37 protein-coding genes are annotated in these 41644 nt (G+C 64.5%); 25 read left to right on the top strand and 12 right to left on the bottom strand.

Annotation, left to right across the window (positions count from 1 at the left end):
- From DPM35_RS31610 to DPM35_RS31595, 3 genes are all read right to left on the bottom strand, one after another.
- Positions 1–218, bottom strand: a 218-nt coding sequence (locus DPM35_RS31610; RefSeq protein WP_146767959.1) for a helix-turn-helix domain-containing protein, incomplete at its 3' end; no start/stop codon positions are given.
- A gap of 325 nt (positions 219–543) precedes the next feature.
- Positions 544–990 (bottom strand): hypothetical protein, encoded by a 447-nt coding sequence (locus DPM35_RS31605; protein WP_181592251.1) that lies wholly within the window; start codon positions 988–990, stop codon positions 544–546.
- Between the two features lie 442 nt (positions 991–1432).
- Complete coding sequence (locus tag DPM35_RS31595; protein ID WP_112131409.1) at positions 1433–1705, bottom strand: DUF4242 domain-containing protein; 273 nt, start codon at positions 1703–1705, stop codon at positions 1433–1435.
- Between the two features lie 241 nt (positions 1706–1946).
- Here DPM35_RS31595 and DPM35_RS31590 point away from each other — a divergent pair, with 241 nt between their 5' ends.
- Positions 1947–4529 carry a helix-turn-helix transcriptional regulator gene (locus DPM35_RS31590; RefSeq protein ID WP_112131415.1) on the top strand — a complete coding sequence of 861 codons (2583 nt, stop codon included), beginning with the start codon at positions 1947–1949 and terminating at the stop codon, positions 4527–4529.
- Between the two features lie 105 nt (positions 4530–4634).
- Here DPM35_RS31590 and secA read toward each other — a convergent pair whose 3' ends face one another.
- Positions 4635–7367 carry a preprotein translocase subunit SecA gene (secA, locus tag DPM35_RS31585; protein WP_112131408.1) on the bottom strand — a complete coding sequence of 911 codons (2733 nt, stop codon included), beginning with the start codon at positions 7365–7367 and terminating at the stop codon, positions 4635–4637.
- Between the two features lie 262 nt (positions 7368–7629).
- Here secA and DPM35_RS31580 point away from each other — a divergent pair, with 262 nt between their 5' ends.
- Positions 7630–8538 carry a peptidylprolyl isomerase gene (locus tag DPM35_RS31580; protein ID WP_112131407.1) on the top strand — a complete coding sequence of 303 codons (909 nt, stop codon included), beginning with the start codon at positions 7630–7632 and terminating at the stop codon, positions 8536–8538.
- Positions 8539–8590: 52 nt separating this feature from the next.
- Here DPM35_RS31580 and DPM35_RS31575 read toward each other — a convergent pair whose 3' ends face one another.
- Positions 8591–9187, bottom strand: coding sequence for a TetR/AcrR family transcriptional regulator (locus tag DPM35_RS31575; protein ID WP_112131406.1), 597 nt, complete (start codon positions 9185–9187; stop codon positions 8591–8593).
- A 188-nt stretch (positions 9188–9375) separates the two neighbouring features.
- Here DPM35_RS31575 and argJ point away from each other — a divergent pair, with 188 nt between their 5' ends.
- From argJ to DPM35_RS31550, 5 genes are all read left to right on the top strand, one after another.
- Positions 9376–10617, top strand: a complete 1242-nt coding sequence (gene argJ / locus DPM35_RS31570) for a bifunctional glutamate N-acetyltransferase/amino-acid acetyltransferase ArgJ (protein ID WP_112131413.1) — start codon at positions 9376–9378, stop codon at positions 10615–10617.
- Entirely contained in the window at positions 10617–11396 is a 780-nt protein-coding gene (locus DPM35_RS31565; protein WP_181592250.1) for a GNAT family N-acetyltransferase, read from the top strand. The genes argJ and DPM35_RS31565 overlap by 1 nt, the downstream gene beginning before the upstream one ends.
- Positions 11393–11815, top strand: coding sequence for a (deoxy)nucleoside triphosphate pyrophosphohydrolase (locus DPM35_RS31560; RefSeq protein ID WP_112131405.1), 423 nt, complete (start codon positions 11393–11395; stop codon positions 11813–11815). The genes DPM35_RS31565 and DPM35_RS31560 overlap by 4 nt, the downstream gene beginning before the upstream one ends.
- Positions 11816–11955: 140 nt before the next feature.
- On the top strand, positions 11956–12276 hold the full coding sequence (locus DPM35_RS31555; protein ID WP_112131412.1) for a hypothetical protein: 321 nt from the start codon (positions 11956–11958) through the stop codon (positions 12274–12276).
- 105 nt (positions 12277–12381) lie between these two features.
- Positions 12382–12567 (top strand): Flp family type IVb pilin, encoded by a 186-nt coding sequence (locus tag DPM35_RS31550; RefSeq protein WP_112131404.1) that lies wholly within the window; start codon positions 12382–12384, stop codon positions 12565–12567.
- Positions 12568–12596: 29 nt separating this feature from the next.
- Here DPM35_RS31550 and DPM35_RS31545 read toward each other — a convergent pair whose 3' ends face one another.
- Positions 12597–13469, bottom strand: coding sequence for a methyltransferase domain-containing protein (locus DPM35_RS31545; protein WP_112131403.1), 873 nt, complete (start codon positions 13467–13469; stop codon positions 12597–12599).
- A gap of 62 nt (positions 13470–13531) precedes the next feature.
- Between DPM35_RS31545 and DPM35_RS31540 the strand changes: the two genes are divergently transcribed.
- The 5 genes from DPM35_RS31540 (at position 13532) to DPM35_RS31520 (ending at position 16610) form a co-directional block, all read left to right on the top strand.
- Positions 13532–14332 carry a ComF family protein gene (locus DPM35_RS31540; protein WP_112131402.1) on the top strand — a complete coding sequence of 267 codons (801 nt, stop codon included), beginning with the start codon at positions 13532–13534 and terminating at the stop codon, positions 14330–14332.
- A gap of 76 nt (positions 14333–14408) precedes the next feature.
- Positions 14409–14672 carry a glutaredoxin 3 gene (grxC, locus tag DPM35_RS31535; RefSeq protein WP_042647701.1) on the top strand — a complete coding sequence of 88 codons (264 nt, stop codon included), beginning with the start codon at positions 14409–14411 and terminating at the stop codon, positions 14670–14672.
- A gap of 2 nt (positions 14673–14674) precedes the next feature.
- The gene (locus tag DPM35_RS31530; RefSeq protein WP_112131401.1) at positions 14675–15541 is read left to right on the top strand and encodes a carbon-nitrogen hydrolase family protein; all 867 of its coding nucleotides are present in this window, start codon (positions 14675–14677) and stop codon (positions 15539–15541) included.
- On the top strand, positions 15538–15963 hold the full coding sequence (locus tag DPM35_RS31525; RefSeq protein WP_112131400.1) for a DUF1178 family protein: 426 nt from the start codon (positions 15538–15540) through the stop codon (positions 15961–15963). The genes DPM35_RS31530 and DPM35_RS31525 overlap by 4 nt, the downstream gene beginning before the upstream one ends.
- Before the next feature lie 83 nt (positions 15964–16046).
- The gene (locus DPM35_RS31520) at positions 16047–16610 is read left to right on the top strand and encodes a hypothetical protein (protein WP_146768019.1); all 564 of its coding nucleotides are present in this window, start codon (positions 16047–16049) and stop codon (positions 16608–16610) included.
- Positions 16611–16626: 16 nt separating this feature from the next.
- Here the strand turns inward: DPM35_RS31520 and DPM35_RS31515 are convergent, their stop codons facing one another.
- Positions 16627–17112 (bottom strand): MarR family winged helix-turn-helix transcriptional regulator, encoded by a 486-nt coding sequence (locus tag DPM35_RS31515; protein ID WP_112131398.1) that lies wholly within the window; start codon positions 17110–17112, stop codon positions 16627–16629.
- Between the two features lie 99 nt (positions 17113–17211).
- Between DPM35_RS31515 and DPM35_RS31510 the strand changes: the two genes are divergently transcribed.
- On the top strand, positions 17212–18144 hold the full coding sequence (locus DPM35_RS31510; RefSeq protein WP_112131397.1) for a DMT family transporter: 933 nt from the start codon (positions 17212–17214) through the stop codon (positions 18142–18144).
- Here the strand turns inward: DPM35_RS31510 and DPM35_RS31505 are convergent.
- Complete coding sequence (locus DPM35_RS31505; RefSeq protein ID WP_181592249.1) at positions 18141–18725, bottom strand: winged helix DNA-binding protein; 585 nt, start codon at positions 18723–18725, stop codon at positions 18141–18143. The two genes, DPM35_RS31510 and DPM35_RS31505, sit on opposite strands and share 4 nt — an antisense overlap.
- A 111-nt stretch (positions 18726–18836) precedes the next feature.
- Between DPM35_RS31505 and DPM35_RS31500 the strand changes: the two genes are divergently transcribed.
- Positions 18837–19961, top strand: coding sequence for an LLM class flavin-dependent oxidoreductase (locus tag DPM35_RS31500; protein WP_112131395.1), 1125 nt, complete (start codon positions 18837–18839; stop codon positions 19959–19961).
- 67 nt (positions 19962–20028) lie between these two features.
- The gene (locus DPM35_RS31495; protein WP_112131394.1) at positions 20029–20532 is read left to right on the top strand and encodes a flavin reductase family protein; all 504 of its coding nucleotides are present in this window, start codon (positions 20029–20031) and stop codon (positions 20530–20532) included.
- Between the two features lie 12 nt (positions 20533–20544).
- On the opposite strand, the gene ubiG is transcribed toward DPM35_RS31495, so the two are convergent.
- Positions 20545–21294, bottom strand: coding sequence for a bifunctional 2-polyprenyl-6-hydroxyphenol methylase/3-demethylubiquinol 3-O-methyltransferase UbiG (ubiG, locus tag DPM35_RS31490; protein WP_112131393.1), 750 nt, complete (start codon positions 21292–21294; stop codon positions 20545–20547).
- 473 nt (positions 21295–21767) lie between these two features.
- Between ubiG and DPM35_RS31485 the strand changes: the two genes are divergently transcribed.
- A complete protein-coding gene (locus DPM35_RS31485) occupies positions 21768–24005 on the top strand; it encodes a diguanylate cyclase (protein ID WP_146768018.1) in 2238 nt (745 codons plus the stop codon).
- A 29-nt stretch (positions 24006–24034) separates the two neighbouring features.
- On the opposite strand, the gene DPM35_RS31480 is transcribed toward DPM35_RS31485, so the two are convergent.
- On the bottom strand, positions 24035–24331 hold the full coding sequence (locus DPM35_RS31480) for an antibiotic biosynthesis monooxygenase family protein (RefSeq protein WP_112131391.1): 297 nt from the start codon (positions 24329–24331) through the stop codon (positions 24035–24037).
- A gap of 214 nt (positions 24332–24545) precedes the next feature.
- Between DPM35_RS31480 and DPM35_RS31475 the strand changes: the two genes are divergently transcribed.
- The 8 genes from DPM35_RS31475 (at position 24546) to DPM35_RS31440 (ending at position 36497) form a co-directional block, all read left to right on the top strand.
- Entirely contained in the window at positions 24546–25799 is a 1254-nt protein-coding gene (locus DPM35_RS31475; protein ID WP_095816942.1) for an aspartate kinase, read from the top strand.
- Between the two features lie 83 nt (positions 25800–25882).
- A complete protein-coding gene (gene ptsP / locus DPM35_RS31470; protein WP_112131390.1) occupies positions 25883–28153 on the top strand; it encodes a phosphoenolpyruvate--protein phosphotransferase in 2271 nt (756 codons plus the stop codon).
- A gap of 10 nt (positions 28154–28163) precedes the next feature.
- Positions 28164–29243, top strand: a complete 1080-nt coding sequence (gene prfA / locus DPM35_RS31465; protein WP_112131389.1) for a peptide chain release factor 1 — start codon at positions 28164–28166, stop codon at positions 29241–29243.
- Positions 29236–30105, top strand: a complete 870-nt coding sequence (gene prmC, locus DPM35_RS31460; protein WP_112131388.1) for a peptide chain release factor N(5)-glutamine methyltransferase — start codon at positions 29236–29238, stop codon at positions 30103–30105. The genes prfA and prmC overlap by 8 nt, the downstream gene beginning before the upstream one ends.
- A gap of 313 nt (positions 30106–30418) precedes the next feature.
- Positions 30419–31471, top strand: coding sequence for a DUF4167 domain-containing protein (locus tag DPM35_RS31455; protein WP_112131387.1), 1053 nt, complete (start codon positions 30419–30421; stop codon positions 31469–31471).
- A gap of 268 nt (positions 31472–31739) precedes the next feature.
- Complete coding sequence (gene clpB / locus DPM35_RS31450) at positions 31740–34346, top strand: ATP-dependent chaperone ClpB (RefSeq protein ID WP_112131386.1); 2607 nt, start codon at positions 31740–31742, stop codon at positions 34344–34346.
- Positions 34347–34460: 114 nt separating this feature from the next.
- Positions 34461–34826 (top strand): MmcQ/YjbR family DNA-binding protein, encoded by a 366-nt coding sequence (locus DPM35_RS31445; RefSeq protein WP_112131385.1) that lies wholly within the window; start codon positions 34461–34463, stop codon positions 34824–34826.
- Positions 34827–34958: 132 nt separating this feature from the next.
- Entirely contained in the window at positions 34959–36497 is a 1539-nt protein-coding gene (locus DPM35_RS31440) for a L,D-transpeptidase family protein (RefSeq protein ID WP_112131384.1), read from the top strand.
- Here the strand turns inward: DPM35_RS31440 and DPM35_RS31435 are convergent.
- The gene (locus DPM35_RS31435; RefSeq protein WP_112131383.1) at positions 36471–37103 is read right to left on the bottom strand and encodes a TMEM175 family protein; all 633 of its coding nucleotides are present in this window, start codon (positions 37101–37103) and stop codon (positions 36471–36473) included. The genes DPM35_RS31440 and DPM35_RS31435 overlap by 27 nt on opposite strands.
- Before the next feature lie 159 nt (positions 37104–37262).
- On the opposite strand from DPM35_RS31435, the gene DPM35_RS31430 reads away from it, so the two are divergent.
- A complete protein-coding gene (locus DPM35_RS31430; RefSeq protein WP_112131382.1) occupies positions 37263–38816 on the top strand; it encodes an MFS transporter in 1554 nt (517 codons plus the stop codon).
- Between the two features lie 100 nt (positions 38817–38916).
- Here DPM35_RS31430 and DPM35_RS31425 read toward each other — a convergent pair whose 3' ends face one another.
- Complete coding sequence (locus DPM35_RS31425; RefSeq protein ID WP_181592248.1) at positions 38917–40896, bottom strand: M23 family metallopeptidase; 1980 nt, start codon at positions 40894–40896, stop codon at positions 38917–38919.
- Positions 40897–41644 lie beyond the last annotated feature (748 nt).

Genomic DNA, 41644 nt, shown 5'->3' with positions numbered 1-41644 from the left:
AGCTCGGCTGCCGTTGCCCGGCCGTGATCGAGCGGCGCCCGCGGCCGGTCGTGCAGGCCTTCCGGGCCGGTCTCCCGGTAACGTCCAAGCCATTTGTAGCCGGTCTTGCGTGAGATCTCGAAGGCCGCGCAAAGCTGCGTCATCGTCTCCTCACCAGATAGGCACTCCACAACAAACCGAAGCCGTTCATCCATGATGCCAGTCTCTCGCCAAACCATCGCCGGTCCTCCCGGCTGGCGAGAAAACTGTCACCCATCTAATCGGTCCATTCTGTTACCTATCTATCCGGTTCGGACAGGTGCTTCGTTCTCCCCGTCGCTATACGGGGAGAAGGTGCCGGCAGGCGGACGAGGGGCAGCGCCGGCCTCGGAAATTTGGGATGAAGTGCGTGTCGAAGAGGCTTCTTTGCGGGAGGGGCCCTAAACAGGGTGATTATCCTCTGTCAGATACGAGGGGCGGCTAATCGCAATCGTCGGCGCCGCCCCTCATCCGGCCCTTCGGGCCACCTTCTGCCCGTGAAACGGGGAGAAGGAAGAGGCGCTCTCACATCCCCTTCATCGCGTCGCACGAGACGTTCGGGTTCATGTCGGCGAAGGCGCCCGTTGGGTTCTGCTTCCAGGCCCAGACATGCAGCTCGTAGAACGGGCCGAGGCCGTAGCGGTTGGGCGCGGTGTTGAAGTTGAAGAGATGGCCTTCGAGCGAGGCCGGGCCTTTCGACGTGATGTATTCGACCGCGATCAGCTTCAGCGTGCCGTCGGCCATCGGCTCGTACATGACGGCTTCCGGCTTGGCGACGTCGACCGCATCGTCCTTCAGGTAGGCGGCGTTGACGTAGTGGATGCCCATGGCGCCGCCGGTGAGGCCGCTGGCGCAGGGGATCGGCGCATAGCCTTCGGCCTTCGCCACCGCGATGTCCTCGAAGCGGCTGTCGAGCGCCCGCACCTTTTCGGCGAGCGGGTTGACGGTTTCCGCCGTGGCGGCGCCCGCCATCAGCAGGATGATCGAGGCGGAGGCGCCGATGGCGCATCTGGCTAAGGTCTGAATGCTCATTTGTCTCTCCAATTCAGTTGCGGCGGGCAAGCGGCGGGAGTCGGCCGGTCAAAGCCAACTCCGCACGCCGGCGGCGCCTGTCGGTAAAAGGGATGGTCGCTGGTCCCGACGCGGCGGGATCACCGGTGATCCCACCAATATTTCCCAGTATTCGCGCGGCATCTCCCGCTCATCGAGGCCGATATCGCGTCTCAGGTAATCGTTCTGAGGCGGCAGAAGGCGGCGCCGGTTTCGCAACGGCGAAAGCAGCGCCGACAAGGCCCGTCGCATGTAGCCGCGCCGTGGCGGGAGGTAATCCGCCGCGGCGGATACACTCTCGCTGTCCGGCACGGCATCAGGTCCGCCGGCGCCGGGACTAATCTGCCCGACACGATCTTCCCGGTCAGCGATAAAAGTAGGGGTCGAGGACCCGCACCTCCGTGATCTTGTCGACGGGAAGCGCATTCTTTTGCGCGGTGCTGCGGATCGCCTCCGGCGAGGGCGCGTCGTAGATGCAGAAACTCTTGCTCTTGTCGGGCGAGACGAAGGATTGCACCCAGGTCACGCCTTTCTCGGCGTTGCGGGCGATGACGCCGCCCATTGCGGTGGCGCCGGCATCGTTCATCGGCACGTTCAGGCCTTCCGGGAAGGTGCGTTCAACAAGGTAGCGAGGCACGATTGTCGTTCCTTTCGTGATTGGATTGGATTCGTTTCGAGCAAGGCCGATCCCACCACGTCGGCAAAGACCGCGCATCGGAGCCATTCCCCATATTGGCCGGGACGATTCCCTATCTTTGGATCGTTTTATGTGGAAGATGGCACCAGAATGTGTGGAAAGTCACATTTCGGTGCCGTTTCTCACGCTATCGCGGCGGCGACCCGCCGTGATGGAATTCCGATTTCGCGAGAGAGCGATCATGCTTCTGGAACGGCAGCCGCAGCTGCAGCAGATGGATGTCTTGTTGGCCGACGCGGTGGGGGGCCGCGGCCGCGTCGTGGTCGTCTTGGGCGAGGCCGGCGCCGGCAAGACGGCGCTGGTCGAGGCATTCGCGAGCCGACTGGATGGTCCGTGCGTGCTTCGCAGCGCCTGCGAGGACCTGTCCATTCCGGACCCGCTGGGACCGCTTCACGACCTGGCACGCAACGCGCAGTGGGAACTGCCGCGAGCGATCGACGACCGCCAGGTGCAGCGGCTGCCCTTGTTTTCCGAGGCGCTCGACGTCTTCGAGGCGAACGGCCCGAGCGTGCTCGTCATCGAAGACCTGCACTGGGCGGATGACGCGACGCTCGATTTCGTGCGCTTCCTCGGCCGGCGCATCGCAAATACCCACATCCTGCTTCTGATCACGGCGCGGACCGACCGCAGCGAAGGGCAGATGCGCGTGCGCCGGGCGCTCGGCGAGATTCCGGCCGGCGATGTCGTGCGTATCGACGTGCCGCTGCTCAGCGAAAGCGCCGTGCTCTCGCTCGCCGCAACCGCCGAGCGCGACGGCGACGCAATCTACCGGGCGAGCGCCGGCAACGCCTTCTTCGTCACCGAGCTGCTCGCCGCCGAAGGCGATGGCGCTTTACCGGCAAGCGTGCGTGACGCCGTGCTGGCGCGCGCCGAAAAACTGTCGCCGGGCGCGCGTTCGATGCTCGACGCCGTCTCGGTGTTTCCGCGCCGCGCCGACGCGTGGGCGCTGAGCGGCCTTTGCGGGATTGCCGCCGCCGGCCAGCTGGCTGAATGCGTCGCCAACGGGCTGCTCGAGGATTTCGGCGACGGCTATGCCTTCCGGCATGAGATCGCCCGCACGGCAATCGAGATGGCGCTGACGCCGAGCAAACGGCGCGAGTACAATGAACGCGCCCTGGCGGCTTTGCGCGAAAACCCGCAAGTGGCCACCGCAAGATTGGTGCATCATGCCGTGGAAGCGCAGAATCTGGAGGTGGTGGGCGAGCTCGCGCCGGCCGCGGCGCGCGAGGCTTCGCGGGTCGGCGCGCATCGCGACGCGGTGGACTATTACGAGGTTGCCCTGCGCTACGCGGATATGCTGCCGGTCGAGAAGCGGGCCGAGCTCTACGAGGGCCACGCCTTCGAGTGCCACCTGATCGGCCGCGTCGACGCGGCAATGGAGGCGCAGGACCGGGCGCGCCTGCTGCGCCAGACGCTGGGCGACCGGGTCAAGGAAGGCGACAGCCTCAGGTGCCTGTCGCGCTTCGCCTATCTGCTCGGCGATCGCGGTGCGGCGGACCGTTTCGGCCAGCAGGCGGTGGAGCTTCTGGAGACCGCCCCCGACAGCGCCGAGCTGGCGATGGCCTACTCGAACCTCTCGCAGCTGGCGATGCTCGCCGAGCGGCTCGAGGACACGCTTTCGCTCGGCGGCAAGGCGGTCGAGCTGGCGGAGCGGCTCAACCGGCCGGATATCCTCTGCCACGCCCTCAACAATGTCGGCGCCGCCGGGCAATGGCTGGATTTCACCAAAGGGCGGCGCGATCTCGCCCGCAGCCTGGGAATCGCATTGTCGGGAAACTTCCAGGAACACGCTGCGCGCGCCTTCACCAACTGCGCCTGCGTCGAGATGAACAGGCTCAACTTCAAGGAGGCGGCGTCGTTCCTGGGTCGCGGCATCGCCTATTGCGTCGAGAACGATCTGGCGACATGGCGCGATTACATGCGCGGCGTGCAGGCGCAGCTTCTGCTGAGGCTCGGCCTCTGGGACGATGCCGCGGCGATGGCGCATGAGGTTGTCGATGATGAAGCAACGACGCCGTTGGTGCGCTACCCCTCGCTCGTCGCGCTGGCACGCTTGCGCATCCGCCGCGGAGACCCATCGGCCGAGCCTGTTCTCGAAGAGATGAGGCGGTTCCTGGACAAGGGCATGGAGCTGCAACGGCTTGTGCCTTTTGCCGGGGTGATGGCCGAGCTGGCGTGGCTGGGCGAGGGCGACAGGGGTGAAGCGCTGCATCTGATCGCCCTTGCCGAAGGCCTCGCGCCGGCGCGGGCGGTGTTCGGTGAGCTGGCGACCTGGCGGCGGCTTTTGTCGCCTGAAAGCGTTCCCGGCGAGACCGATGGCATGGCCGAGCCGCACCGCCTGCAACTGGTTGGCGACTGGCGCGCCGCCGCTGCGCTTTGGACAAGTATGGGCGCCCCGTTCGAACGAGCGCTTGCCTTGCTGCAGGGCGACGAGGCCGCGCGGCGCGAAGCGCTGGACATTTTCGAGGCGCTCGGCGCAAGACCGGTGGCGCAGCACGTGCGCGGCCTGCTGCGGCAGAGCGGCGTGAGCCGCATTGCCAGAGGTCCGAGGCAGGCGACTCGCGCCAACCAGGCCGGCCTCACGCAGCGCCAGATGGAGGTCCTGCAGTTGATCGAACGAGGCTTCTCCAACAAGAAGATCGCCGCGCATCTGACCATCTCGCCGAAGACGGTCGATCACCATGTTTCAGCGGTGCTCGGGAAACTGGAGGCCGTCTCGCGCGGCGAGGCGGCGGCAGCGGCGCGCGCGTCGGGGCTCGTGTGAGATTTGGTTTCTTAAGTTGCAGGAAGGCGCCGAGGGCCGGCGCTGCCCCTCATCCGCCCTTCGGGCGCCTTCTCCCCGTATAGTGACGGGGAGAAGGAAAGAAGGTCAAGCGAAGGCGCCGTGGCAGTGCTTGTACTTCTTGCCGGAGCCGCAGGGGCACGCTTCGTTGCGGCCGATCTTGCCCCAGGTCGAGGGATTCTTCGGGTCGCGGTTTTCCGGCGCGACGACGGCGTTGGTGTCCTGACGCATGAGAAGCGCGGTCTCGCCGCCCTGGAAATCGTCCTCGCCGGTGGAGCCGTCGATGTGGCTGCCGAACATCTCGGGCGTTTCGGGCGGCGGCGCGTCAGCCGCCTGGCGTACCAGCTCGACGCGCATCAGCTGCGCGGTGACGGCCTGGCGCAAATTGCCGAGCATGCCCTGGAACAGCTCGAAGGCTTCGCTCTTGTACTCCTGCAGCGGGTCGCGCTGGGCGTAGCCGCGGAAGCCGACAACGGAGCGCAGATGGTCGAGATTGACGATGTGCTCGCGCCACAGATGATCGAGCGTCTGCAGAACCACCGAGCGCTCGACATAATTCATCACGTCGGGGCCGAAGCGGTCGGCGCGCTCCTTGGCGGCGGCGTCGGCCGCGGCCGCGATGCGCTCGCGGATATCGTCCTCCGCGATGCCCTCTTCCTTGACCCATTCCTCGATCGGCAGGTCGAGGTTGAGGTATTGCCCCACCTCTTCCTTGAGGCCGGCGACGTTCCACTGCTCGGCATAGGCGTTTTCGGGGATGTTCTTGGCGACGATCTCCTCGATCACGCCTTCACGCATCTCGGCGATCGTCTCCGACAGGCCTTCGCCGTCCATCAGCTCGAGGCGCTGCTCGAACACCACCTTGCGCTGGTCGTTCGCAACGTCGTCATATTTCAGGAGGTTCTTGCGGATGTCGAAGTTGCGCGCCTCAACCTTCTTCTGCGCCTTTTCGAGCGCCTTGTTGATCCATGGATGGATGATCGCCTCGTCTTCCTTGAGGCCGAGCTTCTGCAGCATGCCGTCCATGCGCTCGGAGCCGAAGATGCGCATCAGGTCGTCCTGAAGCGACAAGAAGAATTTTGAGCGGCCGGGGTCGCCCTGGCGACCGGAGCGGCCGCGCAGCTGGTTGTCGATGCGGCGCGATTCGTGGCGCTCGGTGGCCAGAACGTAAAGGCCGCCGGCGGCCAGCGCCTTTTCCTTCAGGCGCTCGACATCGTCGATGATGGCCTTTTCCCGCGCCTCGCGCTCTGGTCCGGCCGGCATGTCGCCAAGCTCCTCGGCGATGCGCATCTCGGCATTGCCGCCGAGCTTGATGTCGGTGCCGCGGCCGGCCATGTTGGTGGCGATGGTGATGGCGCCGGGCTTGCCGGCCTGGGCGACGATGGACGCTTCCCGCTCGTGGTGACGGGCGTTCAGCACTTCGAAGTCCTTGATGCCTTCCTTGCGCAGGCGCTCGGCCAGTTGCTCGGATTTCTCGATCGAGGTGGTGCCGACCAGGATCGGCTGGCCGCGGTCGCGCGCGTCTTTGATTTCCTTGACGATCGCCTTGTATTTCTCGTCGACCGTCCGGTAGACCTCGTCGTCCTCGTCCTTGCGCGCGACCGGCAGGTTGGTCGGGATCTCGGTGACTTCGAGATTGTAGATGTTGGCGAATTCCTCGGCCTCGGTCAGCGCCGTGCCGGTCATGCCGGCGAGCTTCTTGTAGAGGCGGAAGTAGTTCTGGAAGGTGACGGAGGCCAGCGTCTGGTTCTCCGGCTGGATCTGCACATGCTCCTTGGCCTCGAGCGCCTGGTGCAGGCCTTCCGAATAGCGGCGTCCGGGCATCATGCGGCCGGTGAACTCGTCGATGATGACGATCTCGCCGTTGCGCACGATGTAATCACGATCCTTCTGGAACAGCAGATGCGCCTTCAGCGCGTTGTTGACGTGATGGACAATGGCCACGTTCTCGACGTCGTAGAGCGACTCGCCTTTCAACAGGCCGGCGTCGCGCAGCATGTTTTCGAGCTTCTCGGTGCCCTCCTCGGTGAAGATCGTCGTCTTCTGCTTCTCGTCGACTTCGTAGTCGGCCGGGCCGAGCTTCAGCATGAAGGTGTCGATGGTGTTGTACATTTCCGAGCGGTCCTCGAGCGGACCGGAAATGATCAGCGGCGTGCGCGCCTCGTCGACCAGGATGGAATCGACCTCGTCGACGATGGCGTAGGAATGGCCGCGCTGCACCATCTGCGAGCGCTCATACTTCATGTTGTCGCGCAGATAGTCGAAGCCGAGCTCGTTGTTGGTGGCATAGGTGACGTCGGAGGCATAGGCGTCGCGGCGTTCGTCGTCGGAAAGCCCGTGAACGATGATGCCGACGGTCAGACCGAGGAATTTGTAGACGCGGCCCATCCATTCAGCGTCGCGCTTGGCGAGGTAGTCGTTGACGGTAACGACATGAACGCCCTTGCCGGCGAGCGCATTGAGATAGACGGGCAAGGTGGCGACCAGGGTCTTGCCCTCGCCGGTGCGCATCTCGGCGATGCCGCCATTGTGCAGCACCATGCCGCCGATCAACTGGACGTCGAAAGGCCGCATGCCGAGCACGCGGCGGGCCGCTTCGCGCACCGTGGCGAAGGCCGGGACCAGCAGATCGTCGAGCGAAGCGCCGTTGGCGAGATCCTGGCGGAATTTCTCCGTGCGCCCGGCGAGCTCGGCGTCGGAAAGCGCCCGCATCTCGTTTTCCATGGCGTTGATGGCTTCGACCCTGGGCCGGGTCGCCTTGACGCGGCGGTCGTTGGAGGAACCGAAAACCTTACGGGCGAGACCGCCGAGACTGACCATCCAATGGTCCTTTCGATAGCAATTTTGGCCGTTTGCGACAGGCGCCTGGCGGGCCCATCAAATCCGCGTGAATGCGGACAAACGCAAAAAGCGCCCGGAAAACGGTTCTGGACGCCAAGTCGTTGGACAGATAAGAGGGGGCTCAATCGATGTCAACGCCGCGTTAGCCCTATGGGCAGCGCCAAATTCCGCCACAATTCGACTGATCTGGAACCCTTCCGCTCACGCGATCCTCATTGGCAATCCCATTGGAGTTATCTTGATGTCCCTGTCGTTCCGCCGCGCCTCGCTCGCCAGCCTCGGTCTGGCCTTCGGGCTCTCGGCTCTCTGCCTGTCGCCGCTGATGGCGCAGGAGACCAAGCCCGCGGATGCCGCCGCCCCTGCCGCGCCGGTCGATCCCAATGCCGTGGTCGCCACCATCAATGGCGAGAAGCTGACCGAGGCCGATCTGCAGCTCGCCGAAGGCGAACTCTCGCAACAGTTCGCTCAGCTGCCGCCCGAACAGCGCCGCGCGGCCGCCCTTTCGGCGGCGATCGAAATCCGCGTCATGGCCAAGAAGGCGGTCGACAGCGGCCTCGACAAGGACGCCGACTTCCAGCGCCGCATGGCTTTCCTGCAGGCGCGCGCGCTGCATGGCGAGGTCGTCGAGAAGGAAGTGGTTGACAAGGTCACGGACGCCGAAGTGCGCGCCCGCTACGACCAGGAGATCGCCAACACGCCGCCGGTCAATGAAGTGCATGCGCGTCACATCCTCGTGAAGACGAAGGAAGAGGCCGAGGCGATCATCAAGCAGCTCGACGGTGGGGCCGACTTCCAGAAGCTCGCCAACGAACACACCAACGACCCCTCGGGCAAAACCAGTGGTGGCGATCTCGGCTGGTTCGGACCGGGCCAGATGGTGCCGGAATTCGACAAGGCGGCCTTCGCGCTCGACGTGGGCAAGTACACCAAGGAACCGGTGCAGACGCAGTTCGGCTGGCACGTCATCAAGCTCGAAGACAAGCGCGCCAAGCAGCCGCCGGCCTTCGACGACGTCAAGGATCAGGCCAAGCAGGCGGTGATCCGCGACAAGTATTTCGCCATGGTCAAGGAACTGCGCGCGTCAGCCAAGGTCGAGATTCCGGACGAGAAGCTCAAGAAGGACATCGACGCGCTGGAAGGCGGCAAGTAATCCGGCCGCCGGAGATCGGTTTTGCAAAGGGGCGCCTCCGGGCGCCCTTTCGTTATGGGGTGGGGGCTATCCCTCGCACTACATAGCGCACAGCCGCGCGGATCATTGCGTCGTCCTCGTCGAGGCGATCGGTCAGCAGATGCCGCCAGGCATAGGATGCGATCAGATCGGCGACGATCCCGGCATCGACATCGGCCGCCACCTCACCGCGTGCCTTGGCGCGCTCGATCATGCGGCCGGTATGGCCGCGGCGCCCCTTTGAATATTCGGCAAGCGCGGCCGCCGCGGTGCCGTCCGACTGCGCTTCGGCGATCAGCGAGCGGAAGATATTGCCCGACGGTGTGTCGCGCCAATGCGCGAACAGGTTCTTGAGGAAGCCCGCCAGGTCGTCCTCGATGTTTCCCGTGTCGGGCGTCTCGACACGTTTCTGCCGCTGGTAGACCTCGATCAGCAGCGCCGCCTTGCTCGGCCACCAGCGGTAGATGGTCGGTTTTCCCGCCCGTGCCCGCCGGGCGACGGCTTCGATCGAGAAGCCGGCATAACCCGCCTCGCGCAATACGCCCTCGGCCGCCTCGATGATGGCATCGGCGCTCTCCGGATTGCGTTTTGCGCCGATCGACTTGCGCCCGCGAGCGGCGGCTTCGCCCATTCCAGTCTTCCTTGGCCGGTGAATCTGCCGCCGATCATATTGGCTTCGCGGGCGAAACGAAACGACGCGTTTCCAACTGCAAAGCCGCCGGCCAAGGCGCGAAGGCGCGGCCAGAACGCCCCTTGCGCCGGGACGCGCTATCGGGCAAACCGGCCTTCCTTTCGCTTTATTGCCGTTCCGGGGTTCCGATGTCCGCTACGATCTCGCCGCTCGCACCGAAGAAATATCCGAAGATGCCGGTCATTGAGGGCGTGCGCATCGCGACCGCGGAAGCGGGCATCAAATACCGGAATAGAACCGACCTGCTCGCCATGGTCTTCGATCCGGGCACGGCCGTCGCCGGTGTGTTCACAAGGTCGAAATGCCCATCGGCGCCAGTCGATTTCTGCCGCCAGAACCTGCCTGCCGGCAAGGCGCGCGTGCTGGTGGTCAATTCCGGCAACGCCAACGCCTTCACCGGCAAGAAGGGCAAGGCCTCGACCGCGCTGACCGGCGAGGCGGCGGCCAAGGCCGCAGGATGTTCCGAGAGCGAGGTGTTCCTGGCCTCGACCGGCGTTATCGGCGAGCCGCTCGACACCACCAAATTCAGCCATCTGCTCGCCGGCCTGGTCAAGGACGGCAAGCCGGATCTGTGGACCGAGGCCGCCAAGGCCATCATGACCACCGACACCTATCCGAAGGTGGCGACGGCGACGGTCAAGCTCGGCGACACCGACGTGACCATCAACGGCATCGCCAAAGGCGCCGGCATGATCGCGCCCGACATGGCGACGATGCTTTCCTTCATCGCCACCGACGCGCCAATCGCAGCGCCCGTGCTGCAGGATCTGTTGTCGCGGGGGACGGCCAAGACCTTCAACGCGGTGACCGTCGACAGCGACACCTCGACCAGCGACACGCTGCTCATCTTCGCCACAGGCAAGGCCGCCGCGCGCGGCGCTCCGGCGATCGCTGATCCCAAGGATGCACGGCTCGGCGCGTTCCGCCGGGCGCTCGGCAAGGTGTTGAAGTCGCTGGCGCTGCAAGTGGTTCGCGACGGCGAGGGCGCGCGCAAACAGGTCGAGGTCACGGTGACCGGCGCCAAATCGGCGCGCTCGGCCAAGCGCATCGCGCTTTCGATCGCCAACTCGCCGCTGGTCAAGACGGCGGTCGCCGGCGAGGACGCCAATTGGGGCCGCGTCGTCATGGCCGTCGGCAAGGCCGGCGAACCGGCAGACCGCGACCGGCTGTCGATCTGGTTCGGCGACAACCGCCTGGCGCATGAGGGCGAGCGCGATCCGGCCTATTCGGAGGAAGCGACGTCCGCCTACATGAAGCGCGACGACATCCGCATCCGCGCCGATATCGGCATCGGCCGGGGCAAGGCGACGGTGTGGACCTGCGACCTCACCAAGGAATATGTCGCCATCAACGGCGACTACCGGAGCTGATGGCGCCGGTGTCCAGGCATCCGGCAAGCGTGCTGGCAGTCGTGCGCCGCTACGAGGCGGCGGGCTTTCGCGCCTGGCCGGCTGCTGCCGTCCATTATGATGGGACCTGGGTGGTGCGGCTGACCGCCGGGCACCCCGCCAAGCGCCTGAACTCGGTCAATCCGCTCGATCCGGGCGACACCCACGCCATCGAAGAGCGCATAGGCCGCGCCGCGCGCCGCTTCGATGCCTATGGCAGGCCGCTGACCTTTCGCATGTCGCCGCTGTCGGGACAGGTCTTGTCCACGCATCTCGACAAGGCCGGCTGGAACAGGTTCGGCGAATCCATAGTCATGCGGCTGCCGCTGAAGGATCTCGAACTCGGCGCGGCCATGGACCAGATACCGCTCAAGGACATCAGCCGCTTCATCGGCGCGTCGTTGAGAACCGGCGGCTCGGACGCCTCGCTGCGGCCCGGCCTGTCCGAGGTCATCGGGGCCATTCAGCCTGAAGCTGGGCTGTTCGCTCTGGAGGACGGCAATGAGCCGCTGGCGACGCTGATCTGCGTCCACGATGGCGATCTCGCCGGCTTGTTCGAGGTCGCCACCGAAAAATCGGCGCGCAAACAGGGCCATGGCCGCAATCTCATCCTGTCGGCGCTGAAATGGGCGCGGCTGCGCGGCGCGCGCGAGGCCTGGCTGCAGGTCGAGGCCGGCAATGCCCCGGCGCTCTCGCTCTACGGGTCGCTCGGCTTCGAGGAAGTCTATCGCTACCACTATCGACGGCCGCCGGGCGCATGAGCGAGAGCAAGCCAGCCGGAAAGCGCCTGCTTCTGGTCGCCGCCTGCGCGCTGGTCGACACCGACCGGCGCGTGCTCCTGGCGCAGCGCCCCGAAGGCAAGCAGCTTGCAGGCCTGTGGGAGTTCCCGGGCGGCAAGGTCGAGCCCGGCGAGACGCCGGAGGAGTGCCTGGTCCGCGAACTGCATGAGGAACTCGGCATCGAGACCGAGATTCCGTGCCTGGCGCCTCTCACCTTCGCCAGCCATTCCTACGACGATTTCCATCTGCTGATGCCGCTTTATGTCTGCCGCCGCTTTCGGGGGATCGCGCAGCCCAGGGAAGGGCAGGGGCTGAAATGGGTCAGGCCGAGGCAGATGCGCGACTACCCGATGCCGCCGGCCGACGCACCGCTGATCCAGTTCCTCATCGACCTGCTGTAATTTCGCGACCTGCCTTCGCGGCCGTTCACCGTTTGCCGGAGCTGCTTTAGCCAGCGTTAATGGAAGATTTATCTCGACGTGAAAAATTGCCCGAGGCCGTTTCGCGCGGCGAGATCGTCGATGACTGTGGGAAACACGGCATGAGCCTTGAAAGAGACTGGGACTCGATCCGGCCCGACCGAGGCTTCCGCGCTGCGGATGCCGGCATGGGCATCCTGCGAATCACGCTTCTCTTCGGTTCGGCCGCCGTGGCGCTGGCGCTGATCGCAACGCCTTTCCTGGACAGCCAGACGCGATCGCAGGGCGCTCGCGACGGCTTGGCTGTCGGGCTCGACATGACTGCGACCGGATCGGTCGGCCATCGCACCAATACATATACGGTGCGCCGCAGTGTGCTGCAGCCGATGCCCAGTTCAATCTGCGTCATCCGCAATGACGGAAGCCGCAGCGGCGAGTGCTGACGTGGTTAATGATTTTTTGGGACACCGGCATTTCACTCGCCGTTAAGCTTTTGCCGTTAACCTTTCTTAACGGGTAGGACATTAGAATTTCTGCATAAGGGATGGATGACCATGAAAAACCTGCTGCAGCAATTCGTAAGAGATGAGACGGGCGCCACGGCCATCGAATATGGCCTGATCGTTGCCGTGCTGTCGCTTACAATCATCGGCGGCGTGGGCAGGGCCGCGGACGCGATTCAGTGGTTGTTCAGCGACAACAACAGCAGGCTGGTCCAGGCCTTCTCTCACTAACGAAGCCAACCCCGCAATCAGAGACGCGGTCAACCGTTCGGCGGGTTCTCCAGGATCGCCTTCAGCGATACCTTGGCTGACCCCGGCTTGAGCGGCTTTTGCTGCGAGGCGTCGGGCGCCCAGCCGGACATCCAGACAACCGGAAAGCTTGCGCGGATGCGGCCATCCGGGTCCGAGAACCGTTCGGCGTAGATTTCGGCGGCGCGGGCAAACAGGCGTCTGCTGCCCGGCCGCCGGCTGCGGTCGATGAGCGGGCTGGTTTCGCCCATGGCGCGCAGGTCGCTAGCCAGATCGAACAGCGTATCGTAGCGCACGGCGACCGTTTCGACATCGGCCACAGGCAATGCCAGGCCGGCGCGCTGCAACAGCCCACCCGCATCGCGCACGTCGGTGAAAGGAAGGATGCGCGGACTCGCGCCTCCATAAAGCTCCGTCTCGGCCGTCAGCATGCTTTCGCGCAACTCCGCGAGTGTACCCGCGCCGGCGAGAGCGCCAAGGAAAAGCCCGTCCGGCTTCAGCGCACGGCGGATTTGCGCCAGCACGCCGGGAATGTCGTTCATCGCGTGGAGCGAGAGCAGGGAGACGACGAGATCGAGGCTGCCGTCCTCGAACGGCACGGTTTCCGGCGGCGCTACCAGGCCCGGGCCGCCGGCGAGAAGCGCTTCGTCCATCTCGACACGCACGATCTCGCCGACCTTGCCGCTGGCTGCCAGCACCTCGACCGCCGCCGATGTCTGGCAGAACAGCGCGGCCGCCTTGCCGAAGCGGCGCTCGACGGCAGCCAGCCGGTCGGCAAGATCCTCCGCCGCTCGCCGCATCAGGAAATCGGCGCCTTCGACGGGGCGGGCGAGAGCCCGGCGCTTGCGCGCAAGCCAGAGCTCAGTGTCGATCAAGGGCTGCAATGAAAGCTTCCTGTTGTCCGCGCGCACCGGAGTGGTGTTAAGGTGGCGTGGGTTTCCTTCACGTGGCCGATCCGGTGCACAAGATCAAGACCACAGGGGTTCAGAACATGACGCGGCGGGCACTGGCCTGGCCGGCGCGTCTGTTGTTTCCGCCGGTTTGCGCCGGCTGCCGTCGCCATGTGTCGCAGCCGGGCGTGCTGTGCGGCGCCTGCTGGCCGAAGCTCAGGCTGCTGGAAAAACCCTGGTGCCCGGTGATGGGAACGCCCTTCACCCACGACATGGGCGAGGGGTTTCTGTCCGCCGAGGCGATCGCCGATCCGCCACCCTTCGAACGGGCGCGGGCCGCTGTCATCTATTCGGGCGTCGCCCGGCAGATGGTTCAGGGGCTGAAATACCAGGACCGGACGGACCTGGCGCCCTGGATGGCGAACTGGATGGTCCGCGGCGGCGCGGAGCTGATTGCCGAGGCCGATCTGGTCGTGCCGGTTCCGTTGCACTGGCGGCGCTTCTTCCGGCGCCAGTTCAACCAATCTGCGGAGCTTGGACGCGCCGTTGCAAAGCTCGGCGGGCTGCCCTTCTCGCCATCCGCGATCAGGCGTGTGAAGCTGACGCGCCAGCAGGTCGGCCTCGAACGGCATGAGCGCGAGGAGAACGTGCGCGCCGCCTTTCGCGTGCCGCCGGACGCCGAAATCGAGATCGCGGGCCGCAGGGTGCTGGTGGTCGACGACGTCTACACCACCGGCGCCACGGTGCGGGCGGTCGCCAAGGCGCTGAAGAGGGGCGGCGCCGGAACGGTCGATATCCTCACCTTCGCCCGCGTCCTGCCGGGGGACTTTCGGGCCGATGACTCCGCGACTATATAGAAACCCAAGTGTTGTTTTTGGTGCACGTCGCTTTCATACAACCATTGGGCGAGATGCACCGGCAGGATTGTGACCGATGGTCGATGTGACGATCTATACAAGGATGATGTGCGGCTACTGCAGCGCCGCCAAGCGGCTGCTCGACCGCAAGGGCGTGGCCTATACGGAGCACGATGCCTCCTTCTCGCCGGAACTGCGCCAGGAAATGATTTCCAAGGCGCATGGGCGAACCACCTTTCCGCAGATTTTCATCGGCGACACCCATGTCGGCGGCTGCGACGATCTCCACGACCTGGAGTCGCAGGGCCGGCTGGATGTGATGCTCGCCAACGGGAGATGATCATGGGTGTTTTCAAGGCCGCCGCCGTGCAGATGCGTTCGGGCACGAGCCCCGAGCGCAATGCCGCCGATATGGAGGCCCTGGTCCGCCAGGCTGCCGGTCAGGGCGCTACCTATGTCCAGACGCCGGAAATGACCGGCGCGCTGGTGCGCGACAAGGAAGCCGGCGCGGCCGCTTTCACCACCGAGGACAAGGACATTGTCGTCGCCACCGCGCGCAGGCTGGCGAAGGAGCTCGGCATCTACCTGCATATCGGCTCGACGGCGATCCGCCGCGCCGACGGCAAGCTCGCCAACCGCGCTTTCCTGTTTTCACCCGACGGCAGCCTGATTGCCGGCTACGACAAGATCCACATGTTCGATGTCGACCTCGACAATGGCGAGAGCTGGCGCGAATCCGCGTCCTACGAGCCGGGAACGGAAGCGGCCGTAACTGACATCGAAGGGACGAAGCTGGGCTTTGCCGTCTGCTACGACCTGCGCTTCCCGCAGCTGTTCCGCGCCGAGGCGATGGCCGGGGCCGAGGTGCTGACGGTGCCGGCTGCCTTCACGCGCCAGACCGGCGAGGCGCATTGGCATGTGCTGCTGCGCGCCCGCGCCATCGAGAACGGCGCCTATGTCGTTGCCGCCGCGCAGGGCGGCCTGCACGAGGACGGGCGCGAGACCTTTGGCCATTCGCTGATCGTCGATCCGTGGGGACGCGTCATCGCCGAGGCGGCGCATAACGAGCCGGGGGTGATCGTCGCCGAGTTCGATCCGGCGCAGTCGCTCGCCGCGCGCCGCAAGATACCCAATCTCAGGAATGCGCGGGACTTCGCCGTCAATGCTGGCGCAGGCGAGGCGCCGCGTCTGAGGGGTGCTGCCTCTTGATCCGTTTTTCCCTGATCTGCGAACACGAGCACGAATTCGAAGCGTGGTTCCGCAGCAATGACGATTTCGACACCCAGAAGAAGCGCGGCTTCGTCGATTGCCCGACCTGCGGCTCGCACAAGATAGAGAAGGCGCTGATGGCGCCGGCCGTCTCGACCTCGCGCAAGCAGGAAAAGATGGCTTTGGCCATGGGCGAAGCGCAGAAACAGGCGCTGGCGCAGTTGAAGGCGCTGGCCGAGAAGGTGCGCGAGAATGCCGACTATGTCGGCGACAAATTCGCCGAGGAAGCGCGGAAGATTCATTTCGGCGAGACCGATCCGCGCGGCATCTATGGCGAGGCTACGCCGGAAGAGGCGCAAAGCCTGATCGAGGACGGCGTCGAGTTCATGCCGATTCCGAGCTTTCCGGACGACCGGAACTGAGCGGTCAATGGCGAAGACACTTCTCGGGCCTCGCGGAGCGGTTCGTTGAGTGGGTCTGGCTGAAAACCTCGGACAGTGTGGCAGTGGACGGCTTGCTGGTCATTGGAGATCGGCAGGTGATCGATCGGGTGGTCCACGCCCTGTCGCTCATTCGCCGACACGATCCAATCCGCTATCGCAGGCTTTTGAGAGACCTCAGTCGTATTTGGATCTTGGTGATCCCCTATCGCGGACAGTTCCAGGAAAGCACCTCGACCTGCCAGCTCGACCAAAGGTTCGTGCTCGACGAAAAGACGCCGTTGGCGCTCATTGCGTCGGTGATCGTGCACGAGGCAACGCATGCGCGTCTCGCGCGCGTCGGCATCGACTATCGCGAAGAATTGCGTCACCGCATCGAACAAGTGTGTATCCGGCGCCAAATGGCTTTTACCGAAATGCTTCCCGGGGCAACCGAAGCATTTGATGAGGCCAAAAGCATATTGGAGAACCTGCCCGACATGAGCGATGCCGCTATGACCGAGGGAGCTTTTGCGGCCGAGGTCGAAGCCGCACGTCATGTCGGCGTCCCCGAATGGTTGTTGCGAAGAATGATCGCTCTGCGACGATGGCGCATCAAAAGACTGGCTGCGAAGTCGAGGCGGAATTGATCCTCTCGTCAGGATTTCAACCTAAGCTTCCGATCAGTTTTTCCAGCAGTTTCGCCAACATTTCCCGGTCCTCGCGCGTCAGGCCGGCGAGGATTTCGTGCTCGTTGGCGACATGGGCGGCGAGTGCCTCGTCGGTGAGTTCGCGGCCGTTTTCGGTGAGCTGCACGACGACGCCGCGCCGGTCGCTGGGGTGCGGAGCGCGCTGGATCAGCCCCGCCTTTTCCAGGCGATCGAGGCGGGCGGTCATGGCGCCGGACGTCACCATCGTCGCCTCATAGAGCTCGGTCGGCGTCAGCGCGTAGGGTGGGCCTGACCGGCGCAATGTCGCCAGGACATCGAATTCGCCGGACTGCAGTCCGAAACGGGCGAAGACCGGCCCGAGACGGTCGCGCGCGATGAGCGACGAGGCTTCATTCAGACGCCCGATGACGCCCATCGGCGACACGTCGAGATCCGGCCGTTCCCGCCGCCACTGCTCCATGGCCCTGCCTGCTCGATCCATATCTCTCACCACAAAGTATCTTGACATAAAGAATCTTTGCGTTATCTTACCTTAAGAAGAAGCGACCGCCAAGCGGTCACGCAGCGACAGGACAGCCCGATGAAATTGCTCTGGGATTCGGCGATCGGCCTTCTGGTCGTGACCGGCAGCCTGCTTGGCATGACGCTGCCCTTCGGCAAGCTCGCCACCGGAGCCGGCGTGCCCGCCGTGGTCTGGGCTTTCACGATCTCGTTCGGCGCCGGCGGCGTGCTGCTCCTGGCGCTTCTGCTGCGCGGCGCGCGCATCCGGCTGACTCCACACAAGCTGCGCTATTTCTTCGTCACCGCGGCGATTTCCTACGCCATCCCCAATCTTTTGATGTTCTCCGCCATCCCGCATCTGGGCGCCGGCTATACCGGCATCATGTTCACGCTGTCGCCGGTGATCACGCTGGGGTTCTCGATCCTGCTCGGCGTTAGGCGTCCGAACCTGCTCGGCGTCATCGGCATCGCCGTCGGCTTCGTCGGCGCGGTGATGGTCGCGCTCACGCGCGGCGAGGCCGGCCAGGCGGCGGAATATTTCTGGGTGGCGATCGGGCTGCTCATCCCGGTCAGCCTCGCGACCGGCAACATCTACCGTACCGTCGACTGGCCAGAGGGCACCGGCCCGATCGAGCTCGCCGTCGGCAGCCATCTGGCCTCGGCCACGTTGCTCCTCGTCGGCATTTTGACGCTTTTGGGCTGGCAGGCCTTCGCACCGCTCGCCGGCGTGTCGCTGGTGATCGTCGGACAGGTCGCCTCGGCCTCGGCAATGTTCGTTTTCTTCTTCCGCCTGCAGGCCGTCGGTGGCCCGGTCTATCTCAGCCAGATCGGCTATGTGGCGGCAGCCGTCGGCCTGTTCGCCGGGACGATCCTCCTCGGCGAGCACTACCAGCCTCTGACCTGGCTGGGTGCGGCCATCATCACCGCCGGCGTGTTCATCACGACCAAGGCGCAAAGCCAAAACGGCGCGCCTGCGACGCTTCGGATCGAGCCGGCATCATCCCGTAGCTAATCCTCGTCGCTGCCGGCGGATTCCGGCCGCGGATGCCGACGGCGATGGGTGGCGGCGGCGCGCGCCGCCTGTTCGTATATGCCCGTCATCAACTCCAGCGTGCGCGCGACGTCCTCGAGCTTCTCGGCCATTTCGGGAATGCGCTTGACCGCTTCGATGAGCAGGACCGAACGGATATCGGCATAGCGTTCCGTCACCCGGCGCCCCAGCGGCGTCACCTCATAGGTCACGCCGGCCCTGCCGCTGCCGGTGCGCGTGATCAGCCCGCCCTTCAGGAGCTTTCGCAGGCTGTACTGGATGTTGGGAATGTCGTCGCGGTTGGTCATCTGGGCGAGGTCGCGGACGCTTTTCGGCCGGTCGTTCATCCTGATGATGTGAAGCAGTGCGTTTTCCGGACCGCTGGCCGAAAACTCGATCACCGTGGCGAGGCACTCCGCCTGCCAGTGGCCGAATGCCTCGTATGAGCGCATCAGTGCGTACTCGACCTCCGTGACGTCGATTTCCAGCGGCGTGCGCGCCAGATGCCAGCCGCGGTCGAGCAGTTCTTCCTGTGTTTCCAAAGATTTGCGCCGGTCGTTCATCTGTCTGTTCCTCGCGCCGAGCATGCGCCGACCGGGGCGATTGCGTCCACATGAATTTATGATAGACTTTCTATCATAAATTATAATCAAAAATATGAGGAGAACTTCGTCATGAGCATGCTCGACAAGCGCGCGCCCGGCACGCAGCCTTTCTTTCTCGGCACCTTCGCGTCCAACTGTTCCGGCGGCATGACCGTCACCAAGGTCGCCGAACGCTGGGACAATTCCTGGGACAACAATCTGCGTCTCGCCCGTCTGCTCGATGACGCCGGCATCGACTTCATGCTGCCGATCGCCCGCTGGATCGGTTACGGCGGCGAAACCAATTTTCACGGCAACGTGCTTGAGACGATCACTTGGGCGGCGGGGCTGTTGGCGCTCACCCGTAACCTCACCGTCTTTGCCACCACCCATACGGCGGCGAACCATCCGGTGGTCGTGGCCAAGCAACTGGCGACCATCGACCAGATCAGCCGCGGCCGCATCGGCCTCAACATCGTCGCCGGCTGGAACAAGCCGGAATACGAGGCGCTTGGGCTGACGCTGCCTGACGATCACACCACACGCTACAGCTACGCGCAGGAATGGTTCGACATCGTGCGTGCCCTGTGGAGCCGCACGGAAGCCTTCGACTGGGACGGCGCCTGGTTCAAGCTGAAGAATGTGCTTGGAGACCCGCGTCCGTCGTCGCCGCTGCCGATCCTCAACGCGGCCGGCTCGGAGGAAGGGCGCAAATTTGCCGTCCGCAACGCCGATTTCCTGTTCACGCCGGCAATCGATCTGGCGCGCTCGAAGGATGAGATCGCGGCGCTGAAGGAACAGGGCAGTGCTGCCGGCCGGGACGTCGATGTGCTGACCTTTGCCCATGTCGTGTGCCGGCCGACGGAAAAGGAAGCCAAGGATTATCTTGAGCATTTCGGCCGCGCCAATGCCGATTGGGCGGCCGTGGACAATCTTGTGCGGCTGCAGTTCGCGCATGCGCAGTCCTTCCCGCACGATCTTCTGGCGCTTATCCGCGATCGCATGGCGGCCGGCCATGGCGGGTTTCCGCTGACCGGCACGCCCGAGCAGGTGGCCGACGGCATCACCGCCCTGCATCAGGCCGGCTTCCGCGGCTCGACCTTGTCTTTCGTCGATTATGTCGAGGAATTCCCCTATTTCCGCGACACGGTTCTGCCTATTCTTGAAAAGAGGGGCGTCCGCATCGCGCCGGCCGCGATGCAGTCGGCGGCTTAGAGCAATTCCAGGAAAGTGTGAGCGGTTTTCCGTCCGGAAATTGCGTCAAGGAAAAGAGGAGGCGGCAATGGCCAACGCGGAAGGTCCCGTCAGCGTCGCGGATTTCCGCGCCGCCATGCGGCTCATCGTCGGCAATGTCAGCGTCATCACCGCCGGCGTCGGCGACGACCGCACCGGCCTCGTCGTCATCTCGGTGGTGTCACTGTCGGCGGAACCACCGAAGGTGATTGCCTGCGTCAACCGCTCCTCGTCGACCTGGCCGATCATCGAGCGTTACCGGCATTTCGGCGTCAACTCGCTAGGGCCCCAGCACCAGCGGGTGGCCGAGCGCTTCTCCGGCTTCGGCGGCATCAAGGGCAAGGACCGCTATGAGGGCGTCGAGTGGACGACGCTGAAGACCGGCGCGTCGTTGCTCACCGATGCGGTGGCCGCGTTCGACTGCAGCCTCGACGAGATGATCGACCGCGGCACGCATTCGATCGTCATCGGCTCGGTCGAGGCGGCGAGGACACAGGATTCCGGGCAGGCCCTGATCTGCTGGCGGGGTGGCTACCGGCCGTTGGAAGCCTGAGGCCTGGCGCGATCAGACCGAGGCTTTCTCGGCCAGCACCATGTAGTTGACGTCCATATCCCTGGACTTCTGCCAGCGGTCGGCCAACGGGTGATAGATGACGCCGGTGCGGTCGATCACCGTGAGGCCTGCAGCGCCCAGCGCCTTTTCCAGTTCGTCCGGGCGCACCAGCTTGCCGAACTGATGCGTGCCGCGCGGCAGCCAGCGCAGCACATATTCGGCGCCGATGATGGCAAGGCCGAGCGCTTTCAGCGTGCGGTTGATGGTGGCTACGAACATGATGCCGCCGGGGCGCACCATCTGGCCGCATTTAGCGATGAATAAATCGACATCGGCGACGTGCTCGACCACTTCCATGTTGAGGATGACGTCGAAGGTCTCGCCGGCATCGGCCAGTTCCTCGGCGGTCGTGGCCCGATAATCGATGCTGACGCCGACCTCCGCCGCGTGCAGCTTGGCCACTTCGATGTTGGTCGCCGAAGCGTCGGCGCCAACCACTTCGGCGCCCAGCCTGGCCATCGGCTCGCACAGCAAGCCGCCGCCACAGCCGATATCGAGGAAACGCAGGCCCTCGAAAGGCCGCGCGGCGCGGGGATCGCGGCCGAAGCGGGCCGCCACCTGGTCGCGAATATAGGCGAGCCGCACCGGATTGAACTTGTGCAGCGGACGAAATTTGCCGTTCGGGTTCCACCATTCGGCGGCAAGGGCCGAGAAGCGTTCGACTTCTCCGGCATCGATGGTCGATCGACGGGGTTCTGGCATAGGCAAGCCTCCGGCGCATGACCCCGAAAATCGGCCTCGATTTTCGGAAAGGATCATGCGCAAAATCAAAATGCTACAGCGTCCTTTGCGCGTCCGAGAGGACGCGCGGCGCTGCAGAGCGTTAGGAAGTCGGGTCCTTGGCGCCAAAAGTCAAGGCAGGGTTTTTCGGCTGCTGCCACACGCGTTGCCGCCAAGCATCCCCCGCCGGCTGTTGTCCGATGTCGGCACATGCCAGCTTGATCGGGCTGCGCGGAAACGCGTCGCCATTTCGGGCGAATGGAAGGCATGACGTACAGGAAGGGGGCCCGGTCATGCAGCCTCGCTTGTCGATGCTGCGAAGCGCGGCGCGACCGGACTGAGGGTTGCCACGGCTCGCTCCGCTTAACGTCAAATTTACTGGCCTGACGATTTCCCCGCGCACGATCGGAATTTGGCATATACATTTGCCGCCATGGCGAGTCTTGAGAGGCTTGGTGCGCATCAGGACCCAGATCACTGCCACGCTGTTAAGCGCCGCGGCCCTGATCGGCGTGGTGGGCGCTGTTGCGATCCTGTCCCAGATGTCGCTGACCAGATCAGCCGCGCTGGCAGAGGCGACAAGCGTCGCGCGCCAATTGGCGGACGCCGTTGCCTTCAAGACTGCCGACGCGCCACGACCATTGTTCGAAAGACCCGAGGCGCTGCGCGAATTCGTACGATTGCAGCACAGCGACTCACAGCGCGATCTCGTCGTCGTCGATCGCGACAGGACCATCCTCGCCGATGTGCCAGGCGAGGAACAGAATGTCGGCAAGTCATTCGGTCACGATCACGGCAATGAAGTCGGCCGCGTGATCGAGGGCAGTCAGCCGCTTGCCTTCGTCGAGGACAGCGCCGACGTGCCGGAGCCGATCAATCTGGTGGCGGTGCCGATCGAGAGCGCGCCGGGCAAAATCATCGGCGCGGTGCTGTTCGAATACACGCCGCTGCTCCGCGCCGCGCACGACCGCACCAACGCCATGCTCTGGCTTGTCGGCTTGTCCACCGCCGCTGCCATGCTGATTGCTGCATTTTCCGCGTTTCTGCTGCTCAACCGGTTTGGCACCGGTCTTTCCGGCCTCAATCGCGGCATCGAAGCGCTGGCGCGCGGCGATAGCGGCGCCCGCATCGGCCACGCCTCCGGGGACGAATTCGGGCAACTGGCGAAAGGTTTCGACACGATGGCAGCGGATCTCGAAGCGTCGCGACGGCAACTCGTCGATCAGAAAGCTTACATCGAGGATATCGTGCGCACGGTGGCGGAGGGCATCGCCGTCATCGACGGCGACGGCCGGGTCGTGACGGTCAATCCGGCCGCCGCCGATATCGCCGGACGACACGCGAGCAAGATCGAGGGGCAGGACTGGCGATCGGTGCTGGACATGCGGGGACAGACCGGGGACCGGCTCGGGACGGGAGCGTCGCCGGTGGAGTTGGCGCTTGCCACGGGCCGCCGGCACCAAAGCGAGGTGCGGCTGGTAAAGCCCGACGGGGCGCAACTGCCGGTGATCGCCAGCTGCAATCCGCTCAACCGGGCCGATGGCGGCATCGTGCTGACGCTGAGCGACATCAGCGAATTGCGCAGCGCCGAGCGGGCGGTCAATGACCGTGCCGAGGAGCTGGCGGTGCTCAACCGCGAGCTGAGAGAGACGTCGGAAGCCACAAACCGCTTGGTCAAGCTGGGCGAGCTGCTGCAAGCCTGCGTCACCTTCCAGGAGGCATTCTCGGTCGTCGGCTCGGCGATGCCGGATTTTTTCGGCGGCCTGAGCGGAACGGTCCATCTGACCAGCGCCTCGCGCAATCTGGTCGAGGAGATGGCGCATTGGGGCGAAGTCCGCTCAAGCGTCGGCCAATTTGCTCCGGAAGATTGCTGGGCGCTGCGCCGCGGCCAGGAACATGTCGCCGGCCCGGGCATGCTGACGCCCCGCTGCAATCACATCACCGAAAATGGCGGGCGCGGCTATGTCTGCATGCCGCTGGCGGCGCAGGGCGAGACGCTCGGCATCGTCCATCTCACGGAGCCCAATGCCGCCGACAGGCCGGACTGGCTGGCCGAGCGAAGGCAGGTGCTGCGCGGCGTCGTCGACACGCTGGCCCTGGCGCTGGCCAATTTGCGGCTGCGCGAAACGCTTCGACAGCAATCGATCCGTGATCCCAATACAGGGCTCTACAACCGCCGCTATCTCGAGGAAACGAGCAGCCGCGAACTGCGGCGCCTGGAGCGTTCGGGCCAGCCGATGGCGGTGATCATGCTCGACGTCGACCATTTCAAGCAGTTCAACGACACTTTCGGTCACGAGGCCGGCGATCTCGTGCTCAAGCAGGTGGCCAGCACGCTGCTCGATCATGCCCGGGAAAGCGACGTGGTGTCGCGCTATGGCGGCGAGGAGTTCGCGGTGATGATGCCTGGAACGTCACTTGTCGATGCCGCCGAGCGCGCCGAGGCGCTGCGAAAGGCGGTCAAGCAGCTGCATCTGGCGCATCGCGGGCGCACATTGGGCACCATCACCGCCTCGTTCGGTGTGTCCGCCTTCCCAGAACTCGGCGCCTCGTGGACCGAAATCGTCAACGCGGCGGATCGTTCGCTCTATCAGGCAAAGGCGGACGGGCGCGACCGCGTCGTCGCGGGATTGCGCAAGACCGATCCCGACTGGGACCTTTCCACCCCCGGCAGAAGCGCGGCTGAGGGCTGAGCTTCGGCGCCCGCTTCGGGCGAGATGCGTCAGCGCGACAGGGCAACCTCGGCATGGCTCATGGCGACGGTGGCGGGCTCGATCGCCTGCATGGCCTCGCTGTCGCCGATCTCGGCCATGATGCGGTCGGCCGCCGCCTGGGCTTGATCCAGGCTCTGCCAGCGCACCACGTCCACCCAGGTGCCATCCTCGCGCTTCCCGAGGTGACGGGCAAGAAAGCCCGGCTGACGGGCAAGCCAGTCGGTCACAATCCCGTTGTTGGCGACAAAGCCGGCTTCGGTGCCGGGCCTGAGGCGGAAGGTGACGATTTCCAGGGTCTCGGTCATGAGAATCTCCAAAGGCCGGTTTCGTCGGTCTTATGGCATGATCGGCGACAGGAATCCGTCAGGATGAGCGTTGCCGGGCCGGCCACAGTTGCGCTCGCTTGCGAAGCCTTGCTGTTTTGGCTAAGGAGGCCGCGCATTTCCGCGCCCGGCTTAACCCTGGCGTTTCCTCCGGTTCCGGCCTCGCGCCGGCTTCAGTCAAAGGCATTTCGCTTCCATGGCGCGTATCGTGATGAAATTCGGCGGAACCTCGGTCGCCGACATCGCCCGCATCCGCAATGTGGCGCGCCATGTCAAACGCGAGGTCGACGCCGGCCATGAAGTGGCGGTCGTGGTGTCGGCGATGGCCGGCAAGACCAACGAACTGGTCGCCTGGACGCGCGAGGCCTCGCCGATGCATGACGCGCGCGAATATGACGCGGTCGTCGCCTCGGGCGAACAGGTCACCGCCGGCCTGTTGGCGATCACGCTGCAGAGCATGGGGGTGCACGCCCGCTCGTGGCAGGGCTGGCAGATCCCGATCAAGACCGATAATGCGCATGGCGCGGCGCGCATCCTCGACATCGACGGCGCTTTCCTGATCAAGCGCTTCGGCGAGGGCCAGGTGGCGGTCATCGCCGGTTTCCAGGGTATCGGGCCGGACAACCGCATCGCGACACTCGGCCGCGGCGGCTCCGATACAAGCGCCGTCGCGATCGCAGCGGCGGTCAAGGCCGACCGCTGCGACATCTACACCGATGTCGACGGCGTCTACACCACCGATCCGCGCATCGAGCCGAAAGCCCGGCGTCTCGCCAAGATTTCCTTCGAGGAAATGCTCGAAATGGCCTCGCTCGGCGCCAAGGTGCTGCAGGTGCGCTCGGTCGAGCTTGCCATGGTACACAGGGTGCGTACCTTCGTGCGGTCGTCCTTCGACGATCCAGATGCGCCCGGAATGGGGGATTTGCTCAATCCGCCCGGAACGCTTATTTGCGACGAGGAAGAGATCGTGGAACAGCAGGTCGTCACCGGAATTGCCTACGCCAAGGACGAAGCGCAGATTTCGCTGCGCCGCGTCGGCGACCGTCCAGGCGTCGCCGCCGGCATCTTCGGCCCGCTGGCCGAGGCCAACATCAATGTCGACATGATCGTCCAGAACATCTCCGAGGACGGCAAGTTCACCGACATGACCTTCACGGTGCCGTCCGGCGACGTGGACAAGGCGCTCGCCGTGCTGGAGAAGCTGAAAGCCGAAGTCGGCTACGATGTCGTGCAGTCGGAAGCCGGCATGTCGAAGGTCTCGGTCATCGGCATCGGCATGCGCAGCCACGCCGGCGTCGCAGCCACCGCCTTCAAGGCGCTGGCCGACAAGGCGATCAACATCCGTGCCATCACCACTTCCGAGATCAAAATCTCGATACTGATCGACGGTCCTTATACGGAACTTGCAGTTCGTACTTTGCATTCCGTCTACGGGCTCGATAAGCAATAGCAAGAACTGAGTCAGTTGTTGCGTGAACGCCGGCCGCGGGAGAAACTGCGGCGGGCGAAATGCCCATTGGAGAACAAGCCGCGATGCGTGATACGGCCAGTGGCCCGCGCGTTCTGCTCAAACGGCTTCGCGAGCTCATGCAGGAGCCGCTGGAGCCGCAGGAGCGGCTCGACCGTATCGTGCGCGACATCGCCTCCAACATGGTGGCCGAGGTCTGCTCACTCTATGTGTTGCGCGCCGACTCGGTGCTCGAGCTCTACGCCACCGAGGGTCTGAACCCCAACGCTGTCCACCTTGCGCAGTTGCGGCTCGGGCAGGGCCTGGTCGGCACGATCGCCGCCAGCGCGCGGCCGCTCAACCTCTCCAACGCGCAGGAGCACCCGGCCTTCGCCTACCTGCCGGAGACGGGCGAAGAGATCTACAATTCCTTCCTCGGCGTGCCGGTGCTGAGGGCAGGGCGCACGCTGGGCGTCCTGGTGGTGCAGAACAAGACCATGCGCCACTACCGCGACGACGAGGTCGAGGCGCTGGAAACGACGGCGATGGTGATCGCCGAGATGATCGCCACCGGCGATCTGGCTCGCCTGACCCGGCCCGGGCTGGAACTCGACCTGCGCCGCCCCGTGAGCTTCACCGGCCTTTCCTTCAACGAGGGCGTCGGCCTCGGCCATGTCGTGCTGCACGAGCCGCGCATCGTCGTCACCAACCTCTTCAACGAGGACAGCGAGGAGGAGGTGCGCCGGCTGCAGTCCTCGCTCGGCTCGCTCAGGCTCTCCATCGACGACATGCTGGAGCGGCGCGAGGTCGCCTTCGAGGGCGAGCACCGCGAGGTGCTCGAGGCCTATCGCATGTTCGCCAATGACAGCGGTTGGGTGCGCCGGCTGGAAGAGGCGATCCGCAACGGCTTGACCGCGGAGGCGGCGGTCGAGAAGGTGCAGAGCGACATGCGCGCGCGCATGCTGCACATGACCGACCCTTATCTGCGCGAGCGGATGAGCGATTTCGACGACCTTGCCAACCGGCTCCTGCGCCAGCTGATGGGGCGCGGGCCGGAGGACGTCGCGGCTGCGCTGCCCAAGGATGCCATCATCGTCGCCCGTTCGATGGGCGCGGCAGAGCTGCTCGACTATCCGCGCGACAAGCTGCGCGGCCTGGTGCTGGAGGATGGCGCCGCGACCAGCCACGTCGTCATCGTCGCCCGCGCCATGGGCATTCCCGTCGCCGGCCAGATGAAGGGCGCCGTTTCCATGGCGGAAAACGGCGACGCCATCATAGTCGACGGCGAGGAAGGCACGATCCATCTGCGACCGCAGTCGGACCTCGAGGCCGCCTATGCCGAAAAGGTCCGTTTCCGGGCCCGGCGGCAGGAGGTCTACCGCGAGCTGCGCAAGAAGCCGTCCGTGACCAAGGATGGGGTTCCGGTCGATCTCCTGATGAATGCCGGTCTCGCCGTCGACCTGCCGCAGCTGACCGAATCGGGCGCCGCCGGCATCGGGCTGTTCCGCACCGAATTGCAGTTCATGGTCGCCTCGACCTTCCCGCGCGCCGAGGCGCAGGAGAGGCTCTACCGCGACGTGCTCGACGCCGCGCGCGGCAAGCCGGTCACCTTCCGCACCATCGATATCGGCGGCGACAAGGTGCTGCCTTACTTCAAGGGGGCGATCCAGGAAGAGAACCCGGCGCTGGGATGGCGTGCGATCCGGCTGACGCTCGATCGTCCCGGCCTGCTCAGAACGCAGATCCGGGCGCTGTTGAAGGCCAGCGGCGGCCGCGAGCTGAAGTTGATGCTGCCGATGGTGACCGAGCTGTCGGAGATCGCGCAGGCGCGCGAGATCATCGACCGCGAGGTCCGGCACCTGTCGCGCTTTGCCCATCACCTGCCCACCAGCCTCAGGCTCGGCGCGATGCTGGAAGTGCCCTCGCTCTTGTTCCAGCTCGACGAACTGATGAAGGCGGTGGATTTCGTTTCGGTCGGTTCCAACGACCTCTTCCAGTTCATCATGGCGGTCGATCGCGGCAACACACAGCTTGCCGACCGCTTCGACACGCTTTCGGCGCCATTCCTGCGGGTGCTGAAGACGATCGCCGATGCCGGCGCCCGCAACAACACGCCGGTGACGCTGTGCGGCGAGCTTGCCGGCAAGCCGATCTCGGCGATGGCGCTGATCGGCCTCGGCTTCCGCTCGATCTCTATGTCGCCAGCCTCGATCGGCCCGGTCAAGGCGATGCTGACCGAGCTGCCGCTGCAGGAGCTGAAAGACTTCTTCAAGGACAATCTGATGGCACCTGCCCAAGGGACGCCGATGCGGGCGCTGCTGCAGGCGTTTGCCGACGACCGTTCTATACCGCTATAGCCATCCCACCATGATCAACCTGCCCCGCGACCGCATGGACCAAGTCGTCAAGCGTTTCGACATGCTCGAAGCGCAGATGGCGGCCGGACCCGCCGCCGATCAATATGTCAAGATGGCTTCCGAATATGCCGACATCCAGGAGATGGTGGGCAAGATCCGGGCGTTGCGCGCCGCCGAGCAGGAACAGGCGGACCTCGAGGCGATGCTCGCCGACAAGGCGACCGACGCCGAGATGCGGGCCTTGGCCGAGGCGGACCTGCCTCAGGTGAAGAGCCGCATCGAGACGCTGCAGAAGGATATCCAGATCCTGCTCCTGCCCAAGGACGCGGCCGATGAGAGGAACGCCATCCTCGAAATCCGCGCAGGCACCGGCGGCGATGAGGCGGCGTTGTTCGCCGGCGATCTCTTTCGCATGTATGAGCGCTATGCCGCCTCGCGCGGCTGGCGCTTCGAGGTCGTGTCGGCCAGCGAGGGCGAGGTCGGGGGCTACAAGGAAATCATCGCCTCGGTGTCGGGCAAGGGCGTGTTCGCGCATCTGAAGTTCGAATCCGGCGTTCACCGGGTCCAGCGCGTGCCGGAAACCGAAGCGGGCGGGCGCATCCATACCTCGGCGGCGACGGTCGCCGTTCTGCCCGAGGCCGAGGAGGTCGATATCGATATCCGGCCGGAGGATATCCGCATCGACACAATGCGCGCCTCGGGTTCCGGCGGCCAGCACGTCAACACCACCGACTCGGCGGTTCGCATCACACACCTGCCAACCGGCATCATGGTGGTGCAGGCGGAGAAGTCGCAGCACCAGAACCGGGCGCGCGCCATGCAGATCCTGCGCGCGCGGCTCTACGACCTGGAGCGCAGCCGCGCGGATGAGGAGCGCTCGTCGTCGCGAAAATCGCAGGTCGGCTCGGGCGACCGGTCGGAGCGCATCCGCACCTACAACTTCCCGCAAGGGCGCGTCACCGACCATCGCATCAACCTCACGCTCTACAAGCTCGATCGGGTGATGATGGGTGAGCTCGACGAGGTGATCGACGCGCTGATCGCCGACCATCAGTCGAAGCTGTTAGCCGATATGAGCCTCGATGGCTGATCGATTGCCTGCCGCGCTCGGGCCGTTGCTCAAGGTGGCGCGCGAGCGTCTGGTCGCCGCGGGGATTGACGATCCGGCGCTCGATTCCCGGCTGATCGTGGAACATTTCTCCGGTACGACCCGCACCCAGGCCATTGCCGAACCAGGGCACGAGGTGGGTTCGGCGGCACTTTCGGCCGTAGAAGCGGCCCTGAGGCGTCGCGTCGCAGGTGAGCCGGTGCACCGCATCCTCGGTTATCGCGAATTCTACGGTTTGCGCCTGTCGCTCTCACCGGAGACGCTTGAGCCGCGGCCGGACACCGAGACGCTGGTCGACGCCATCGTGCCTTTTGCCCGGGCAACGGCCGAAAGGCTCGGCGAATGCCGTATTCTCGATCTAGGCACAGGCACAGGTGCTATCGCGCTGGCCCTGCTCGGCGCCGTTCCGGCTGCCACCGCGACGGGCGTCGACATTTCACCGGACGCGTTGGCGACCGCGGCCCGAAATGCCCGGGATCTGGGGCTCGGCGGGCGCTTCAAAGCCTTGCATTCCAACTGGTTCGAAAAAGTTTCGGGGTCCTACCATGTAATTGCCTCGAACCCTCCCTATATACCTAGCCAAGAGATTGGAAATCTGCAGGACGAGGTCCGCGATTTCGACCCGCACCGGGCATTGGACGGCGGTGCGGATGGTTTGGACCCCTATCGGGTCATCGCCGCTGAAGCGGCAGGATTTCTGGAAACGCAAGGCAGAGTAGCGGTCGAGATCGGCCACACGCAGAAAAACGAGGTAACCGGGATATTCGCGGCAGCTGGATACAGGCTCGCCGGCGCCTATCGCGACCTCGGCGGCAATGATAGAGTTCTGGTGTTCGAGCGTTGAAAGCCCTGATACAGCGCGAAAAAACCGCTTGGCAACACCAGGGAATGCAGTTAGGGTCCGGCTCAACCGGATGAGACGAAGCAGGCAGTGCTCCCAGCGATTCGGTTTTCCTTGGAAATAGCTGCCTTCTTGCGCAAACGACGCCCAAGCTTCGTGCGGGAATCATCTGGCAAGTGATGTAACCGGAACAGGATGGCACGTGGCGCCAACGCAATTGATGCGGGCGAACGCCGGTGAAGAAACGAAACGGCTGGCTGCATGAGCGCCTCCGTTCGCGAAGGGTTTTTCGAAAATTCACTATGAAGAGAGTCTAATGAGGCCACAACAGCAGAACAGGCGCATGCGCGGTCGCAACAACAATGGCGGCGGTGGCAACAACAACAACCGCAAGGGGCCAAATCCCCTGACCCGCACCTATGAGAGCAACGGCCCGGATGTAAAGATCCGCGGATCGGCTCAACAGATCGCCGAGAAATACGCCACACTCGCCCGTGACGCGCAGAGTTCCGGCGACCGGGTGATGGCGGAGAACTATCTCCAGCACGCCGAGCACTACAATCGCATCATTGCCGCCGCGCAGGCGCAGATGCCGATCCAGAACGCCCAGCAAAACCGCGACGACTTCGATGACGATCTCGACGAGGATCGTGACGAGTTCGATTCTGTCGGCAATACCAACGGCAGCAGTGGAGCCGAGGCGCCGACCGCGGCGAATGGCTCGGGGCCGCAGCCTGTGATCGAGGGCACGCCGGCGGAACTCGCCTACAACCAGGAAAACGGCCGCGACAACAACCGGCGCGACAATAACCAGCGCGACAACCGCGACAACAATGGCCGCGACCGCCATCGTGACCGCCGCAACGGCGGCTACGGTCAGTATGGCCAGAACGGCCAGCGTGGCGAAAACGGCCAACGCGGCGAGCATGGCGGCCAGCAGTTCGACCAGAACCGGCGCAATGAGACCCCGGCGCAGCCCGGGGCCGCTGGAGAGGCCGGACCCCAGGCCGAGCAGGCGCCGCAGTTCGACAGTTTCTCGCCGGCCGCGCTCGCCGCGCAGGCCGAGCTCAACGAAGCCGCCATGGAAAATGGTGGCGGTCGCCGGCCGCGGCGTCCGCGCCGCCCGCGCGGCAACTATGCCGATCAGGCAGGCAATGGCGAGCAGGGCGACCAGCCGCAGAGCGCAAGCCCTGAAAATCCAGGCGAAGCAAATCCAGGCGAAGCACATAACGCGCTGAACAATAGCGGTGAGGCAGGCGCCAAGCCCGCCGAAGAGGCAAGGCCGGCGAGCGAGCCTGTCGCCAGCGAGCCGGCGCCGGTCGCCGGCGAAGCTCCTGGCGAACCGGTGACCGCCGACGCGAACAACTGACCGAAACACCATTTCAGGCATTGCAGACGGCGGGGATATTTCTCCGCCGTTTTCGTTCGTGCGTAGCTAAAGCGCGTCGCGGCGCGCTCGCGCACTTTTGGGGCGACATGCAGTGGAATATTCTGCTTTGATCGACATCAAGGCGTCTTGAGGGACCGCACCCCATACACCATATCTCGGCTGAACAGGGCTCGGCTCTTTTGGGCGGGTCCGTCACCGCAATCTGATCCGGTGCCGCAAAGCGGGCCGGTGACGGAAGGAGACAGATATGAATCTTGAAAAATACTCGGAGCGCGTGCGCGGCTTCATCCAGTCCGCGCAGACCATGGCGCTCTCGCGCAATCACCAGCAATTCACGCCTGAACATATGCTGAAGGTGCTCGTCGACGATGACGAGGGCCTTGCCGCGTCCCTGATTGAGCGTGCCGGCGGCAATGCCCGCGACGCCAAGCTCGGCGTCGAGGCGGCGCTCGAGGCCATGCCTAAGGTCGAGGGCGGCAACGGCCAGCTCTATCTGGCCCAGCCGCTCGCCAAGGTGTTTTCGACCGCCGAGGATCTTGCCAAGAAGGCCGGCGACAGCTTCGTCACTGTCGAGCGGCTGTTGCAGGCGCTTGTCATGGAGAAGTCGGCCAAGACCGCCGACATCCTGTCCAAGGCCGGCGTTACCGCGCAGGCCCTCAACCAGGCCATCAATGATATCCGCAAGGGCCGCACCGCCGATTCGGCGAGTGCCGAGCAGGGCTATGACGCGCTGAAGAAATACGCGCGTGACCTGACGGCCGATGCCCGCTCGGGCAAGCTCGATCCGGTCATCGGCCGCGACGACGAGATCCGCCGCACCATCCAGGTGCTGTCGCGGCGCACCAAGAACAACCCCGTGCTGATCGGCGAGCCGGGCGTCGGCAAGACGGCGATCGCCGAGGGCCTGGCGCTGCGCATCGTCAATGGCGACGTGCCGGAATCGCTGAAGGACAAGCAGCTAATGGCGCTCGACATGGGCGCGCTGATTGCCGGCGCCAAATATCGCGGCGAGTTCGAGGAGCGGCTGAAGGCCGTGCTCAACGAAGTCACGTCGGCCAGTGGCAACATCATCCTGTTCATCGACGAGATGCACACGCTGGTCGGCGCCGGCAAGGCGGATGGCGCGATGGACGCGTCGAACCTGTTGAAGCCCGCGCTGGCGCGCGGCGAGCTGCACTGCATCGGCGCGACCACGCTCGACGAGTACCGCAAGCATGTCGAGAAGGACCCCGCCCTTGCCCGCCGTTTCCAGCCCGTCTTCGTCGACGAGCCGACGGTGGAGGACACGGTTTCGATCCTGCGCGGTCTGAAGGAGAAATACGAGCAGCACCACAAGGTGCGCATCTCCGATTCCGCGCTGGTCTCGGCGGCGACGCTTTCCAACCGCTACATCGCCGACCGCTTCCTGCCGGATAAGGCGATCGACCTAGTCGACGAGGCGGCTTCGAGGCTGCGCATGCAGGTCGATTCCAAGCCCGAGGCGCTGGACGAGATCGACCGCCGCATCATGCAGCTGAAGATCGAGCGCGAGGCGCTGAAGGTCGAGAAGGATGAGGCCTCCAAGGACCGGCTTGCCCGGCTGGAGAAGGAACTCGCCGGCCTCGAGGAGGAATCGACCGAGCTGACCGCGAAGTGGCAGGCCGAAAAGCAGAAGCTTGGCCTCGCCGCCGACCTGAAGAAGCGGCTCGACGAGATGCGCAACGAACTGGCGATCGCGCAGCGCAAGGGCGAGTTCCAGCGCGCCGGCGAGCTTGCCTATGGCAAGATCCCGGAACTGGAGAAGAAGCTCAAGGAAGCCGAGGCCCAGGACGGCAAGGCAGGCATGGTGGAAGAGGTGGTCACCCCTGACCACGTCGCGCATGTCGTATCGCGCTGGACCGGCATTCCGGTCGACAAGATGCTCGAAGGGCAGCGCGAGAAGCTGTTGCGCATGGAAGACGAGATCGGCAAGCGGGTCGTCGGCCAGGGCGAAGCCGTGCAGGCGGTGTCCAAGGCCGTGCGGCGTGCCCGCGCCGGGCTGCAGGATCCGAACCGACCGATCGGGTCGTTCATGTTCCTTGGGCCTACCGGCGTCGGCAAGACCGAGCTCACCAAGGCGCTGGCGAGCTTCCTGTTCGACGACGAGACGGCGATGGTGCGCATCGATATGTCGGAGTTCATGGAGAAGCACTCCGTCGCCCGGCTGATCGGCGCGCCTCCCGGCTATGTCGGCTATGAGGAAGGCGGGGCGCTGACCGAAGCGGTGCGGCGCCGACCCTATCAGGTCGTGCTGTTCGACGAGATCGAGAAGGCGCATCCGGATGTGTTCAACGTGCTGCTGCAGGTGCTCGATGACGGCCGGCTGACCGACGGTCAGGGCCGCACGGTCGACTTCCGCAACACGCTGATCATCATGACGTCCAACCTCGGCGCCGAATACCTGGTCAGTCTCGGCGACGACCAGGATGTCGATGCCGTGCGCGACGAGGTGATGAGCGTGGTGAGATCCTCGTTCCGACCCGAGTTCCTCAACCGCGTCGACGAGGTGATCCTGTTCCACCGGCTGCGCCGGGAGGACATGGACCGCATCGTCGAGATCCAGCTCAAGCGGCTGGAGAACCTGCTCGTCGATCGCAAGATCACGCTGTCGCTGGATCACGATGCGATCGAGTGGCTGGCGTCGAAGGGCTACGACCCGGCCTATGGCGCCAGGCCGCTGAAGCGGGTGATGCAGAAGGAACTGCAGGACCCGCTGGCGGAGAAAATCCTGCTCGGCGAGATCCTCGACGGTTCGACCGTCAAGGTCACGGCGGGTTCCGACCGGCTGAACTTCCGCTCGAAGCCGACCGTGGTGGCGACGGAAGCCGCCGCCTGATCCCCGGCACGTTGGAATGAAAGGGCGCGTCGCACCGGACCGGTGCGGCGCGCTTTGTTATTTTCGGGGACGGCCCATAATCAGCTGCCGATTCGGATGACTGGGAAGGACTCGATGAAGCTCGACGATTACAACGGCTTCTGCGCTTCGTTGCCCGCCACGACGCATGTCGTCCAATGGGGCGGCGCCCATGTATGGAAGGTCGGCGGCAAGGTGTTCGCCATCGGCGGCTGGAACGACGGTGGCGAGCTTTTTGTCACCTTCAAATGTTCCGAGATGGCCTATGACGTGCTCAAGGATCAGCCGGGCTGCCGGCCGGCGCCCTATCTCGCTTCGCGCGGCATGAAATGGATCCAGCGTCAGACAAGCCAAAGCGTGGATGATGCGGCGCTCAAGGACTATCTGCGCGAAAGCCACCGCTTGGTCGTCCTGAAGCTGACCAGACAGGCACGCAGGCAATTGGGGCTCGCCGCAGACTAGCTAATGTTCCTCAAGGCATTGGAAATCCGCCATCTTCATGCCCGGTTCATGTTGGAAGCTTAATTTGGGTAACTGGTTTGCTGGCGAAGATTCGCCCGCCAGAAGCCAGAGTCGACCGGAGAGCTTGACCCCATGCTGCGCTTGATCTTTTCCCTTTCGGCACTCGCGGCCGGGCTGGCGTCTTACGGCGCGTTCGCCGCGCCGAGCGTGGATGGCCCGCAAGGCGTGCGCCCGGCTGAGCGCGGCGCGCTGATGCTGGCCCAGGAAGGCAATATCGATATCTATTACGACGCCAGGGGCAATCGGGTGCTGGTCGATGCCGACACCGGCAAGGTCATCGCCATCCAGCCGCCGGGGAGCAGGCTCGATCGCCGCGCGCTTCGCCGGCAGATGCGCACGCAAGAGCTCGGCCGCGCGCCGGCCGAGGACGACGACCGCTACTATCTCGACAATCCCGAGGACATGGCTCGCTTCCGCCGGCGGCAGCTGGAGGAGAATGGCCGGGTCATTCCGCCGCCGGCCGACGAATACGATCCCAACGGCGACGGCAATTCCGTCGATGCCTATCCGCCGGCGCCCAACAATGATGAGGGCTATGCCACCACCTATCCGGAGGAGCCGAAGTCCAACACCATCAAGCGCCAGCCGTTGAACGAGGCGTCGATCGACCCGGAGCAGCCGGGCCAGGGCGAGGTCCTGCAGACCAATCCGGAGGCCTCGTTGCCGCCGAACACAGGCGGTAAGGCCAGTGTCGATCCGTCGCTGTCGCTCGGGGTGCGTCAGGACGTTGCCGCGCTGCAGGTGCTGCTCGATCGCGGCGGCGCCTCGCCGGGCGTGATCGACGGGCGCTTCGGCTCCAATGTCGACAAGGCGCTGGCCGCCTATAACGAAATAAACGGCACCAATCTGAAATCGACCGATGCGGTCGGCATCCAGGCGGCGCTCGCGCAGTCGGGCGGCGACCCCTTTGCTTCCTACACGATCACGCCGGAAGATGTGGCCGGCCCGTATGTGGCCTCGATCCCCGAGGACTACAGCCAGAAGGCCAAGCTCGACTGCATGTGCTACACCTCGGTCACCGAGGCGCTGGCCGAGCGCTTCCACATGGACGAGACCTATCTGAAGTCGATCAACAAGGGCGCCGACTTCAATCGCCCCGGCACGATGATCAAGGTCGCCAATTTCGGCAAGCTGGTCTCGACGCCGGTGACGCGCATCGTCGCCGACAAGACCAAGAAGGAAGTCTACGCCTATGATGGCAGCGGCAAGCTGGTCGCGGCCTATCCGGCCACGATCGGCTCGGCCGACACGCCGTCGCCTACCGGCATCCATGCCGTCTCGCGCATCGCGCTCGACCCGAACTACACCTACAATCCCAACATCAATTTCAAGCAGGGCCAGAACGACAAGATCCTGACCGTTCCGCCGGGACCGAACGGTCCGGTCGGCTCGGTGTGGATCGCGCTCGACAAGCCGACCTACGGCATCCACGGCACGCCCGATCCCTCCAAGATCGGCAAGACCGAGAGCCATGGCTGCGTGCGCCTGACCAACTGGGATGCACGCGAGCTTGCCAAGCTGGTGTCGCCGGGCGTCACGGTGGAGTTCGTCGGCGGACCAACAATCGCGGAGGTCGGCGGGACCTCAACCGATGAGTTTACGCAGCAGTGAGCTGCGCGGCGCGGCGGCGTAAACAAGCTGCACCAGCAGGATGAAGCCTATGCTGAGCAGCGGCGTGATCAGGCACAACGCCGCGCCGACCGCCCACAGCGCCTGCGCCTTGACGATGCGAGCGTAGACGGTGCGCCGCGTTTCAGCGTCCACGTCCTCGGCGATCATGCCGTTCCTGTCGGCATACCACCAACTGGCGAACAGCGAGGCGCCGAGCATCAAAAGGTTCAGCCAATAAACCAGCACCGCGATCCTGAATTCCAGGAAATCGGCCAGCAGGTCGGTTGAAAACGGCAACAGCGCGATGAAGGCGAGAAAGCACAGGTTGAGCGTCGCGAGCCTGCGGTCCGATTTTGCGATCAGGCCATGCTGGGCCTGCTGGCCGAACCAGAAGATGGTGAGCGTGAGGAAACTCAGCGCATAGGTGAGGAACCGCGGCGCCAGCGCCAGGATCGCGGCGAGCAACTCGCCTTCCGAATGCACCGCCTCATGCGACGGCACCCTGATCTCCAGCACGATCAAGGTCAGCGCGATGGCGAAGACGCCGTCGGTTATGCCGACGACGCGCCCGCGTCCTTCCGCCGACGGTTCGAGCGGCCGCTTCATGGCTTCCCCCTCCCACGCATGATGCTGGAACCTAGCACGCTGCCGACGGTTTGCATCAGGATTGAGCCCACCTCCCCACCCGGCCAGTGTTGTCTGGTTTCAAGAACAGCGATGCTCTGGCTTGTTGTTGCGATCGCGCCGGAGGGCTAAGCAGGAATCATGTCATCCGCGAACGAAACGACTGTTGATTCGCATTCGCCCGCGCGCGCGAACGGTACATTCTGCCCTCAGACGCAGCGAAAGTTCGTGCTGGTCGCAGCGATTCTTGCTTCGGCGCTCGGCTTCATCGACGGCTCGATCCTCGCGATCGCCATGCCGGCGTTGCGCGCCGATCTCGGCGCCAGCCTGGCGGAAGCACAGTGGATTTCCAACGCCTATGCGCTGACGCTGTCGGCGCTCATCCTGGCGGGCGGCGCTGCAGGCGATCGGTTCGGGTTGCGGCGCGCCTTCGTGACCGGCATCGCGCTGTTCATCGTCGCCTCGCTCGCCTGCGCGGTGGCTCCCGACCCGGCCATATTGATCGCCTTCCGCGCCATCCAGGGCATCGGCGCGGCGATCATGGTGCCGGGCAGCCTCGCCATCATCGCCAAAGCCTATCCGAAGAAGGAGCGCGGCCGGGCGATCGGCATCTGGGCCGCTGCATCGGCGCTGACCACGGCTCTTGGCCCCGTTCTGGGCGGCTTCGTTTTGACGACGTTCGGCAATGGGGTCTGGCGCGCGATCTTCGCCATCAACCTGCCGCTCGGGCTGGTGTCGATCTATCTGCTTCTGGCCAAGGTGCCGGCCGACAAGCCGACCGAAAAACGCAGCCTGGATCTCGGGGGCGCCGGGCTGGCGACGCTTGCCTTCGGCCTGCTCGCCTATGGACTGACGGCAATGAATGCCGAAGGCGGCGGAATGCTGTCAACGCCCGCGATCATTGCCGGTGTGGTTCTGCTCTTTGTCTTCATCGCTTATGAGCGCTGGCAGCGCGATCCGATGATCGATCTCGGCCTGTTCCGCATCCGCGCCTTCGCCGGCGCCAATCTGGCGACATTCTTCCTCTATTTCGCGCTTTCGGCCAATTTGTTCTACCTGCCGATGCTTCTGATCGCCGGCTGGAGGCTAAGCGAGGCCGAGGTCGGCTTCATCTTCCTGCCGCTGTCGGCGTCGATCGCGCTTTTGTCTGGACCGGCCGGCCAGTGGTCGGACCGGATCGGTCCGCGCTTTCCGATCGCCAGCGGCAGCATGGTCGTCGCCATCGCCTTTGCCGGCCTCGCCATGCTGACGCATTTCGGCATCCACAATTTCTGGACCGGCACCTTTCCGCTGATGGCGCTGATGGGGTTGGGAATGGCGCAGGTCGTGTCACCGCTGTCGACCGCGGTCATGACGTCCGTCGAGGACAAGGACACTGGTGCCGCGTCCGGCATCAACAATGCGGTCTCGCGCGTCGGCGGCCTGATCGCGGTGGCGGCGATGGGTTCGCTGGCGGCCTGGGTTTACGCGCGGATCATCGGCAATGCTTCCGGGGTGCCAGGTTTCGGCGAGCCGCCCGCTTCCGGGCTCGCGGCCAATCTCGATGCGGCTAGAGTGGCGGCAAGCGATTCCGCTTTCACCGCGGTCGCGGCGGTCACGGCGCTGCTTTGCGTGCTTTCTTCCCTCATCGCCTGGTTCACGGTTCCCGGGCAGGCATCGCCCTGGCCACGGCAGACAGCCGAATCGCGTGATTAGAGCCGTTCCAGGAAAAGTGTGAGCGGTTAAGCCCGGCGACTTCGCTGTAGCCTTCCGTCTGGAATTGCGTCGAAATAGGTAGAGCGGTTCCTGGAACTGCTCAGTTCGGAAGCTGCGAATCAGCCTTGGCGCTGGCGACTTTCAGCGAGTTGCCGTCTTCCTGCTTGAGAAGATCGTCGATGCGCTCGCGCTCTTTCTTGAAAGCCACGAGATCGTCACCCTTCAGCACCTTGCCGACCGGCAGGCGCACGCGCATCGAATCGACCTTGGTGCCGTTGACGATGAGCTCGTAATGGAGATGCGGGCCCGTCGACAGGCCAGTCTGGCCGAGATAGCCGATGACCTGGCCCTGGCGGACATGGACGCCGGGCTCGATGCCTTTGGCAAAAGCGCTCTGGTGGTTGTAGGACGTCTCGTAGCCATTGGCATGGCGCAGGATGATCTGCTTGCCATAGCCGCCGGCCCATCCGGCCTTCTCCACGACGCCATTGCCGGCCGCGATGATAGGCGATCCGATCGGAGCGGCCCAGTCGGTGCCGGTGTGCATGCGCACATAGCCGAGAATCGGGTGCCGGCGCGCGCCGAAGCCTGAGGTGAAGCGCCCGTTGGGCAGCGGGTTGCGCAGCAGGAACTGCTTGGCGCTCGAACCGTTCTCGTCGAAATAGTCGGTGCTGCCGTCCTGCATCTGGAAGCGATAGAAATTCCGCGTCTGCCCGCCAAAGGTCGCCGACACGTAGAGAAGCTCCGAATTGTCGGAGGTCTGGTCGTCGCCATCGGGCTGCGAGAACAGGACCTCCAGCCGATCGGCAGGCGAAAGCCGCGACTGGAAATCGACGTCCGAGGCAAGAAGCTTGATCAGCTTCTGGGTCATCGCTTTCGACATGCCGTAGGAATAGGCGGTGCGATAGATGCCGTCATAGATATTGGGAAGGTTGCCGCGCACCACGACGGGCTGCGAATCATCGAACGCCGTCAAAAGCTCGGGATTTGGCTCCGGCTCCTGGGCCGGCACATACTGGCCGCGGTCGTCGAGCGCGATGGTGACGATGTGCGTGGTCTTGTCATAGACACTGGTGCGCACGACCTTGGCGATGTCGCCGCGTACTTCGAGGCCGACACGCAGCACCGTTCCGGCCTTGAGCGCCGTGGTGTTCAACAGCTTGCCGATCGCTTCCGCCATGCCGGTGGCGTCAGCGCCGGTGTAGCCCGAATCGGCATAGGCCTCGGCGATATCGGTATCCTCGGTGAAGGGAATGATTTCCTCGGCGAAGGCCGGCGTCTGGTCGTCCAGCGTGGCGCGAGGCGTCACCGAAACGTTTTCCTGCGTGATCTTCACGTCATAGGAGCCTGCCATCGATTCGGCGAAGGCGTCGCCGAATCGCTGCGGATCGACATAATGCAGCGCCGCCACCTGGACGGCGCCGTCGCTCAAGCCGTTGCTGGCGTCCCGCACGACCTTTTCCACCTCGTCGGCGGACAGGTCGCTCTTTTCATCGAATGAAGCCGTATCGATCGGGAAATCGACCGTCTTGAGGCTCATTTCGCTATCGACCTTGGCGCCGTAGATTTGGCCGGCAACCGCGGTGGCCATTGCCGGCTGGACATTGTCGTCGCTGTCGTCGCCGAAGACCTGCATCGGATCGAATGGCGGGTAGGGACGGTTTGTGGTGTGGCCGGCGGCTAAGGCCATCTTGATCTGCACGAAAGGCATGGTGTGGATAACGTCACGGTCGCCGACCTTGGTGACCATCGACACTTCCATGCGCCGCCGGTCCTTCGCCCGGGCGATCTGGCGGGGCGCTACCAGCCTGGTGGTCTTTGCCTGTTCGCCGGAATCATCGCCGCCGCTGGCAAGACCGATGAGCTCGGCGATCTCGGGTGGCGTGGCCAGTTGCTGGCGCCCGTCGAGCGCCGCAAACAGCGCCACGCCCATCAACACGCTTGAGGTCACACCGGTGAGGAAGGTACCCGACAGCCAGCGCGCCGACACCTCGCGGCGGTCAGGCGGACCGCTGCGGCCGTCCGCGATCAGCGGCGGCTCGTTGCCGAGTTCGGCTATGACCTCTTCGGTGTCCGGCATCCAGAAAGGCTGCTTCTTCCCCAGGCGAAACGGCTTGTCGTTCTCGTTGCGGCCATGACATTTGCCTGTCACGGCCGTTGAAGTCAACGAAGCGGCAAGCCGGCCGATATCCCCAATGATGCGTCTCTTGCGAGACGGTGCTGTTGTCGTCTGTCGCGGTCGTCTGTTTTGGGGGCGCCTCACACATACGCGCGCGCCTTCCTTATATGGGCTGGTTTCACGCCTCAATGCGGCGGCAATAGGGCCCGTTGTGGATGACCCAAGGGCTGCCGCAAGGGCAGTCGGCTATCGAAAAAGCGGGCTGAAAAATTCGTCGCAAAAAATTCAAAAAAGTTCGAAATCGGTGTTGACGCCTCGAGGGAGCTCCGACTATATACGCCCCACCAACGACGGCGGCGACGCTGCTGGCGACCAAGAAGTTCGCTTCTGAGTATCGCGAGAGTTGGACCGAATTCAAGAGAGCCGCGTGAGCGACACTCGGGAGGCCCCGGAGCCGAAAGCGAAGTGGGCTGTGACATTGCGTGAAGCGGTGTCTGTTCTTTGACAATTGAATATTGAAGAAAGAGAAACGTGGGCGGCAGAGTCCTGCTGAGCCTCTTACTCCGCCAGGGGTAATTGGTTCGAACGAGACTTTGGCGGATCACGTTTCGTGAGAATAAGTCTACCAAGGCATTAAGTTGCCTAGGTGTGAATGTTCTCGTCGATTCATGCGTGACCAATAAAGCCAAATCAAAGTCTTATTAAACTT

This window comes from Mesorhizobium atlanticum (genome assembly GCF_003289965.1).
GTDB classification, from domain to species: Bacteria; Pseudomonadota; Alphaproteobacteria; order Rhizobiales; family Rhizobiaceae; genus Mesorhizobium; species Mesorhizobium atlanticum.
This window is presented reverse-complemented; position numbering and strand designations above follow the sequence as displayed.

Coding starts and splice junctions, on each gene's coding strand:
- DPM35_RS31605 (WP_181592251.1), bottom strand. CDS start 990: ATGGCGGGCGCCGCCACGGCGGAAACCGTCAACCCGCTCGCCGAAAAG.
- DPM35_RS31590 (WP_112131415.1), top strand. CDS start 1,947: ATGCTTCTGGAACGGCAGCCGCAGCTGCAGCAGATGGATGTCTTGTTG.
- secA (WP_112131408.1), bottom strand. CDS start 7,367: ATGGTCAGTCTCGGCGGTCTCGCCCGTAAGGTTTTCGGTTCCTCCAAC.
- DPM35_RS31580 (WP_112131407.1), top strand. CDS start 7,630: ATGTCCCTGTCGTTCCGCCGCGCCTCGCTCGCCAGCCTCGGTCTGGCC.
- DPM35_RS31575 (WP_112131406.1), bottom strand. CDS start 9,187: ATGGGCGAAGCCGCCGCTCGCGGGCGCAAGTCGATCGGCGCAAAACGC.
- argJ (WP_112131413.1), top strand. CDS start 9,376: ATGTCCGCTACGATCTCGCCGCTCGCACCGAAGAAATATCCGAAGATG.
- DPM35_RS31565 (WP_181592250.1), top strand. CDS start 10,617: ATGGCGCCGGTGTCCAGGCATCCGGCAAGCGTGCTGGCAGTCGTGCGC.
- DPM35_RS31560 (WP_112131405.1), top strand. CDS start 11,393: ATGAGCGAGAGCAAGCCAGCCGGAAAGCGCCTGCTTCTGGTCGCCGCC.
- DPM35_RS31555 (WP_112131412.1), top strand. CDS start 11,956: ATGAGCCTTGAAAGAGACTGGGACTCGATCCGGCCCGACCGAGGCTTC.
- DPM35_RS31550 (WP_112131404.1), top strand. CDS start 12,382: ATGACCATGAAAAACCTGCTGCAGCAATTCGTAAGAGATGAGACGGGC.
- grxC (WP_042647701.1), top strand. CDS start 14,409: ATGGTCGATGTGACGATCTATACAAGGATGATGTGCGGCTACTGCAGC.
- DPM35_RS31530 (WP_112131401.1), top strand. CDS start 14,675: ATGGGTGTTTTCAAGGCCGCCGCCGTGCAGATGCGTTCGGGCACGAGC.
- DPM35_RS31515 (WP_112131398.1), bottom strand. CDS start 17,112: ATGGATCGAGCAGGCAGGGCCATGGAGCAGTGGCGGCGGGAACGGCCG.
- DPM35_RS31510 (WP_112131397.1), top strand. CDS start 17,212: ATGAAATTGCTCTGGGATTCGGCGATCGGCCTTCTGGTCGTGACCGGC.
- DPM35_RS31505 (WP_181592249.1), bottom strand. CDS start 18,725: ATGAACGACCGGCGCAAATCTTTGGAAACACAGGAAGAACTGCTCGAC.
- DPM35_RS31500 (WP_112131395.1), top strand. CDS start 18,837: ATGAGCATGCTCGACAAGCGCGCGCCCGGCACGCAGCCTTTCTTTCTC.
- DPM35_RS31495 (WP_112131394.1), top strand. CDS start 20,029: ATGGCCAACGCGGAAGGTCCCGTCAGCGTCGCGGATTTCCGCGCCGCC.
- ubiG (WP_112131393.1), bottom strand. CDS start 21,294: ATGCCAGAACCCCGTCGATCGACCATCGATGCCGGAGAAGTCGAACGC.
- DPM35_RS31480 (WP_112131391.1), bottom strand. CDS start 24,331: ATGACCGAGACCCTGGAAATCGTCACCTTCCGCCTCAGGCCCGGCACC.
- DPM35_RS31475 (WP_095816942.1), top strand. CDS start 24,546: ATGGCGCGTATCGTGATGAAATTCGGCGGAACCTCGGTCGCCGACATC.
- ptsP (WP_112131390.1), top strand. CDS start 25,883: ATGCGTGATACGGCCAGTGGCCCGCGCGTTCTGCTCAAACGGCTTCGC.
- prfA (WP_112131389.1), top strand. CDS start 28,164: ATGATCAACCTGCCCCGCGACCGCATGGACCAAGTCGTCAAGCGTTTC.
- prmC (WP_112131388.1), top strand. CDS start 29,236: ATGGCTGATCGATTGCCTGCCGCGCTCGGGCCGTTGCTCAAGGTGGCG.
- DPM35_RS31455 (WP_112131387.1), top strand. CDS start 30,419: ATGAGGCCACAACAGCAGAACAGGCGCATGCGCGGTCGCAACAACAAT.
- clpB (WP_112131386.1), top strand. CDS start 31,740: ATGAATCTTGAAAAATACTCGGAGCGCGTGCGCGGCTTCATCCAGTCC.
- DPM35_RS31445 (WP_112131385.1), top strand. CDS start 34,461: ATGAAGCTCGACGATTACAACGGCTTCTGCGCTTCGTTGCCCGCCACG.
- DPM35_RS31440 (WP_112131384.1), top strand. CDS start 34,959: ATGCTGCGCTTGATCTTTTCCCTTTCGGCACTCGCGGCCGGGCTGGCG.
- DPM35_RS31435 (WP_112131383.1), bottom strand. CDS start 37,103: ATGAAGCGGCCGCTCGAACCGTCGGCGGAAGGACGCGGGCGCGTCGTC.
- DPM35_RS31430 (WP_112131382.1), top strand. CDS start 37,263: ATGTCATCCGCGAACGAAACGACTGTTGATTCGCATTCGCCCGCGCGC.
- DPM35_RS31425 (WP_181592248.1), bottom strand. CDS start 40,896: ATGCCGGACACCGAAGAGGTCATAGCCGAACTCGGCAACGAGCCGCCG.